This is a genomic window from Clostridium gallinarum, assembly GCF_014836325.1.
GTDB lineage: Bacteria > Bacillota > Clostridia > Clostridiales > Clostridiaceae > Clostridium > Clostridium gallinarum.
This window is the reverse complement of the sequence record NZ_JACSQZ010000004.1, coordinates 1-57,671: the sequence shown is the minus strand read 5'-3', so window position 1 is coordinate 57,671 and position 57,671 is coordinate 1. Positions and strand designations below refer to the sequence as shown.

47 protein-coding genes, 3 pseudogenes and 1 riboswitch (1 of these 51 running past the window's edge) are annotated in these 57,671 nt (G+C 27.5%); of the genes and pseudogenes, 42 read left to right on the top strand and 8 right to left on the bottom strand.

Annotated features, from left to right (window positions below):
* The 20 genes and pseudogenes from uvrC to H9660_RS01705 form a co-directional block, all read left to right on the top strand.
* A protein-coding gene (uvrC, locus tag H9660_RS01800) for an excinuclease ABC subunit UvrC (protein ID WP_191747942.1) crosses the window boundary here: on the top strand, positions 1-1,608 show its 3' portion. The gene continues 261 nt to the left of window position 1, outside the view; only the last 1,608 of its 1,869 coding nucleotides appear in the window; its start codon lies beyond the left edge, outside the window; the stop codon is at positions 1,606-1,608.
* A 177-nt stretch (positions 1,609-1,785) separates the two neighbouring features.
* Positions 1,786-2,706: a UDP-N-acetylmuramate dehydrogenase gene (murB, locus tag H9660_RS01795; RefSeq protein WP_191747940.1), complete on the top strand. Its 921-nt coding sequence runs from the start codon at positions 1,786-1,788 to the stop codon at positions 2,704-2,706.
* Between the two features lie 153 nt (positions 2,707-2,859).
* Entirely contained in the window at positions 2,860-3,342 is a 483-nt protein-coding gene (locus H9660_RS01790) for an LURP-one-related/scramblase family protein (protein WP_191747938.1), read from the top strand.
* Positions 3,343-3,367: 25 nt separating this feature from the next.
* Complete coding sequence (locus H9660_RS01785; RefSeq protein WP_191747936.1) at positions 3,368-4,159, top strand: TIGR00266 family protein; 792 nt, start codon at positions 3,368-3,370, stop codon at positions 4,157-4,159.
* A gap of 196 nt (positions 4,160-4,355) precedes the next feature.
* A complete protein-coding gene (gene rapZ / locus H9660_RS01780; protein ID WP_191747934.1) occupies positions 4,356-5,240 on the top strand; it encodes an RNase adapter RapZ in 885 nt (294 codons plus the stop codon).
* Positions 5,237-6,586 carry a gluconeogenesis factor YvcK family protein gene (locus H9660_RS01775; protein ID WP_191747932.1) on the top strand — a complete coding sequence of 450 codons (1,350 nt, stop codon included), beginning with the start codon at positions 5,237-5,239 and terminating at the stop codon, positions 6,584-6,586. Before rapZ ends, H9660_RS01775 begins: the two co-directional genes overlap by 4 nt.
* A 139-nt stretch (positions 6,587-6,725) precedes the next feature.
* On the top strand, positions 6,726-7,970 hold the full coding sequence (locus H9660_RS01770) for a sensor histidine kinase (protein ID WP_191747930.1): 1,245 nt from the start codon (positions 6,726-6,728) through the stop codon (positions 7,968-7,970).
* 88 nt (positions 7,971-8,058) lie between these two features.
* Positions 8,059-9,009, top strand: a complete 951-nt coding sequence (gene whiA, locus H9660_RS01765; RefSeq protein ID WP_191747928.1) for a DNA-binding protein WhiA — start codon at positions 8,059-8,061, stop codon at positions 9,007-9,009.
* 166 nt (positions 9,010-9,175) lie between these two features.
* Positions 9,176-11,494: pseudogene (locus H9660_RS01760) on the top strand (DNA polymerase III subunit alpha); the annotation flags it as partial.
* An 80-nt stretch (positions 11,495-11,574) separates the two neighbouring features.
* A complete protein-coding gene (locus H9660_RS01755) occupies positions 11,575-12,444 on the top strand; it encodes an LAGLIDADG family homing endonuclease (protein ID WP_191747925.1) in 870 nt (289 codons plus the stop codon).
* A gap of 294 nt (positions 12,445-12,738) precedes the next feature.
* Positions 12,739-13,974: pseudogene (locus H9660_RS01750) on the top strand (helix-hairpin-helix domain-containing protein); the annotation flags it as partial.
* A gap of 439 nt (positions 13,975-14,413) precedes the next feature.
* Entirely contained in the window at positions 14,414-15,373 is a 960-nt protein-coding gene (pfkA, locus tag H9660_RS01745) for a 6-phosphofructokinase (protein WP_191747923.1), read from the top strand.
* A gap of 87 nt (positions 15,374-15,460) precedes the next feature.
* Positions 15,461-16,879 carry a pyruvate kinase gene (pyk, locus tag H9660_RS01740; RefSeq protein ID WP_191747921.1) on the top strand — a complete coding sequence of 473 codons (1,419 nt, stop codon included), beginning with the start codon at positions 15,461-15,463 and terminating at the stop codon, positions 16,877-16,879.
* A 531-nt stretch (positions 16,880-17,410) separates the two neighbouring features.
* A complete protein-coding gene (gene rlmD, locus H9660_RS01735) occupies positions 17,411-18,775 on the top strand; it encodes a 23S rRNA (uracil(1939)-C(5))-methyltransferase RlmD (RefSeq protein ID WP_191747919.1) in 1,365 nt (454 codons plus the stop codon).
* A gap of 308 nt (positions 18,776-19,083) precedes the next feature.
* A complete protein-coding gene (locus tag H9660_RS01730) occupies positions 19,084-19,425 on the top strand; it encodes a thioredoxin family protein (protein ID WP_191747917.1) in 342 nt (113 codons plus the stop codon).
* Between the two features lie 72 nt (positions 19,426-19,497).
* Positions 19,498-21,255 carry an ABC transporter ATP-binding protein gene (locus tag H9660_RS01725; protein WP_191747915.1) on the top strand — a complete coding sequence of 586 codons (1,758 nt, stop codon included), beginning with the start codon at positions 19,498-19,500 and terminating at the stop codon, positions 21,253-21,255.
* A 43-nt stretch (positions 21,256-21,298) separates the two neighbouring features.
* Positions 21,299-23,050 carry an ABC transporter ATP-binding protein gene (locus H9660_RS01720; protein ID WP_191747913.1) on the top strand — a complete coding sequence of 584 codons (1,752 nt, stop codon included), beginning with the start codon at positions 21,299-21,301 and terminating at the stop codon, positions 23,048-23,050.
* 145 nt (positions 23,051-23,195) lie between these two features.
* Entirely contained in the window at positions 23,196-24,521 is a 1,326-nt protein-coding gene (locus H9660_RS16580; RefSeq protein ID WP_191747911.1) for a GHKL domain-containing protein, read from the top strand.
* Between the two features lie 27 nt (positions 24,522-24,548).
* Positions 24,549-25,292 (top strand): LytR/AlgR family response regulator transcription factor, encoded by a 744-nt coding sequence (locus tag H9660_RS01710; RefSeq protein WP_191747909.1) that lies wholly within the window; start codon positions 24,549-24,551, stop codon positions 25,290-25,292.
* A 267-nt stretch (positions 25,293-25,559) separates the two neighbouring features.
* A complete protein-coding gene (locus H9660_RS01705) occupies positions 25,560-26,108 on the top strand; it encodes a pyridoxamine 5'-phosphate oxidase family protein (protein ID WP_191747907.1) in 549 nt (182 codons plus the stop codon).
* A gap of 123 nt (positions 26,109-26,231) precedes the next feature.
* Here H9660_RS01705 and H9660_RS01700 read toward each other — a convergent pair whose 3' ends face one another.
* Positions 26,232-26,705: a MarR family winged helix-turn-helix transcriptional regulator gene (locus tag H9660_RS01700; RefSeq protein ID WP_191747905.1), complete on the bottom strand. Its 474-nt coding sequence runs from the start codon at positions 26,703-26,705 to the stop codon at positions 26,232-26,234.
* A gap of 166 nt (positions 26,706-26,871) precedes the next feature.
* On the opposite strand from H9660_RS01700, the gene bilR reads away from it, so the two are divergent.
* The gene (gene bilR / locus H9660_RS01695) at positions 26,872-28,791 is read left to right on the top strand and encodes a bilirubin reductase, long form (RefSeq protein WP_191747903.1); all 1,920 of its coding nucleotides are present in this window, start codon (positions 26,872-26,874) and stop codon (positions 28,789-28,791) included.
* Between the two features lie 222 nt (positions 28,792-29,013).
* Here the strand turns inward: bilR and H9660_RS01690 are convergent, their stop codons facing one another.
* On the bottom strand, positions 29,014-29,865 hold the full coding sequence (locus H9660_RS01690) for a Cof-type HAD-IIB family hydrolase (protein WP_191747901.1): 852 nt from the start codon (positions 29,863-29,865) through the stop codon (positions 29,014-29,016).
* Between the two features lie 222 nt (positions 29,866-30,087).
* Between H9660_RS01690 and H9660_RS16575 the strand changes: the two genes are divergently transcribed.
* The 8 genes from H9660_RS16575 to H9660_RS01650 all read left to right on the top strand — a co-directional run bounded on the left by H9660_RS16575 (position 30,088) and on the right by H9660_RS01650 (position 39,793).
* Positions 30,088-31,737: an N-acyl-D-amino-acid deacylase family protein gene (locus H9660_RS16575; RefSeq protein WP_341479560.1), complete on the top strand. Its 1,650-nt coding sequence runs from the start codon at positions 30,088-30,090 to the stop codon at positions 31,735-31,737.
* Between the two features lie 102 nt (positions 31,738-31,839).
* Positions 31,840-32,023: riboswitch (Lysine riboswitch) on the top strand.
* 164 nt (positions 32,024-32,187) lie between these two features.
* Positions 32,188-33,018: a transporter substrate-binding domain-containing protein gene (locus H9660_RS01680; RefSeq protein WP_191747897.1), complete on the top strand. Its 831-nt coding sequence runs from the start codon at positions 32,188-32,190 to the stop codon at positions 33,016-33,018.
* A 20-nt stretch (positions 33,019-33,038) separates the two neighbouring features.
* Positions 33,039-33,800: an amino acid ABC transporter permease gene (locus H9660_RS01675; protein WP_191747896.1), complete on the top strand. Its 762-nt coding sequence runs from the start codon at positions 33,039-33,041 to the stop codon at positions 33,798-33,800.
* A gap of 20 nt (positions 33,801-33,820) precedes the next feature.
* Positions 33,821-34,558, top strand: coding sequence for an amino acid ABC transporter ATP-binding protein (locus H9660_RS01670; protein ID WP_191747895.1), 738 nt, complete (start codon positions 33,821-33,823; stop codon positions 34,556-34,558).
* 256 nt (positions 34,559-34,814) lie between these two features.
* Entirely contained in the window at positions 34,815-35,270 is a 456-nt protein-coding gene (locus tag H9660_RS01665) for a metal-dependent transcriptional regulator (protein ID WP_191747894.1), read from the top strand.
* A 28-nt stretch (positions 35,271-35,298) separates the two neighbouring features.
* Positions 35,299-36,741 (top strand): FAD-dependent oxidoreductase, encoded by a 1,443-nt coding sequence (locus H9660_RS01660; RefSeq protein WP_191747893.1) that lies wholly within the window; start codon positions 35,299-35,301, stop codon positions 36,739-36,741.
* The gene (locus H9660_RS01655) at positions 36,731-37,618 is read left to right on the top strand and encodes a tocopherol cyclase family protein (RefSeq protein WP_191747892.1); all 888 of its coding nucleotides are present in this window, start codon (positions 36,731-36,733) and stop codon (positions 37,616-37,618) included. The genes H9660_RS01660 and H9660_RS01655 overlap by 11 nt, the downstream gene beginning before the upstream one ends.
* A 165-nt stretch (positions 37,619-37,783) precedes the next feature.
* Positions 37,784-39,793: a HAMP domain-containing methyl-accepting chemotaxis protein gene (locus tag H9660_RS01650; protein WP_191747891.1), complete on the top strand. Its 2,010-nt coding sequence runs from the start codon at positions 37,784-37,786 to the stop codon at positions 39,791-39,793.
* 42 nt (positions 39,794-39,835) lie between these two features.
* On the opposite strand, the gene pflB is transcribed toward H9660_RS01650, so the two are convergent.
* Positions 39,836-42,067, bottom strand: a complete 2,232-nt coding sequence (gene pflB, locus H9660_RS01645) for a formate C-acetyltransferase (protein WP_191747890.1) — start codon at positions 42,065-42,067, stop codon at positions 39,836-39,838.
* A 219-nt stretch (positions 42,068-42,286) separates the two neighbouring features.
* Between pflB and H9660_RS01640 the strand changes: the two genes are divergently transcribed.
* The 7 genes from H9660_RS01640 (at position 42,287) to H9660_RS01610 (ending at position 46,454) form a co-directional block, all read left to right on the top strand.
* Complete coding sequence (locus tag H9660_RS01640) at positions 42,287-42,460, top strand: (2Fe-2S)-binding protein (RefSeq protein WP_191747889.1); 174 nt, start codon at positions 42,287-42,289, stop codon at positions 42,458-42,460.
* A 216-nt stretch (positions 42,461-42,676) separates the two neighbouring features.
* Complete coding sequence (gene rbr, locus H9660_RS01635; RefSeq protein ID WP_191747888.1) at positions 42,677-43,264, top strand: rubrerythrin; 588 nt, start codon at positions 42,677-42,679, stop codon at positions 43,262-43,264.
* Between the two features lie 104 nt (positions 43,265-43,368).
* The gene (locus H9660_RS01630) at positions 43,369-43,806 is read left to right on the top strand and encodes a tellurite resistance TerB family protein (RefSeq protein ID WP_191747887.1); all 438 of its coding nucleotides are present in this window, start codon (positions 43,369-43,371) and stop codon (positions 43,804-43,806) included.
* Positions 43,807-43,915: 109 nt separating this feature from the next.
* Positions 43,916-44,194 (top strand): DUF3892 domain-containing protein, encoded by a 279-nt coding sequence (locus H9660_RS01625; RefSeq protein WP_423738999.1) that lies wholly within the window; start codon positions 43,916-43,918, stop codon positions 44,192-44,194.
* Between the two features lie 183 nt (positions 44,195-44,377).
* Positions 44,378-44,548: a hypothetical protein gene (locus tag H9660_RS01620; protein ID WP_191747883.1), complete on the top strand. Its 171-nt coding sequence runs from the start codon at positions 44,378-44,380 to the stop codon at positions 44,546-44,548.
* 692 nt (positions 44,549-45,240) lie between these two features.
* Positions 45,241-45,936 (top strand): DNA/RNA nuclease SfsA, encoded by a 696-nt coding sequence (gene sfsA, locus H9660_RS01615; protein ID WP_191747881.1) that lies wholly within the window; start codon positions 45,241-45,243, stop codon positions 45,934-45,936.
* Positions 45,937-45,962: 26 nt separating this feature from the next.
* Positions 45,963-46,454: an NAD(+) diphosphatase gene (locus tag H9660_RS01610; protein ID WP_191747879.1), complete on the top strand. Its 492-nt coding sequence runs from the start codon at positions 45,963-45,965 to the stop codon at positions 46,452-46,454.
* 121 nt (positions 46,455-46,575) lie between these two features.
* Here the strand turns inward: H9660_RS01610 and H9660_RS01605 are convergent, their stop codons facing one another.
* The gene (locus H9660_RS01605; protein WP_191747877.1) at positions 46,576-46,920 is read right to left on the bottom strand and encodes a hypothetical protein; all 345 of its coding nucleotides are present in this window, start codon (positions 46,918-46,920) and stop codon (positions 46,576-46,578) included.
* Positions 46,921-48,171, bottom strand: a complete 1,251-nt coding sequence (locus tag H9660_RS01600) for a DUF1576 domain-containing protein (RefSeq protein WP_191747875.1) — start codon at positions 48,169-48,171, stop codon at positions 46,921-46,923. It abuts the gene before it with no gap.
* 251 nt (positions 48,172-48,422) lie between these two features.
* Between H9660_RS01600 and H9660_RS01595 the strand changes: the two genes are divergently transcribed.
* Positions 48,423-49,100 (top strand): beta/alpha barrel domain-containing protein, encoded by a 678-nt coding sequence (locus H9660_RS01595; RefSeq protein WP_191747873.1) that lies wholly within the window; start codon positions 48,423-48,425, stop codon positions 49,098-49,100.
* A 135-nt stretch (positions 49,101-49,235) separates the two neighbouring features.
* Positions 49,236-50,528, top strand: coding sequence for a diaminopimelate decarboxylase (lysA, locus tag H9660_RS01590; protein WP_191747871.1), 1,293 nt, complete (start codon positions 49,236-49,238; stop codon positions 50,526-50,528).
* Between the two features lie 56 nt (positions 50,529-50,584).
* Here lysA and H9660_RS16645 read toward each other — a convergent pair.
* From H9660_RS16645 to H9660_RS01575, 3 genes and pseudogenes are all read right to left on the bottom strand, one after another.
* Positions 50,585-50,743 (bottom strand): annotated as a pseudogene (locus tag H9660_RS16645) (family 1 glycosylhydrolase); the annotation flags it as partial.
* A 31-nt stretch (positions 50,744-50,774) separates the two neighbouring features.
* Positions 50,775-51,458 (bottom strand): DUF6198 family protein, encoded by a 684-nt coding sequence (locus H9660_RS01580; RefSeq protein WP_191747869.1) that lies wholly within the window; start codon positions 51,456-51,458, stop codon positions 50,775-50,777.
* A gap of 72 nt (positions 51,459-51,530) precedes the next feature.
* Positions 51,531-52,271, bottom strand: coding sequence for a MurR/RpiR family transcriptional regulator (locus H9660_RS01575; RefSeq protein ID WP_191747867.1), 741 nt, complete (start codon positions 52,269-52,271; stop codon positions 51,531-51,533).
* Between the two features lie 252 nt (positions 52,272-52,523).
* Between H9660_RS01575 and H9660_RS01570 the strand changes: the two genes are divergently transcribed.
* The 4 genes from H9660_RS01570 to H9660_RS01555 all read left to right on the top strand — a co-directional run bounded on the left by H9660_RS01570 (position 52,524) and on the right by H9660_RS01555 (position 57,504).
* Positions 52,524-52,748 (top strand): DUF3006 domain-containing protein, encoded by a 225-nt coding sequence (locus tag H9660_RS01570; protein ID WP_191747865.1) that lies wholly within the window; start codon positions 52,524-52,526, stop codon positions 52,746-52,748.
* Positions 52,748-53,293, top strand: a complete 546-nt coding sequence (gene lepB, locus H9660_RS01565; protein ID WP_191748020.1) for a signal peptidase I — start codon at positions 52,748-52,750, stop codon at positions 53,291-53,293. Before H9660_RS01570 ends, lepB begins: the two co-directional genes overlap by 1 nt.
* 21 nt (positions 53,294-53,314) lie before the next feature.
* The gene (gene ftsH, locus H9660_RS01560) at positions 53,315-55,219 is read left to right on the top strand and encodes an ATP-dependent zinc metalloprotease FtsH (RefSeq protein ID WP_191747863.1); all 1,905 of its coding nucleotides are present in this window, start codon (positions 53,315-53,317) and stop codon (positions 55,217-55,219) included.
* A 146-nt stretch (positions 55,220-55,365) separates the two neighbouring features.
* Positions 55,366-57,504, top strand: a complete 2,139-nt coding sequence (locus H9660_RS01555; RefSeq protein ID WP_191747861.1) for a HelD family protein — start codon at positions 55,366-55,368, stop codon at positions 57,502-57,504.
* The last annotated feature ends 167 nt before the right edge of the window (positions 57,505-57,671 follow it).

Sequence of the window (57,671 nt, the reverse complement as noted above, 5' to 3'; positions counted from 1 at the left end):
CCAAGATATAATATTGCACTAAAGGATGATAAATTTTATCCTTTTATAAAGATAACAACTAATGATGATTTTCCAAGAGTATTTGTTACTAGAAAGTATGCAAAAGATGGAGCTAAATATTTTGGACCATATACTAATGCAACGGCAGTTTATGAAACTATACAATTAATTAATAAAATATTTCCAATAAGAACTTGTAAGTTAATTATAAAAGAGAATGGAGAGAAGGTTAGACCTTGTCTTAATTACCATATTAAAAAATGTGTTGCTCCTTGTGCAGGATATGTAAAAAAAGAGGAATACAATGATATGATTAATGATATTATGGATATACTTAATGGTAAGGATAAAACCATAGTAAATGAACTAAAAAGAGAAATGGAAGAAGCCTCTAGTAAATTGGAATTTGAAAAGGCAGCAAAAATAAGAGATAAAATTCTTGCTATAGATGCCATTGTTGAAAAACAAAAGATATTCAAAACTATGGAAGGCGATGAAGATTTCATTAATATATATCAAGATGAAAAAGATAGTTGTATTCAAGTGTTTTTTTCAAGGGATGGAAAAATCACAGGACGTGAGCATTTTATTTTTAATAATACAGCTGATGAAAAGATTGGAGAAGTTTTAGAAGATTTTATAACATCATTTTATGGAGGAACAGCTAAAGTTCCTAGAACTATATATGTTCCAGATATTGATGATTCAGAACTTATAGAAGATTTCTTAACTATAAAAAGAGGTGCTAAAGCATGGATTAAGGTTCCTCAAAAAGGACAAAAGAAAGATATGCTTGAGATGGTAAAGAATAATGCAAAAATTACATTAGAACAATTTAAGGATAAATTCTTTAAGGAAAAAGAAATAAATAGGATTTCTTTAGAAGAGTTACAAGAAATATTAGAATTAGATGAACCTCCATTTAGAATAGAATCTTATGATATATCCAATATACAGGGAGTAGATTCTGTAGGTACTATGGTAGTTTTTGAAGAAGGAAGAGCTAAGAATAGTGATTATAGAAGATTTAAAATAAAGTCAGTAAAAGGGGCTAATGACTATGATAGTATGAGAGAAATATTAGAAAGAAGATTTAGTCATGGCTTAGAGGAAATAAAGAAAATTCAAGAAAGACAATTAACCTTTTCAAGTGGAAAATTTTCAAGCTTTCCAGACTTAATTATGATGGATGGTGGTAAGGGGCAAGTAAATGTAGCCTTACAAGTTTTAGAAAAATTAAATATTAGTATACCTGTTTGTGGATTAGTTAAAGACGATAGGCACCAAACTAGGGGAATTATTTATAATAATAAAGAGTTAATAATTAATAGAAGCTCAAATTTAATGCAAATGATTAGAAGAGTACAGGATGAAGTTCATAGATTCGCTATAACATATCATAGAACTTTAAGAGATAAAAGAACATTACATTCTATATTAGAGGATATTCCGAATGTAGGAGAAAAGAGAAGAAGAAACTTGTTAATGAAATTTGGAAGTGTAGAAAATATAAAATCTGCAACATATGATGAGTTATTAGAAACACCAAGTATAGATAAAAAAGCAGCTAATAGTATAATAGATTACTTTAATAATAAAAACAAATAGTAACAAAATGGTTACAAATTCATTATTATATACAAATATACTACTAATGGGTTGTTTATTAAATAGTTTTAATTTATACTATTTAAGATATTAATGGAAAATAATAAGTAGATTAAGGCTATTAAATATTATTTAAATTACGAGAAGAGATTAAGGGTTAGTTATAAGGAGTTAGGTATGAATCAATATAGAATATTTGAAGGCTTATTTAAAGAATTTTACAAAAGTGAAAATGTAATTATTAATGCTGAGATGAAAAAATATGTTCACTTTAGAGTGGGAGGACCAGCAGATATACTTTTAATTCCTGAAAGTAAAGAACAGGTTATAAAAAGTATAAAAATATGCAAAGAAAATAACATACCTTATTTTGTAGTTGGCAATGGATCTAACTTATTAGTAAAAGATGGTGGAGTAAAAGGTGTAGTAATAAAGTTAAATGAAGTTAAGAATATAAATGTATATGATGAAACTATTGAAGCTGAATGTGGAGCAATGCTTAAGGACGTATCAAATGCTGCATTAGAAAAATCTTTAACAGGATTTGAATTTGCATGTGGAATACCTGGAACTGTAGGTGGAGCTGTATTTATGAATGCAGGAGCATATGATGGGGAAATTTCTCATGTAATAGATAGTGCAGAAGTTATAGATAATGATGGAAACATAAGAACATTGTCAAAAGAAGAGTTAGATTTAGGATATAGATCTTCTATAATAATGAAGAAAAATTATATAGTGTTATCAGCTAAGTTTAATTTAAAGAATGGTGAAGTTAGAAAAATTAAAGAAATAGTAGAAGATTTGACTAATAAAAGAGAATCAAAGCAACCATTAGAATATCCTTCTGCGGGGAGTACATTTAAAAGGCCTACTGGATATTATGCAGGTAAGCTTATACAAGATGCAGGATTAAAAGGATATACTATGGGAGGCGCAGCAGTTTCAGAAAAGCATTCTGGATTTGTAATAAATAAAAATAATGCAACTGCAAAGGACATATTAGATTTAATTGCACATATACAAAATGAAGTTAAAAAGCAATTTGGTGTTGATTTACACCCTGAAGTTAGAATAATAGGTGAAGATAAAAAATAAATAGATTAAATAATAAGAGGAATTTAGTATAAGCTAAGTTCCTTTTTTTAACAAAAAATTAGAAATAAATATAAATGAGAAATATTGACAATAAATAAGAGGTATAATATACTATATTTAAAGTTAAAAATAAATGTTTAAGGGGCTGGATTTATGAAGAGGTTTTATGTTAAAGAAAGATTATTTGCAATAGGAGCTAAGTTTGATATTTATGATGAGAATGATAATAAGATTTTTATTGCAGAGGGAGATAGGTTTGATATAGGAAAAAATATAAGTTTATATGATTTGAATAATAGAAAATTATTATATATGAGACAACAAATTAGGTTAGGAACTCATAAATATATTGCATATGATGAAAATATGAAAGAAATAGCCACAATAAAGAAAGAATTTATGATTCCTGAATATAATATAACGGGAACAGTTGGAATTATGAATATGGATAGCTCAAGCATATTAGGTAGAAATTATGAAATAAAAAGAAATGGAATTATAATAGGGAAAATAAATAAAGAATTAACTTTAGGAAGAGATAGATATTTTCTTGAAGTTATAGATGAATCTTATACTACATTTTTTATAGGACTATTAGTAATGATAGATATGGTTAAATTTCATAAGAATAATTAACAAATTTTAAAGGAGAAGAGATAAAATGATTCATGATATTGATTATGAGATTAAAGGAAATGAAATGCAATTTGTTGAAATTGAATTAGATCCAAGAGAAACTGTTATTGCTGAATCTGGAGCAATGATGATGATGGATAATAGTATTACAATGGATGCTATATTTGGAGATGGTAGTGAAAGGTCTAAATCAGGTGGATTTTTTGGAATGTTAGGAAGTGCAGCCAAAAGAGTTATAACAGGAGAAAGCTTATTTATGACTGCATTTACAAATGAAGGAATGTTAAAGCAAAAAGTAGCTTTTGCAGCACCTTATCCAGGAAAGATACTTCCTATGGATTTAAGAAATCTTGGGGGAAGGTTAATATGTCAAAAGGATTCTTTTTTATGTTGTGCTAAAGGAGTAAGTATAGGAATTGAATTTACTAAAAAGTTAGGGACAGGATTCTTTGGAGGAGAAGGATTTATATTACAAAAGCTTGAGGGGAATGGCTTAGCATTTATACATGCTGGAGGAACAATAGTTAAAAAAAGCTTAATGCCTGGAGAAACTATAAAGATAGATACAGGTTGTTTAGTTGCTATGACTCAAAATGTTCGTTATGACATACAATTTGTAGGTGGAATAAAAAATGCAGTTTTTGGAGGAGAGGGATTATTCTTTGCTACTTTAACTGGACCTGGTGATGTATGGATTCAAAGTCTTCCATTTAGTAAACTTGCATCTAGAGTATATGCAGCAGCTCCACAAAATATGGGCAAATCTGTGGATGAAGGAAGTCTTCTTGGAACTTTAGGAAATATATTTGAAAAGTAAATAAGAAAGTATAACAGTATAAAGTAATAATTATAGAAAAATGTTATTAATAGAATTAAAGTGTTCTAATAGGGCAAGATGACTTGAAGTAAATTTAAGATCATAAAAAGCCTTAAACAGAACACTTTTATTTATATTGCTAGGGTAAATATGGTATAATTAAGTTAATAGACTATATATTTAGGGAGGTAGCATCATGAGATTTATAATAGTTACAGGATTATCAGGAGCAGGTAAAACAGAGGCAACAAGAAGTCTTGAAGATATGGGATACTTTTGCGTAGATAACCTTCCACCAAAGTTAATACCAAAGTTTGCAGAGGCGTGTGTACAAAGCCAAGGGAAAATAAATAAGGTAGCTTTAGTTATAGACATCAGAGGTGGAATATTCTTTGATGACTTATTTGAAAGCTTAATTTATTTAAAGAAACAGGACTTTAAATATGAGATATTATTTTTAGATGCTTCTGATGAAGTACTGGTTAAGAGATTTAAAGAAAGTAGAAGAAGTCATCCATTAGCACCTGGAAGTAGAATAATTACAGGAATTAATGAAGAGAGAAAAAGGTTAAGAGAAGTAAAGGATAGAGCGGATATAATAATAGATACATCTAAATATGCTATAAAAGATTTAAGAGAAGAGATGACAAAAAATTATGGTGATGTAAAAGAACCAGAAAAAGATCTTTCTGTAACTATTTTAAGCTTTGGATTTAAATATGGAATACCTGTAGACTCAGATCTAGTATTTGATGTTAGGTTTATACCAAATCCATTTTATATTCCAGAACTTAAACCTTATTCAGGAAATGATGAACCAGTTAAAAGATATGTATTAGAACAAGAAGAAACAAAAGGATTTATAAAGAGAGCTGATGAACTTTTAGAATTTTTAATTCCTAACTATAAAAAAGAAGGAAAAAGACAACTTATTATATCTATAGGATGTACAGGGGGAAGACATAGGTCAGTTGCTATAGCAAATAAAATATATGAAAATTTAGCAAGTAGAAATTATAATATATCAGTAGAACATAGAGATATTAGGGAAGATGTACATCAAGGAGCTAAGAAGCTATGAGTATTAAAGAATGGTTAAAACCTGGAGTTAGGATTAAAAGATGGTTTTTCTTTGGAATATTTGGAATTCTTTTAATTGCTTTTGGGTTTACCGAATTGGCAGTGAGAAGGGTATATGATATTTATTACAAAATATTTTATATATTTTTAAATATTACTGGAGTACTTGTAATATATATTTCAGTTGTTGAAAGTATGAAATCAATTATTGCTTTAACTAATAAAGGATATATCCATTTATCATTAGATAGTAGGAAAATGGAAAATTTAATATACGAAAAAAGATTATTAGTAAAGGGGCCTAAAATAGTAGTTGTAGGTGGAGGTACTGGATTATCTACAATGCTTAGAGGATTGAAGTATTATACTTCTAATATTACAGCTATTGTAACTGTAGCAGATGATGGTGGCGGATCTGGAGCTTTAAGAGAAGATTTAGGAATGTTACCTCCAGGAGATATAAGAAACTGTATTTTAGCTTTAGCAGATACAGAGCCTTTAATGGAGGAACTTCTTCAATATAGATTTCCAGATGGAAGATTAAAAAATCAAAGTTTTGGTAATTTATTTTTAGCTGCTATGGATGGAGTAAGTGAAAATTTTGAAGATGCTGTTCAAAAGATGAGCTCAGTTCTTGCGGTTACAGGAAAGGTATTACCTGTAACTTTAGAAGATATGAAGCTAGTAGCTGAGCTTGAAAATGGTAGTAAAATAGAAGGGGAGTCACAAATTCCTGAAGAAGCTATAAAACAAAAAACAAGAATAAAAAAATTAATGATAGAACCTTATGATGCTAAACCACTTCAAGATGCTATTAAAGCAATAGAAGAGGCAGATGCAATAGTATTAGGACCGGGAAGTCTTTATACTAGTATAATACCTAATCTTTTAGTTAAAGATATAGCCGAAAATATTAGAAAAAGTGATGCAATTAAGATTTATATCTCTAATATAATGACACAGCCAGGAGAAACGCAAGGGTTTAAGGCATCAGACCATATAAAAATATTGAAAAAATATGGTGGAAGAGGTATTGTAGATTATGTAATTGCTAATAGAGGAGATATACCTTCTGATATAAAAGAAAAATATCTAAAGGATAATTCACAATTAGTAGATTTAGATAGAAAAGAGCTTAAGAGTTTGGGTGTAGAAATTATAGAAGCATCTTTAGCAAAAATAGAAAAAGGCTATGTTAAGCACGATTCTGAATATTTGGCAGAAGTACTTGTAGATACAATAATGGAAAAGAAGCTACTGTATGATAGAAAGAGAATAATAGAATATATGTATGTTTCTCAAAAGATAAAAGAAAAAGAAAGAAAAAGCAAAGAAAATAAAAATTAATATAATATGGAAGAGAGTAGGGCATATCTACTCTTTTTTAATTGAGTTAGCAATATATAGAAATATATAGAAAACTATAGGGATATTTGCTAAAATATGTTTAAAAGTATATTTTAAATAATCGAAAAGGGGATTATTGATGGAAGTTATAGGGATATTTATTGAGATGATGATTGTTACATTGTTATATGATAAATTATTTAATAACAATGGTAATAAGAAGAAATATTTAGAGTATTCTATAATAGTTATAATATGCAGCATACTATTTTATAAATTTAATACTATTAACAGTATAATAGTTTATATAGTTTTATTAATAGCTGAAATTGTTGCTATAGCATATGTAGATAAGAAGGATAACATATTAGCTTTAACAGAAGTAATTATATCTGTTATAATTGGATTTATATTACAAACTAGTATAGTAACAATATGCTATCTTTTTACTGGAAAAACAAAGGAATATAAAGTGTTACAATTAATACTTTATGTTATAAGTGTATTAGGAATAATGATATTCTTAGATAAAAAGAAAAAGAATATAAATTTTGAGAAATATGTTGAGGATAATATTTTACTTTCAATTATTGCTTTAAACGTATTTACATTATTTATGATATTTAAAATAGTATACGATAATAGAATTTTATATAATAATATAGCACTTCAAATTAATGCTTTTATTTTAATTAATGTATTTTTTAATATAAATTTCTACAGAAATATACATAAAACAATATTGAAAAATAAAAATATTGAAGTAAAAAGTACATATAATCCTCTTATAGATGAAATAATTCAAAATATAAAGGCAAGCGAGCATGAATATAAGAATCATATTAATATGATTTATTCTATGATACAAGTATCTAAGTCAATACCAGAGATTAAAGAAAAGGCTAGTAATTATGTTGGACATATACAAAATAAGAATACATATAGTAAGGTTTTAGATATAGAAAATACTATAATAAAGGCAATTGTATATAGTAAGTTGGTTGAATGTGAGCAGCTAGGGATAAATTTAAATTATGAAATTAAGACAAATATGAAAAATTCATATATTGATGATACAGAAATAACTATACTTTTAAGTAACTTATTAAATAATGCTATTGAGGCAACTAAAAAGGCTACTAACAAAAAGATAATGTTAGATATAAGATATATAGAAAGATATAAAATACAGGTGAAGAATGGTATTTCAGGATTAGACATAGATTCTGAAGAAATAGAAAATTTCTTTAAAAAAGGTTTTTCTAGTAAGGGAAAAGGTAGAGGGTATGGGTTGTTTAACGTAAAGAAAATAGTAAAGAAATATAAAGGAAATATTTACGCTAGGGTAGAGGAAGATTTTTTAGTAATAGATATATATATTTAGATTTAAACTATAATTTACATATAAATTTTTATTATTATTTATGTTATAATTACATGATAACAATACTAAATAAGGAGAAATAGGCAATATGTCATTTTCATCAAAAGTTAAAGGAGAAATTTGCAGACATTCAGAATTGTCAAAAGATGAGGCTTTAGCTGAAATTTCGGCAATAATGAAAGTAAGTGGAACAATATCTTTTAATGGGTTAGGGTTATCCTTTAGAATTACCACTGAAAATCCAGCATCTGCAAGACACATATTTAGTTTGCTTAAAGAGCATTTTAATATACATTCAAAATTAATGGTAAAAAAGAGTAATTCTTTAAAAAAGAATAATATATATATGGTTCTTATTGAAGAAAATATGGGAGTTAGAGATCTTTTAAGGGATACAGGCATACTTTCAGAAATTGAAGGAGTCTTAACCTTAAATTATAGAATAAATCAAGAAATGGTCCAATCAGATGAGCTGAAAAGAGCATATATTAGAGGTGCTTTTATAGGTGGAGGAAGTATAAGCAATCCTGAAAAGACTTATCACTTAGAGTTTGTAACACATAGCGAAGAATATGCTAGAGACTTATGTGCTTTAATTAATACCTTTGGACTAAATTCAAAGGTTATACAAAGAAAAAATAGCTTTATAATTTATTTAAAAGAAGGAGAACAAATTTCAAATCTTTTAAGTATTATAGGAGCTCACACTTCATTATTAGAATTAGAGAATATAAGAATAATGAAGGAAATGAGAAATAATGTGAATAGACTTGTAAATTGCGAAACAGCTAATTTAAGCAAAACTGTTAATGCTGCTGTTAGACAAGTTGAAAGTATAAAGCTTATACAAAAAGAAATTGGACTACAAAGATTACCAAAGAACTTAAGGGAAGTAGCTGAGCTTAGATTAAGCTATCCAGATGAATCCTTAAAAGAATTGGGTGAAATGCTAAATCCACCTGTAGGTAAATCTGGTATTAATCATAGATTAAGAAAAATAGAAAAAATAGCGGAAGAAATAAGATCAGGAACTTATTAAAATGAAGAATGAAGAGTTAAGAATGTAGAATTTATGAAGAAACTCAGCGAGCTGAGTTTCTAAATTTTAATTATGGTAATTTGGAACAAATTACTTCCTTAATTTTTAATTTTTCATTCTTAATTATTAATTACAAGCACGTAGTGCTTGTCAAGGAGGTGTTTAAATGGATAAAAAATTTACTCACTTACATCTGCATACAGAGTATAGTTTGCTTGATGGTTCTGGGAAGGTTAAAAAGATAATTAGCAAAGCCAAAGAATTAGGCATGGATAGTATTGCAATTACTGACCATGGAGTTATGTATGGATGTGTTAATTTTTATAAAGAGGCTGTTGAACAAGGAATTAAGCCTATTTTAGGGTGTGAAGTTTATGTAGCAGCAAAGTCTATGGATATAAAACTAAATGATAAAGAGAATAGTACACATCATTTAGTTTTATTAGTTAAAAATGAAGTTGGATATAAAAATTTAATGGAGATAGTATCTGAGGCTTCTATTAGAGGGTTTTATTATAAGCCAAGAGTTGACCATGAGTTTTTAAGAGAACATAGTGAAGGACTTATAGCATTAAGTGCATGTCTAGGTGGGGAAGTTCAACGTTGGCATCTTAAAGATAATTATGAAAAGGCAAAAGAAGTTGCACTTTTATATAGTGATATTTTTAAAGAAGGTTTTTATTTAGAAATACAAAATCATGGAATGGATGAGCAAAGGAAGGTTACAGAAGCTAATATTAAGTTATCTAAGGAAACTGGAATTCCTTTAGTTGCAACTAATGATGTACATTACATAAATCAAAAGGATTCAGCAGCACATGATATATTGATGTGTATACAAACAGGTAAAACTATTGAAGATACTAATAGAAGAAGATATCCTTCGGATCAGTTTTACTTAAAATCACCAGAAGAAATGTGGGATATGTTTTCATATGTTCCAGAAGCTTTGGAGAATACAACTAAGATTGCAAATGAATGTAACTTTGATTATGAATTTCATGTATCTAAATTACCGAAGTTTCCTGTACCAGAAGGTCTAGAGCCTTTTATTTACTTAAGAAATCTTTGTTATTCTGGGCTAATAGAGAGATATGAAGTATTTAAAGAAGTACAGAATAAACCACTAAATGTTGAAAATGTTGTGGATTATTATAAAAATAATGAAGAAGCTTGTGGATATATTGAAAGATTAGAATACGAGTTATCAGTAATTAAGCAAATGGGATATGTAGATTATTTCTTAATTACATGGGATTTTATAAGATTTGCAAATGAAAATGGAATCCCAACTGGCCCAGGACGTGGATCTGCAGCAGGTTCAATAGTCGCATATACCTTAGGAATAACGAAAATAGATCCAATAAAGTATAGCTTATTATTTGAAAGATTTTTAAATCCTGAAAGAGTAAGTATGCCAGATATAGATTCTGATTTTTGTTATGAAAGAAGACAGGAAGTTATAGATTACGTTGTAGATAAATACGGAGTAAACAATGTATCACAAATTATAACCTTTGGAACAATGGCACCAAGAATTTGTATTAGAGATGTAGGTAGAGCAATGAATTATTCTTATGCAGAAGTAGATAGAATTGCTAAAATGATACCTACAATGCTAGGAATAACTATAGATAAAGCTTTAGAAATAAATCCTGAACTTAAAGCTGCTTATAATAATGAAGAAAGAGTAAGGCAGTTAATAGATCTTAGTAAGGATTTAGAAGGTATTCCAAGACATTCATCAACTCATGCAGCAGGAGTTGTAATAGCTTCTAAGCCATTAGTTGAATATGTGCCACTTCAAAAGAATGAAGATTCCATAGTAGCACAATTTGATATGACAACCTTAGAAGAATTAGGGCTTCTTAAAATGGATTTCCTTGGACTAAGAACATTAACTGTTATGAATGATGCAGTTAAAATAATTAAAGAAAATCAAGGAATAGATATAAATTTAGATAAAATAAACTTTGAAGATAAAGAAGTTTACAAGATGCTTGGTGAAGGAAAAACGTCAGGAGTATTCCAATTAGAATCAGCAGGTATGACTTCATTCATGAAAGAATTAAAGCCAGACTGTTTAGAAGATATAATAGCCGGAATATCCCTTTATAGACCAGGTCCTATGGCAGAAATTCCAAGATATGTAGAGTGTAAACAAAATCCAGATAAGGTTGAATACGTAGTACCAGAATTAGAAGATATATTAAATGTTACTTATGGTGTTATGGTTTATCAAGAGCAGGTTATGGAAATAGTAAGAAAACTTGCTGGATATTCAATGGGAAGAAGTGACCTTGTAAGAAGAGCTATGTCTAAGAAAAAGCATAAGGTCATGGAAGAAGAACGTAAAAACTTTATTTATGGTGTAGTAGATGAAAATGGTAATGTAGAAGTTCCAGGCTGTAAAAGAAATGGAATTTCAGAAGAAGCTGCAAACAAGATCTTTGATCAAATGATGGACTTTGCAAGTTATGCATTTGAATTAAATTTCATATAAAATATTTAAGAGTATAAAGTATTCCAACTGAAGAATAATAAACTAAGAGGTGCTTTGTTGGAATGAAAAAAAGTTATAATAATTTAAATTTGAATGATAAAAAGAAAATTATAGATTTTTATTATAGTAATAAAAGCATATGTTTTGAGGAGATTTCAGATGTATTAGGTGTTTCTTGTAGGAGCGTAAGTAGAGTTTTACAAGAAGCAAAAATAAATACAAGACTAAAGAATAGATATACTTTAAATGATAATTATTTTAATATAATTGATTGCCAAGAGAAAGCATATATACTTGGATTTATATATGCAGATGGGTTTGTAGGAGATGAAAAACATAATAATATAGTTATTTCTATAAATGATAGAGATTTATTAGAGGAGATTGCTAGCCTTTTGAACTTCACAGGAAGCATAAGAGGAACTTCTAAAGGAGGATTCGAAAACTCGAAGGAAGGATTTAGTTTGAATTTCTCATCCTCAATAATGGCAACTAGATTAAGAGAAATAGGATTATATCCTAATAAATCACTAACATTAATTAAATTTCCTAAAATAAGAAAAGATTTAGAACGTCATTTTATTAGAGGATATTTTGATGGTGATGGTAGTATATATTTATCTCATAATACAACATACCATATGATAACTGGAGAAAAGAAAAAGTATATATATCCTACGTATTGTTTTAGTATTTTAGGTACATTTGAATTTTTAAAAGAAATTGAATATAGAGCTAATTTTAAGTTTTCTAAGATTAGAGATACTAGAACTAGAGAAATAAAGTCATTAGAAATATGTGCTAAAAAAGAATTTGATTATATTTTTAAATATTTATATAATGATTCAACTATAAAATTAGACAGAAAATATCAAAAGTGGAATTTAATAAAGAGTGCCTTTATAGAGAAATCTGTAAAGAAAATAAGGTGAATTGCGGGGAAGGCCTTAGAGCCTTAAATACTAACTTAATCTAGCAATAGAATTAAGGGCCTAGAGTAACTATCTAGGGTAAAGTAAAAAGTTTAAGGATTGGTTAATCCGCAGCCAAGTCTCCTAGAAATAGGTTAAAGGTTCAGAGACTAGATAAAGTATCCTAAGTATTAATAGTTTAATATATGGAGAAATATCCGAGAGTGCCTTATACCCAATAAATTTGGGTAATGATATAGTCCGATCTCTATAGAAATATAGAGTCTGAGATAATCTCAGAATAACACAAATGTCAACAAGTCCCATGCAGCAGCTTATGCAGTTATAGGATATCAAACTGCATATTTAATGAAATATTATCCTGTAGAAACTATAGCAGCCATGCTTAATTCAGTTATGGGAACAAGTGAAAAAGTAGCCCATTATATAGCTTTTGCTGAAAGTTTAGGGATACAAGTGTTACCACCTGATATTAATGAAAGTTATTCTAAGTTTACTGTTAAAGGTGATAAAATAAGATTCGGATTAGCAGCTATAAAAAATGTTGGTTATAACGTTGTTGAAACTATAGTAGAATCTAGAAATAGTAAGGGAAGTTTTGAATCTCTTATAGATTTTATAAATAAAATAGATTTATCTTCTGTAAATAAGAGGGCTATAGAAAGTTTAATTAAAGCAGGAGCCTTAGATGAATTTAAGATTTATAGATCAAAATTACTAGCAGTTTATGAAAAGCTAATGGATGGAGTAGCAAGCGAAAAGAAAAGAAATATAGATGGGCAAATAAGTTTGTTTGGATTAGAAGAAGAGTTAGAGCTTCCAGAAGTAAATTATCCTAATATTAAAGAGTTCGCTAAGAAAAATTTATTAGCTATGGAAAAAGAAATGACAGGATTATATTTATCTGGTCATCCGTTAGATGAATATGCGGATAGTTTAAAAGTTCAAACATCAACTAATATAGAAAAAGTATATAAGTCCTATGAGATTATAAAAGAAACATTTAATATAAGTGATTTGCCTGAAGATATAATTCATGATGAAGAAAGGGTTATACTTGGAGGAATAATAGCTGAATATAATCAAAAAATAACTAGAAATAATACTATGATGGCCTTCTTAAAGCTTGAGGATTTAACGGGAATAATTGAAGTTATAGTATTCCCAAAGACTTTAGATAAAGTAAGAGAAAAATTAAGAGAAGATGCTTTAGTAGTAATTAAAGGAAGAGTAAATATAAAAGAAGATGAACTTCCAAAGTTAATTTGCGAAAGTATTGAACCTTTAGAAAAAATTAATACATCTAAGGTTTATTTAAGAGCTAAGAACTTGGAAGAAGGAAAGGCTTTAATGAAAGAATTAAAGAATATGCCAGAATATTATAAGGGTGATACTACTGTATATATGTTTACAGAAAATGATAGAAAAAATTACAGAATGCCAAAGGATATTTGGGTTAATCTTGAATCAGATGCTATTTCCTACTTAAAAGAATTAATTGGTGAAGAAAATGTTAAAGTTATAGAATAAATATGATAAATCTACAAGGCTATAAATAAAATTTAATTTAGCTTTGTAGATTTAATTTTTAGATAAATTTATTATATAATCAAAAATTTATAAAAATTATTAATTGTAAAAATGCTTATATTTATAAAAAATGATTTTATAAATAATTAAATAAAAAATTTGAAAAAACAAATAATAAAAATTTATTATTTAATAGATAAATGGTATTGATTTAGGTTATAATATAAATTATAAGATATAAAAAAGTCGATAAATATCATATTATTGTTCTTATTTTAGTTGCATAAAATTAGCTAAGCAAGTACAATAAATAAGGTAATTAAAATTATTAAAAACTAAATAAGTGGTAAATTTTTAAATTATTATAGTTAATAAAAAATGCATAATTTCACAAAGAGTGGGACAACCTTTGTCCCGGTGGTATTAAGGAGGAAACAACATGAAAAAAATAGCTATTTTAACTAGTGGTGGAGATGCTCCAGGAATGAACGCAGCAATAAGAGCTGTTGTAAGAACTGCTTTACATCATGGAATTGAAGTAATGGGAGTTCAAAGAGGATATAGTGGTTTAATTAATGGTGAATTATTCCCAATGAATAGATCATCAGTATCAGATATTATTCACAGAGGTGGAACAATACTAAGAACTGCTAGATGCGCTGAGTTTAAAAAAGAAGAAGTAAGAATCAGAGCTACTAAAATATTAAAAGCTTATGGTGTAGATGCCTTAGTAGTTATTGGTGGAGATGGATCATTTACAGGAGCTAAACTTTTATCAAAGTTAGGTGTTAAAACTGTAGGATTACCAGGAACTATCGATAATGATTTAACTTATACTGACTTTACAATTGGATTTGATACGGCTTTAAATACAGTAATAGATGCAATAGATAAAATTAGAGATACATCAACTTCTCATGAAAGAGTTTCAATAGTTGAAGTTATGGGAAGAGATTGTGGTGATTTAGCTTTATATGCAGGTATAGCAGGAGGAGCTGAATATATAATTACACCTGAAAAAGGATTTGACAAAGATGAACTTTGTAAAGTAATTCTAGAAGGAAAGAGAAATGGAAAAATCCATAATCTTGTTTTATTAGCAGAAGGTGTTGGTGGAGCTCAAGCTTTAGCAGAATACGTTGAAAGTGTTACAGGAATTGAAACAAGAGCAACAGTTTTAGGACATATTCAAAGAGGTGGTAGCCCAACGGTTACAGATAGAGTATTAGCTTCTAGAATGGGATCTAAAGCAGTTGAAGTACTTTTAGAAGGTAAGACTTCAAGAGTTATAGGAATTAGAAATAACGAGATAATTGATCAAGATATAGATGAAGCTTTAGCATTAGAAAGAAAATTTGATGAAAAATTATTTGAATTAGCAGATGAAATTTCATCTTAAACTATAATACCTTGATTTATTACTCAAAATATATATGACTATATTTAGTCAAAAATAAAAAATTATACTTAAAGGAGTGTTTATTACATGAGAAAAACTAAGATGATCTGTACTGTAGGACCAGCTAGTGAAAGCCCAGAAATATTATCACAAATTATTGAAGCGGGAATGAATGCATCAAGACATAACTTCTCACATGGAGATCATGCAGAGCATGCTACTAGAATAAACTTAGTAAAAGAATTAGCTAAGAAACATAATAAAGAAATAGCTATAATGTTAGATACTAAGGGACCAGAAATAAGAACTGGTAAATTTGAACCTAAAAAAGTTGAATTAAAATCAGGAGATGATTTTGCTATATATGCTGGTGGAGATGTTGTAGGTGATACAACTCAATGTACAGTAACTTACGAAGGATTAGCAAATGATGTTAAGCCAGGAGATACTATATTAATCGATGATGGTTTAGTAGGATTAAGAGTTGAATCAATCGAAGGAAACAAAATTAACTGTAAAGTTATGAATACTGGATTTGTTGGAACTCACAAAGGAGTTAACGTTCCAGGAGTATCAATCAAATTACCAGCTTTAACTGAAAAAGATATAGCTGACTTAAAATTTGGTTGTGAAATAGGTGTAAACTTAGTTGCAGCATCATTCATAAGAAAAGCAGCAGATGTTGAAGCAATAAGAAAAGTTTTAGTTGAAAATGGTGGAGAAAACATTCAAATATTCTCAAAGATAGAAAACCAAGAAGGTGTTGATAATATAGATTCTATATTAGAAGCTTCTGATGGAATAATGGTTGCTAGAGGAGACCTAGGTGTTGAAATACCAATGGAAAAACTTCCAGCAGTTCAAAAAATGATAATAGAAAAATGTAATAACGCAGGAAAGCCAGTTATAACAGCTACACAAATGTTAGATTCTATGATAAGAAACCCAAGACCAACAAGAGCTGAAGTATCAGACGTTGCTAATGCAATATATGATGGAACTGATGCTATAATGTTATCAGGTGAATCAGCAAATGGAGACTGGCCAGTAGAAGCAGTTCAAACTATGGCTAAGATAGCTGTAGAAGCTGAAAAACAATTAAACTATGAAGTAGCTACTTCAAAGGCTACTAAGCACATACCAGCTATAGCAGGAGTTATCTCAAGAGCTGCTGCAAATGCTGCAAATGAATTAAAAGCAGCTGCTATAATTTCATCAACACAAAGTGGTGCTACTGCAAGAAGATTATCTCAATGCAGACCAGATTGTCCAATAGTTGCTGTTACTCCAAATGAAAAAGTTGCTAAGAACTTAGCATTATGCTTCGGAGTTTATCCAGTTGTTTCAGGACAAGTGGAATCAACTGATCATATGATGGAAGAATCAGTTAAAGTAGCAAAAGCTAATGGATTTGTTACAGAAGGAGATACTGTAGTAATAGCTGCAGGAGTTCCAGTACATGAAGTTGGAGCAACTAACTTATTAAAGATTAGTGTAATAGAATAATTCTTCAAAAAAAGAAGCTTTCATTGAAGGCTTCTTTTTTAATATAAAATAAAATAGTTCTATAATGATAAAAATATTATATAAATAAATGAGAATGGTTATCATAAAAAACAATAAAAAGAAGAAATATAGTAATATAATGTATAACTATAGTTATAAATAAGTATAAAAATAGATAGTTAACAAAAAGTTAACATTTATATTGATAAAGTTTAAGTTATAATGTATATTATGAAATGAATAAAGTAATAATATTAGTATGGAATTAAATGGCAACTAATTCTGGATTTGGGCATCGTATGATGCCTATTTTTTTTGAATCTTTTTAACATTTATATAAAGAAATGAATATAATTTATTTTTAAAGCTTGTGATGAATTCCCCATTTGAGAATAATTAAGTTAAAAGTAGGTGTATATTAGCAAAGAGAATTTTGTTATATACACCTTTTGTAATTTAGATATTTTTATGCTATTATTAGATGAAACTTTAGGAATAATTAAATTTACAAGGTTTTAAGAGGTGAATAATTTGGTTGAAAAGAACAATGAATATATATTAGATATAATAGGTATAGGCTATGAAGGAGAAGGTATAGCTAAAGTAGAAGGATATCCTATCTTTATAGAAGGGGCTATTTTAGGAGAAAAAGTTAGAGTTTTAATAGTAAAAGCTAAAAAAAGCTATGCTTATGGAAAATTATTAGAGGTAATAGAAGCTTCAGAAGATAGAATAGAACCAAAGTGTAAGGTATATAAAAGATGTGGTGGATGTACAGTTCAGCATATGAACTATAAAAAGCAATTAGATTATAAATTTGAAAGAGTTAAAGATTGTATTTCTAAAATTGGGGGATTAAATAGTGAATTAGTTAAGTATCCTATAGGGATGGAACTTCCAGAAAGATATAGAAATAAAGTTCAACTGCCAGTTGGATTAGTAAAAGGTGAGTTAAATATAGGTTTTTATGCGCCAAGAAGTCATAATATAATTGATTTAGAAACTTGTCTAATTCAAGATGAAATAGCTGATAAGGTTACAAGTATAGCAAAAAAGTGGATGAAAAATTATAATATAGAACCAGCTAGTATAGATGGTATATTTAATAAGAATGGATTAATAAGACATATAATGATACGTAAGGGATTTACTACTAATGAAGTTATGGTGGTTCTAGTATCAACAAAAAAGAATGTTCCATATATTGGTGAATTTATAAATGAAATAAAAAATAATATAGAAGGAATAAAAAGTATAATTTTAAATATAAATAGTGAAAATACAAATGTTATTTTAGGGCAAGAATGTATAACCTTATGGGGAGAAGATACTATAACTGACTATATAGAAAACTTTAAATTCAATATTTCACCGCTTTCATTTTTCCAAGTGAATCCTGTACAAACAGAAAAATTATATTCAAAGGCTTTAGAATATGCTGGATTAACAGGAGAAGAAACTGTTTTTGATGCTTATTGTGGAACAGGAACAATTACACTTTTCCTTTCACAAAAAGCGAAGAAAGTATATGGAGTTGAAATAATTGAGCCAGCTATAATCAATGCTAGAGAAAATGCTAGAATTAATAATGTTGAAAATGCTGAATTCTTCGTGGGGAAATCTGAAGAAGTAATACCAGATTTAATAGCAAAAGGTATAATACCAGATGTTATAGTGGTAGACCCACCAAGAAAGGGTTGCGATATAAAACTATTAGAGGCTATTGGTGAAGCAAAGCCAGAAAGAGTTGTATATGTTTCCTGTGATCCAAGTACCTTGGCAAGGGATTTAAAGATATTAGAGGAAAAAGGGTATAGAACTGAAAAAGTTCAACCTGTTGATATGTTTCCACATACAAGTCATGTTGAAAATGTTGCACTATTAACTAGAAATTAGAATTATGAATAAATGTTAGAAGGTTATTTAAGGGATTAAAGATTAAACCCAAAAGTGTGAAATATTTAAAGATATTGGAATGTGATATATAAGTAAACTCTTCATTACTGAAATTATTTTAGTAATGAAGAGTTTTTTATTATTGAAAATAAAGATTATGTACAGAATAATCATGAAAAATACCATATTAAGCATAAGTTATTGAATAGGAATTTAAGAAAAGATAAAATAGTAATACAAAATAATAACATATCGATAAAAAAATTATAGTATTAGTATTAAAAAAATAAAAAAATGGGGGTAAAAATATGACAGGGTTTATTTCATTATCAAAAGAAAATTTTCAAAGAGAGGTTATGGAAGCAGAGGGTCTAGTTTTTATAGACTTTCATACTAAGGGGTGTGGACCGTGTGGACTAATACCACCTATTATGAAAAAGTTAAAAGAAAAGTATGCTGATAGATTAAAAGTTTGTGAATATGATGTAAAACTTGAGGATCTTATTGCTAAGTCTGATGATGTAGTAGAAAAATATAAGGTTTATGGATTTCCTAATATAATTATTTTTAAAAATGGAGAAGTTAAAGAGAATATTTTAGGTATATATAATATAGATGCTTTTATAGATGCAATAGAAAAAAATCTATAATTAGACTTAAGATATATAAAGAGAGGGTTAATTTTTATAAAGTTAAGAGAATTTATGAAAGGATGATATTTTTTGAATAATAAAGATAAAGAAAATAAAATTGAAAAGCGACCAATCTGGAAATCTTATCTTAAGTTAATGTTTAAAGCTAAATTACCTTATTTCTTAATCTTGTTATGTATTATATTTCAGTTGTTATATTCAAAGTTACAATTTTTATTTCCTGGATATTCTCAACAAATATTAGCAGGAGATATTTCAAAACCAGTTATTTATGGGGCTATAGCTGTTATTATAGGAAGAACTATTTTAGATGGAATTATTAGAGTGACTTCTAAAATAACAAATTTTAAAATAGATAAAGGGTTTAGAAAATTAGTTTGGAATAAATTATTACATTCACCTATTTCATTATTTGATAAAGAAAAGCCAAATGAATTAGTAAGTCGTACGGCAGCAGATACAGCTAATATAAGTATGATATTTTCTTATATAATACCATCAACAATTGGAATGCTGTATTTTACTTATACAACCATTCAGGAATTATTTTCATATAATTGGAGCTTAGGAGCAATACAACTAGCATATATACCAATTTATTTAGGATTAACTATTTGGTATGGAAGTTGGCAATATAAAACTAATAAGAAGGTTCAAGAAAAATTATCAAAACTAACGCAATTTTTATCAGAACTACTTGGTAATATGCCTTTAATAAAAGCCTTTGCTAATGAGAAGAAAGAAGAAAAAAGAGGTAGAGATATAGTTGATGGATTCTATAAAGCTTCATTAGTAAGAAGTCTTATTGATTGGGCGGAAGTACCTGTTTCAGGAGTTTTATCTCTTATTCAATCTGTTATAGTTATTATTTCAGGAATTTATTTAGTATCAAGGGATATTATTACAATAGATATTTGGATAGCATATTTCTTATATGTTGATATGCTTTATGGAGTATTAAATACCTTTGTATATATGTATTTAGATGTTAAAAGAAGTCAAGGAGCTACTTCTAGAATTTCCGAGTTATTAGATGGAGAAGAAGAAGAATATAATGGAATCAAAGTTATAGAAAAAATTGATGAGAATTTAGCTTTTGAAAATGTATCATTTGGATATGGAGAAAAGCAAGTTTTATCTAATATTAGCTTCAATGTACCATATGGCAAAACAACAGCAATTGTTGGTGAGTCTGGAGGGGGAAAGACTACTATATTATCGTTGATTCAAAGATTTTATAAGCCAAATTCAGGAGAAATTAAATTTGGTAATACTTCAATAAATGAATTAAATTTAAAAGAGTGGAGAAATGTATTTAGTTATGTTTCTCAAGATAGCCCTTTGTTATCTGGTACTATAAAGGAAAATATTATATATGGAGTTAACCGTGAAGTAAGTGAAGAAGAATTAATTGAAGTATCTAAAGTTGCTAACTTATTAGAAGTTGTAGATGCATTTCCTAATAAATTTGAAACACAGGTAGGGGAAAGTGGATCTAGGCTTTCAGGAGGACAAAGACAAAGAATAGCAATAGCCAGAGCACTTTTAAGAGATTCACAAGTGTTATTACTTGATGAACCTACTACAAATTTAGATAACCAATCTGAAAAGACAATTCAGGAAGCTATGGATAATTTGCTGAAGGATAGAACAACAATAGTAATAGCTCATGATTTATCTACAATTAAAGATGCAAATCAAATAGTTGTAATTGATTCAGGAGAGGTTAAGGGAATTGGAACTCATGATGAGTTATTAAAAAACAATGAAGTATATAAATTGCTTGTTAATGGTTGTACTCAAGGATTAATAGGGAGAAATATATAATTTAAATAATCTTTTGAATCTAATATAAAAGGGGGCGCAAATAATGGAGAGTACTAAAAAACAAAGTTGGAAATCCTTTTTTAAACTTATATTTAAGTCAAAATTACCATGGCATTTATATATTTTAGCATTTTTAGCAAGTATATTTGGAACTAAGTTAGGTCTTGAGTTACCAATGATAATGGGAGAAATTTATGCTGGAAATATATTTGATAAATCTATAGTTATTAAATTAATATATATGACAATATTATCTATTATAGGATATAGTTCAGCATCATTTTTCTATTCATTAGCTGGAGCTAAAACTCCTAGAAATATAAGAAATAATTTATGGTCAAAGCTAATAAGAATACCGATGTCTTATTATAATAAGCAAGAAGGATTATCTCTTGTTAGTAGAGTAACATCAGACCCAACATTCATTAATGTAATAGTTCAAGATACATTTTCAATTGTAAATACTACTTATTCATTTATAGGATCAATAATTATAATGTATGGTATGAATGTTAAACTTACATGGGCTTTACTTCCCATAATACCATATATATTGATAGTTACTTTTGGTGTAGGACATTTTGCACAAAAAGCTCAACAGAAGATACAAAGTAAATATTCAGGACTTACTGCATATTTTGCTGAAAGACTTCCTAAAATTCGTTTGATAAAGATGTTTAATAAGGAAGAAGCTGAAATGGAGCATGCAAATGAAATAATCACAGAACAGTATAAGGCAGAAAGATATAAATCAATAGTTGAATTATTTAGTGAACCTCTTATGCAATCTGTACAAGCAATAACTACAGGAATAGTTTTAATTTATGGTGCAGTTATGGTAAATGCAGGAGAAATTGATACAGGACAACTTATTGCATTTTATATGTACATTGTAAATATTCATAATGCAGTTGTAAGATATGGACAATATATACAATCAGTTAAAGTTGGTAAAGGTGCTTCTGAGAAGATAACTGAAATTATTAATACTAATGATGAAATTGTTAGAAGAGAAGTTTCTCTTGAAGATATTCTTAAGAACTCTAATGGGAATATTAGATTAGAAAATATATCTTTCTCTTATGATAATAAAAAGGTATTAAATAATATAGATATAATTATTCCAGAGAGAAAAGTTACAGCTATTGTTGGTCCATCTGGAGGAGGTAAGACAACTATATTAAATTTACTTGAGAGATTTTATGAACCAAATGAAGGTAGAATATTAATAGGTAATACTCCAGCAGAAAAGGTACATTTAGATGATTGGAGAGAATCATTCGCGTATGTTTCACAAAATAGTCCATTATTATCAGGAAGTATTCGTGATAATATTATTTACGGTGTAAAACGAGATGTAAGTGATGAAGAAATTAGAGAAGCAGCTAGATTAGCTGATGCTCTTGATTTTATAGAAGAATTTCCAGATGGATTTGAATCTGAAGTTGGAGAATTGGCAGCTAAACTTTCAGGCGGGCAACGTCAAAGAATTACACTTGCAAGAGCATTTATAACTAATCCGGAGTATCTTTTATTAGATGAGGCTACATCAAGTTTAGATGCAAACTCTGAAATTGAAGTTAATAAAGGTATAGAGCTATTAATGGAAGGTAGAACAACAATAGTTATAGCCCATAACCTATCTACAGTAAGAAATGCAGAACAAATAGTTGTAATTGATTCTGGAGAAGTAAGCGGAATTGGAAACCATGATGAATTATTTAAAAACAATAAGCTTTACAGAAAGTTAGTAGATATTCAATTTGAAAAAGAGCAAAAATTAGGTGTGATTTAATAATTATATAAAAAATGTATTTGATTTAGAGAAGTCAAATACATTTTTTTGTTATCTAAAAATTTATGTGAAATGCTTTTTGTTGACTTAGGTTTATTCTATGCTAAAATGTATATATAATTTGGAAAAAAGTGGAGGTGTGATGGTGAATTATACTTTATTAAATCCTCTATTAGTTATAGTTAATCTAATAATTGAAATAAATACTAGCATTATATTTGGGTTTTCGTTAACTGAAGTTAATTTAAGAAAAGTTCTTAAAAAAAGTATTTTTATAAGTGTTGTAGCTGGTGTTTTATTTTATTATTCTAGTATTTTTACAAACAAAAATATTTCTGTATTATTCATTTGCTTAATTACGATACCTTGTATATATTTTTTTATAAAAATACCTTTTTCACAAGTGATTATAATAGTACTTCTTGCATTAACATTTGATCTTTGCATAATAAAGCTTTTAGAATATAATATTTTAAATATATTATTAATTAAAAATAATATTGCAGAAGATGTTGTTATACAATCGTCTGTAGCTATATTTCAATTTCTTAGCAATATAGTTATTACAATGATAATATACAATAATAGTGTAGTATTTTTTCCTGAATTTATATTTGAAGATAAGATATTATTTAATGATTCATCTGATTACTATAACATAAATATTTATTCAATAGAATTTATATTATTAAGCCTTAATTTTGTATTATATATTATGTTCTTAGAACTACATTATTTTAGATTTAATTTTAGAATTATTTTAGTATTTTTAAGTATAATAATTTCTTCATTATTATTATTTTATTTAAAATCTAATATCCAATATAAGAGTAAACTTAGGGAACTTTTATCTGACAGTCAACATCAAAAAGAAATACTCGCCTATTATAACGTAATAAGATCTCAAAGACATGATTTTAATTTTCATCTTAATGCTATATACGCACTTATAAATGATAAAAACTATTTAGATTGTAAAAAATATATAGAAGATATAGTAAAAGACGCAGGATACATAAATGAATTGCTTCCATTACATCATCCTATAATTGGAGCTATGTTAAATACTTTTAAAGAAATTGCAAATCAGAAAGGTATAGAAATTAATTATTACATTTATGATAATTTAATAGATATGCCATGTTCGGTATATGAAATGAATAAAATATTAGGGAATTTAATTCAAAATGCTATTGATGAACTTCAAAATGAAAGTCAAAATAATCTTAAAATAGATGTGGATATTTCAAAGGAGAGAGAATCAATTGTGCTAAAAGTTAAGAATAGCACAAATTCTGAGAAAGAGTGTATAAAGAGTATTTTTGATATTGGTTATACAACTAAGAAAAATCATGAGGGGCTAGGATTACCGATGATACAAAAAATTTTACTTAAATATAATGGAGTTATTTATTCTGAAATATTAGATAATGAAATAAGTTTTATAGTTAGAATTCCGGTATTACACTAATATTTTTTATGGAGGGGCGATTAAATAATGTTAATAAAAAGCTTAATAGTAGATAATGATAAAAATTGCATAAATATTTTAAAAAAAGAACTTCAAGCCTTTTCTTTTATAAAAATAGAAGGAGAATTTAATAGGGCACAAGATTTAGTTCTATTTTTACAGAATAATGATATAGATTTAATATTTTTAGATATTGAAATGGGATCAATTGATGGTATAGAGATTGCTAGGCAGATAAAAAAACTTAATTTAAATACTTTAATTATTTTTGTAACAGGACATCCTGGATTTGCTTTAGAAGGATATGAAGTTTATCCAGTGGATTTTCTAATTAAACCTATTAATAAACTTAGATTAGAAAAAGCCTTAAATAAGGTTAAAGAAATTAAATCTTTAAAATTTAATAATAATGATTATAAAATAGGTATAAATGTAGATAATGGTATAAGAATGATAAATGTAAATGAGATTTTATATATAGAAAAGCAAGGAAGAAGAATTTTGGTTGTATGTAAAAATAACGAAATAATATATTCTAAAGAATCAATGAAAAATTTAGAAAATATATTTTCAGATTTTGATTTTTATAGACCACATCAATCCTTTTTAGTACCAATAAACCAAATAAAAGCTATATATCCAGATAAATATACAAGGTCATATGTAATTGAATTATTTGATAGCAAAAATACTATACCTGTAAGTAGAAATAAATATTCAAATTTAAGAGAACTTTTAGAGAAGAAAACAAAAGGATTAATAGTTTATTGAATCCTAAAAAAGTGTTAGAAGTACTATAATAGAATGAGAAATGCTTGTTAAATTTTTATTCAATTTTAATATTAATAATTACTATTTAAATTTTGTATTATAAATCAATTTATTTAAAGTTTCGAAATAACTTATATTAATAAGAATTAAATGTAAAAATAAATAAAATAAAATTGTTTAAAAGTTAACAATAATTATTGAAAAATATTTCAAATTTTGATATAATTATATTACAACAAAGAAAACGAAGTTTTAGGGGGATTTATAATGAATAAAAGATTGATTGCATTACTATGTGGAACAGTTATGGTATTTTCTTTAACAGGATGTGGAAATAAAGCTGATAATAATGTAACTGAAAATAATACAGGAGTAATTATTGAAAATGCAAGCGTTGATAGTATATCAAAAGCATCAACTAAAGCTTTCTATGAAGAGAGTTCTTTAAAAGGTCAAGAATTAGTAGATGCGGTTAATGCTAGAACTGGAACATTTACATATGCAACTACAAATGAAGATGGATCACCAAACTTAGCAATATTTGGCTTTGGAATGATTGATGAAAATTATGCAATGGCTGGAATATCAGAAAATCAAACTTTAGAAAATTTAAAGAGAAATAAAATAGCAGTAGTTTCTTTCTATCAATATGATGCAAATGCAACAGATAAACTTGAAAGAAACAAAGGTGCAAGATTAGTTGTAAAAGTTATTGAAGACCAAGCAAAAATAGACGAATTAAAGGGTAAGACAGAAGGTAAATCAAACGAAAATACAACTTTCTTTGAAATAGTAGAAATTAAACCATTAGGATAATATAGATAGCTATCACTGAAATTTTATTAAAAATACAGTGATAGTTTTTATTTTTAAATTTTTTATGAGATGATATTGATTTAAATGAATAAATAAAAAAATTGACTTTATAATATTATATTCTTATTTAAGACTTTCAATTGATGAGTTAATTTTACTCAATAATTTATTCAAAGTATTTTTTTCTTCTGTATCAAGTTCATCTGTTAAATTACTACATAATATTGGTAATATATCGGATACAACTTTTAGTGAAATTTTTTCTAAATGCTCCATTAATAAGATAAGCAAATCATGCCCTTTTGAAGTTAAATTTATTAGTCTAACTCTATTATCATTTTTAGATGGATTTATAGATACTAAATCTTTAGCTTCTAAACTTTTAATAATATAGTTCGTTGTACTATGAGCAAACTCGAAAGAAGAAGTAATATCTCCCATAGTACTTTCTCCGTATTTATATAAATAATATAAAACTATTTTTTCTTCTTTTTTCAAGGAGATAGTTTGATCATTAACATTAAATGGCTTTCCAAACCAGTCTTTATATTTTTTGTTTTCATCAAAGTTCATGTCTATTAATTTATTTACTAGCATAATTACACCTCTATTAGTAGATTGAATATTTTATAAAAATTATAGCATAAAAGATAAATAAAAGATTAAAAAAAAATATTTCAATAATTGAAATAAATTAATATTGGTAGTATAATAAAATAAATATTTCAATTTTTGAAATAAATGTTGAGTAGGAGAGTGCTTTATGAATATTTTTACACCTATTAAGATTGGAAATGTTGAAATAAAAAATAGAATTATGTTTCCACCATTAACTACGTCTTTTGAAGAAAGAGGGGGAATCATAACTCCTAAAGCAATAGAGTTTTATAGAGAAATAGCAAAGGGTGGAACAGGATTAATTGTAGTTGGGGATGTTTCAGCAGTTGCAGCTTTTTCAAAAACTCCAACACTTCATCATGATGGATTAATAGAAGGTCATAAAAATTTAACAGATGCAGTTCATAAAGAAGGAAGTAAGATAGCTGCACAAATATTTTATCCAGAAGTAGATCCAGACATAATAATGAATGAAGCGAGAGTAAATGGAATGCCTTCAGCAATGAAGCTTCATCATAGATTATTTAATGAATTTGTAAATGAAGTTGATAAAGCTGGAATAGAAAAAATACAAAATTTAATTGTTGATGTAGCAGTAAGAGCTCAAAAAGCTGGATATGATATGTTACAACTACATGGAGATAGATTAATAGGTATGTTCTGTTCACCTATTTTAAATAAGAGAACAGATGAATATGGTGGTTCTTTTGAAAATAGAGCAAGATTTGTATTAGAAGTAATGGACAAGATAAGAGCTGTATTACCTGATATGGCAATAGATTATAAAATGTCTATTATTAGAATGAATCCAAGAAAAGGTTTTGGTGGTCCAACATTAGAAGAAGCTAAAATATTAGTTAAGTGGTTAGAAGAAAAGGGGGTTAATTCATTTCATGTAGCGCTTGCAAATCATGGAGAATTAATAAATACAATACCTTCAATGGGTTTAGAGCCTTATGGATGTTTCTTAGATTTAGCAGAAGAAATAAAATCAGTTGCCACTGTTCCAGTAAGTTGTGTTGGTAGAATATTAAAACCAGAAATGGTTAGAGATATATTAGATACTAATAAGGCTGATATAGTTGCTTTAGGAAGACAACTAGTTGCAGATCCTAATTGGCCAATAAAGGTTTTAGAAGGAAAAGAAGATGAAATAAGATACTGTATTATGTGTAATAGAGGATGTGCAGATAAATTACTTGCACATGGAAGTATAGCATGTTCAATTAACCCTATTAATGGTTTAGAGAAAGAAATTCTAATAACAGAAGCAGAAAATAAAAAGAATATATTAGTAGTTGGTGCAGGGGTAGCTGGACTTGAAGCAGCATGTGTAGCAGCTGAAAGAGGACACAAGGTTACAGTATTAGAAAAAGAAGATAAGCTATTTGGACAATTAAACATAGCTATGGCTCCTCCAAATAAATCTGAAATGGAAAGATTAATGGAATATTATTCAAAGCAAATAAAACGTCTTAATATAGAAGTTAGAACTGGTGTAGAAGCAACAGTAGAACTTATAAAAGAGTTTAATTGTGATGAAGTAATAATTGCTACAGGAGCAACTAGTATAGTTCCTAAATTTGATGGAATCGAAAATATGAGAGTTGTATCAGCTTGGGATGTTCTAAATGGAACACAAGAATTAGAAGGTAGAATTGCGATTATAGGAGCTGGGTTTGTAGGTATTGAAACTGCAGAATATGTAGCAGAAAAAAATAAGGAAGCTTTTGTAGTTGAGCTAAGTGATAAAGTTTTAGGTGGCGAAAAAGCAACTAACATGGAGATTATGTTTAAGAATCTTGAAGATCATAATGTAGAAATTTTTAAATCACACAAGCTTGTATCAATAGAAAAAGATCATATAAAGGTTGAGCATGCTGATGCAATTAAAGAAATGTCATGTGATATGGTAGTAGTTGCAATTGGAGCAAAATCAGAAAATGCATTATCAAATAAATTAAATGAAGCAGGAATAGCACATCATTTAATAGGGGATTGTAAAAATGTAAGATTAATAGGTGATGCAGTAAGAGATGGATTTAATTTAGCTGTAACTTTATAATTAAATATATAAATATATTACGGAGTTATTAGATTTTTTAGTAGATAGAATGTATAAGAAATTACTTTAAATATTTATTTATAATAGCGAGAAATATATCTTTTTAATAAGAAAATAATAAAAAGTCTGTACTTAAATATTTTTTATTTAAGTACAGACTTTTATTAAAATTTTTAGTTTATAGTTATTTCACTCTTATATTATTGAATAAAAATAGAAATTTTAAATCAACCCATGTTTTTTCATTGAATTATAAATACCATCTTCGGCTATATCCTCAGTAACTTCATCAGCTATTTCTTTTAAAGCTTCTTTAGCATTACCAACAGCAATTCCATACTGACAATACTCTAGCATATCAATATCGTTTAATCCATCACCATAAGCATATGTATTTTCTTTTGGAATATTTAGGTGCTTAATCAGTTTATCAATAGCATATTGTTTATTAACACCTGGTACTGATAATTCTCCACTGTTATCTCCAAACATAGGAACTGTACAATGGATAACATTAAACTCTTTTTCAAACTCCTTATAAACAGTTTCAAAAGGGAAGGCATCATGTTCTAAAAAACAAATTTTATTAACATCAGTTCTATGTAAATCATATCCTTCCTTTAGGGCTTCAATAAAGTGGCTAGGTGATTCTTCTTTTAATTTAACTGCATTAGGATCATTTTCTAAATCACCATAAATGATTCTTTCTAATCTTGGTATAAGGTTTTTACTAGCGTAAAGTCCACCATTACTTTCAACATAATAATCAAAGCCATTTGTATCAAAAAAGTCAACTACATGAGTAACTTCATTTAAAGACACTTGCTTATGATATAAAATCTTATCTCCAATTTCTACAAAACCTCCACCAGCGCCAATAATACCATCGAAGCCAACGTCTAAAATATAAGGATAAATTTCAGCTTTGCTTCTGCCTGTACACAAAAAGCATAGATTTCCTTTTTTTCTTGTTTCCTTAATTGCTCTTATAGTAGATTCAGGAATATATTCTCTAGATGGTCTAACATCTACAAGTGTACCATCAACATCGAAAAATATAATTTTCTTACTCATATTAGTATCCTCCATTTATGTAACTATTAAATTTATGTCTTTATACACCTTATTATAAATAATTTTTTATATAAATTTATTTCAAAAATTAAAAATCATAAATAGTTATAATAAATTTATATATTAAGCTAGAATTAAAGAATTGTAGCTATATTATTGTAATCCCTGAACTACTCAAAATAATAAAGAATAATAAATGTGAATTACTATAATTAAAGGTATATAATAAAAGAAGGTATAAAAGTAAAAATATGCAAGGGAGAGGACAGTATGTTAGATATACTAATAACTAATGGATTAATAGTAGATGGTACAGGTAGCCAAGCATATAATATGGATTTAGGAATTAAAGAAGGAAAGATAGTTAAAATTGAAAAATCTATAGAAGAAGATGCTAAAAGAATATTAAATGCAGAAGGGCTTATTGTATCACCTGGATTTATAGATGTACATAGTCATAATGATTTAGTACCTTTTATGGATGAAGAGATTCAAAATCTTAAGATAAGACAAGGTGTTACTACAGAATTAGTTGGACAATGTGGATTAGGGGTTATACCTTGTTTAGAAGATGAAAGTAAGCTTTGGAAAAACTATATAAAAGGAGTTGTTGGTTCTCCTAATATAAAATTTGATTTTAAAGATGTTAAGGATTATTTCAATAAAATAAGTAATAAGGGAATTAAAAATAATTATGCTGTACTTATTTCTCATGGAGCAATTAGAGCAAAAGTAAAAGGATTTGATTCCTCAGAAGCTAATGAAAATGAAATTAAAGATATGTGTATTTTAATTGAAAATGCAATGAGGCAAGGGGCTATAGGTATGTCTTTAGGACTTCAATATATGCCTGGAATTTATAGTGGAGAGAAAGAGTTAATAGAATTATGTAAGATTGTTAAAAATTATAATGGTGTAGTTATGGTACATGTAAGAAATCATGATAGGAACATAATAAAAGCCATAAATGAAGTCATTAATATAGCACGTATTTCAGGAGTAAGAATCCATATATCTCATATGAGATCTTATGATTCAAAAGAACTTGGATGTAAGGCAGAAAAGTTAATTAATTTAGTTGATGAAGCTATTAAGAATGGGGTAGATATCACATTCGATGAACATTTATATCTTTCTGGAAGCACTTTAATGACTCAACTTTTACCACCTTGGATAACACAAGATGGAAATGAGGTTATGTTAAAAATGCTTAAAGATAATAATACTATAGAAAGAATAAAAAAAGAGCTTGAGGATTTAAATACTAATTATGTTGGGTGGGATAATTATAGCTCTATTGCTAGTTGGGATGGCATATTAATAACATCATTAAACAAAGAAGAAAATTTAAAGTATATAGGGAGAACAGTTGGTGAAATTTCTAGAGAAGAAAATATTCATCCAGTAAATTTTGTAGCAAACTTGCTTGTCTCTGAAGAAAGTGGAGTTGGGATAGTAACATTAAATATATTTTCAGAAGAGGATACAATAAATCTTATAAAGCACCCACTTCAAATGGTTGGATCAGATAGTATTCCTGCAGGAGATCCACATCCAAGGTTATATGGAAACTATCCCCTATTTATAGGGAAATATATTAGAGATAAAAAAGCTTTGAGTTTAGAAGAAGGTATTTATAAATGTACATTATTACCAGCTACAACTTTAGGATTAGAGGATAGAGGAGTTTTAACGATAGGGAAGATAGCCGATATAACTATATTTGATTTTGATAACATAGTTGGGTATGAAGACTATATAAATAAATCTAGGAGTCCTAAAGGTATAAAATATGTAATAGTTAACGGGAAATTAATTATGGATAATGAATTAATATTAGAAGATAAAAATGGAATAGTGGTAAATAAATAGTTAAAATGTTTAATAGACTATGAATAAAATTTTAAGTATATATTGACAAATTCAGAAAAATAATGTAATATATACATAAAATTAAATAAATGCCTCACTAACTTGTGAGGTAGAGGCGCAAAATTTAACAGTCTTTAGTGGAGTTTGAGAAAGCTATGAAGCTAGGGAGAAGGAAATTTTGCCGAAGCTTGTAATACTTCTCAATATTACTTGCTGGGTCTGTAGTTAAGAGCTACAGGACTGTCTTAATAAACTTCCCGGTTTATTAAGTTGTGCTATCTCGAATGGGAAAAGATGAGGGTAAAATAGCTATGAAGTTAAGCTGAGCCCAAAAGGTTCAGTTATTTTTTTATAGTATCTTATCTGAATTATTTAGGATAGCACCAACCAATTAGGTTGGTATTTTTATTTTCTAAAAAAAATTATTATAAGAAAGAGAGGATATATACTATGAAGAAAAAATTATCATTATTAATTGCAGGTGTATTAACAGCAGCAATAACATTAACAGGTTGTGGATCAGGAAAGGGTAACGATACTTCATCAGAAGATGTGTTTAGAGTTGGGATGGAGGCAGGATATGCTCCTTTTAACTGGACTCAAACAGATGACTCAAATGGAGCTGTAAAGATAAATGGAGGCTCAGAATACGCTGGGGGATATGATGTAGAAATTGCTAAAAAAATAGCTGATTCATTAGGGAAAAAATTAGAAATTGTTAAAACTGAATGGGACGGGCTAGTTCCAGCATTAACTTCAGGAAAGATAGATGCAATTATAGCAGGTATGTCTCCAACAGAAGAACGTAAGGAAACAATAGATTTTACAGATGTTTATTATAAATCAGATTTAGTTATGCTTGTTAAAAAAGGTGGAGCTTATGAAAATGCAGAAACATTAAAGGATTTTTCAGGAGCTAAAATAACAGCACAATTAAATACATTCCACTATTCAGTTATAGATCAAATTCCAAATGTAAATAAGCAAACAGCTATGGATAATTTCCCAGCTATGAGAGTTGCATTAGAATCAGGAGTTATAGATGGATACGTGACAGAAAGACCAGAAGCACTTAGTGCACAAATGGCTAATGAAAACTTCAAAATGGTAGAATTTAAAGAAGGATTTGAAACTTCAGAAGAAGACACAGCTATAGCTGTTGGACTTAAGAAGGATAGTGAATTAAAAGATAAAATAAATGAAATTTTAAAAGGAATTTCTGACGAAGAAAGATTAGAAATAATGGATACTGCTATTAAAAATCAACCAGCAGCACAGTAGTCCTATAAGGAGAGTAGAAGATGAGTTTTAGCGATATAATAAAAATAATTTCTAACAACTGGCAAGGGTTTTTGCGTGGGGCAGGAATTACTTTATTAATTTCAATAGTAGGTACATTAATAGGTACAGTTATTGGACTTATAATAGGAGTAGTTAGAACAATACCAGTACCGGAAAAGGGTATAAAAAGAATAATTTTAAAAGTGGTTAATGTAATTTTATCTGCTTATATAGAATTTTTCAGAGGAACTCCTATGATTGTTCAAGCAATGGTAATATATTATGGATCAGCAGCTGCTTTAGGAATAAATGTTAATGCAATAGTTGCAGGTTTATTTATAGTTTCTATAAATACTGGAGCTTATATGTCAGAAATAGTAAGAGGGGGCATAGTTTCTATAGATAAAGGACAATTTGAAGCTGCACAAGCTATTGGAATGAATCACTTTCAAACTATGATAAATGTAGTATTACCACAAGTTATTAGAAATATATTACCGGCTACAGGGAATGAGTTTGTTATTAATATTAAAGATACATCAGTATTAAATGTAATTTCAGTATCTGAATTATATTTCCAAACTAAATCAGTAGCAGGAAATAACTTTAAATATTTTGAGTCATTTACAGTAGCGTGTATTCTTTATTTTATAATGACATTTACAGTTACTAGAATATTAAGATATTTAGAGAAGAAAATAGATGGTCCAGAAAACTATATAATAGCTGGAAATCAAATGCAAGTTTCTAAACCAGAAGATATGGTTAATAAAGCTGTGTAATGGCCTAAGGAGGAAATAGTATGGAAAAAGTAATAGAAGTTAAACATTTAAGTAAATCCTTTGGAAGTCATGAAGTTTTAAAGGACATAGATTTTTCAGTGAAAAAGGGAGAAGTTGTATGTTTAATAGGATCATCAGGTTCTGGTAAATCTACATTATTAAGATGTATAAATCTTTTAGAAAAACCATCAGGTGGAGAAATAATATATAATGGGGAAAATATATTAGATGATAAGCATGATATATATAAATATAGAACTAAGCTAGGAATGGTTTTTCAACAATTTAATTTATTTAACAATCATGATGTCTTAAGCAATTGTGTTGTAGGACAAGTAAAAGTATTAGGAAGATCAAAGGAAGAAGCCGAAAAAGTTGCTATGAAGTACTTAGATATAGTAGGAATGAGCAATTATATAAATGCTAAACCTAAACAGTTATCAGGTGGACAAAAACAAAGAGTAGCTATAGCTAGAGCTTTATCTATGGAACCTGATGTAATATTATTTGATGAACCAACATCAGCATTAGATCCTGAAATGGTTGGAGAAGTATTAAAAGTAATGAAGGAACTAGCAGAAACAGGGCTTACTATGCTAGTTGTCACACATGAAATGGGATTTGCTAAGGAAGTTTCAGATAGAGTAGTATTTATGAATAACGGTGTAATAGAAGAAGAAGGTACTCCAGATGAAATATTTAATAATCCAAAGAAAGAGCGTACTCGTGAATTCTTAAAACGTACATTAAATAATTAATAAAGAAAAAAGATACTATCTTGTAATTAGGTAGTATCTTTTTTATTTAAGTTAGAAAGTATAAAAAGTTATGCCTTGTTATTAACTATTTATACTTTCCTTCCTTCAGTTTGTAAAGAGATAAACATTGTATGAGGGCGACTTGGAGCTTGCGACGGAACATGGATATGATACTTTAACACTTTTTTATGAATTTAATTAAGATATAGCAAATATAAATATAGGAATGAAACTTTTTAATGTGGGGAGAAGATTTATGCCAAAAGGATTTTACACTTTTAATAATTATTTAAAAATAAATTCAGGTCTTATTACAGCATCTATGGAAGATTATATAGAAATGATTTATAGATTATCTAATGAAATAGGATTTACTAGGGTTGGAGATTTATCAAAGGCTTTAAATGTAAAACCGGCATCAATAACCAATATGATAAAAAAATTGGATGAATTAAGTTTAGTTTCTTATGAAAAATACGGATATATAAAATTGACTGATGATGGAAAAATTTATGGAGAGTATTTATTATATAGGCATAATACTATTGAAAAATTTTTAAGGACTATAGGTGTTTCTAAAAATATATTAGAAGAAACTGAAAAGATAGAGCATGTATTAAATAAAGATACCTTTCAAAGAATAGAAAATTTTATTGAAATAATTGATAATTATCCAATAATAAAGGAAAAGTTGGGGAATAATAAAAAATAAATCATTTGAAGAAAGGTGTCGTTAGTATATGAAGTCGATTTGGAGTGAAAGTTATAATATAAAAAGTAAGGGAGAATTAAAAGATGTAAATGAAGCTGAAGTTATCATAATAGGGGGAGGGATAACAGGACTTCTTACAGCTTATATGCTTAAAGAAAAAGGAGTAGAGGCAGTAATAATAGATAGAGGAAAGGTTTTGCAAGGAAATACAATAAATACTACTGCAAAGATAACAATACAACATAATATTATATATGATAAACTAATTAAGGAATTTGGTAAAGAAAATGCATCTAGATATGCATTGGCTAATAAACTAGCATTAGAAAATTATGAAGAAATAATAAAAAAAAATAATATAGATTGTGAATTTGAAATAGAAGATGCATATGTATATACTTTAGATAATTCAAAAAAAATAGAAGATGAATATGAAGCAGCTATAAGTATAGGAATAGATGCAGAATTAGTTGATAATATAGAACTTCCATTTAGTATAAAAAAAGCATTAAAATTTAAGAATCAAGCTAATTTCAATCCGATTAAATTTTTAAATTTTATAGCTAAAGATTTGACTATATATGAAAATACAACAGCTTTAGATATAAAAAATGATGTTGTAATTACTGATAAGGGAAGAATAAAAGCTAAGAGTATAGTAGTAGCAACTCATTTTCCTATTATAAATGTTCCGGGATATTATTTCTTAAGAATGCATCAAGAAAGAGAATATGTTATTGCATTAAAAAATGCTCAAATACTAAATGGGATGTATATAGATGAAAAAGATGGGGGATATTCTTTTAGAAGATATAAGGACTATCTAATTTTAGGAGGGGTATCTGCTAGAACAGGAGATAATCAAGAAGGTGGGGCATGGGATAAATTAAGAGAATTAGCTAAAAAACTTTATCCTGAATCAATAGAGGAGTATCATTGGTCGGCACAAGATTGTATAACATCAGATGGGATTCCTTTTATAGGAGTTTACTCTAAAGATATGCCAAATGTATATGTTGCTACTGGATTTAACAAGTGGGGAATGACATCTTCTATGGTTTCATCTATTATAATTAGTGGAATGATCACAGGTAAGGAATATGATTTTAATGAAATTTTCTCTCCAAGTAGATTTGATATGACTGCATCTATAAAGAATTTAGCAAAGGATGGATTTGAAACAACATATAATTTCATAGCACAAAAAATAAGAATTCCAATGGAAACTATAGATAATATAAAAAATGGAGAAGCCGGTATAATTACTTATGAGGGGAATAAAGTCGGGGTATATAAAACAAAAGAAGGAAGGGCATATACTGTATCTACGAAATGTCCACATTTAGGGTGTGAAGTAAAATGGAATGCTGACGATTTATCTTGGGATTGTCCTTGTCATGGTTCTAGATTTGATTATCGTGGTAATTTCTTAGATTCTCCAGCTATTAAAGAGTTAAAATATGAAAAATAAGGATTTTTACGGGAAGAAAAAAGGATATTTTGAAGGCTGGTATTTTAAGAATCAATTTGAGGATAATGTAATATCATTTATACCAGGAATAAATATAAAAGAAAACGGAGAAAAGTATTCCTTTATACAAGTTATAACAAAAACCAAATCATATAATATTAATTATGATTTCAAGGATTTTAGTATAAGTGCTGATAAGTTAACTATAAAGATAAAAGACAATATATTTTCTACTAAAGGAATAATAATAAATATAAAAAATAAAGATATACATATTAAAGGTAGACTTACTTATAATAATATAACTCCTATAAAAAGTGATATAATGGGACTTTTTAAATACTTTTCATTTATGGAATGCTATCATGGAGTTTTAAGCTTAAACCATACGGTTAATGGAAGTTTATATATAAATAATGAAGAAATGAAATTTATATATGGAAAAGGATATATAGAAAAAGACTTAGGAAAATCATTTCCAGAAACTTATTTATGGATTCAAAGTAATGATTTTTCAATAGAAGATACTAGTATTATGGTTTCAATAGCAGATATACCTTTCTTAGGATGCAAGTTTAAAGGGTGTATTGCAGTAGTTTATTATAAGGGAAAAGAATATAGATTTGCTACATATAATGGAGTTAAAATAGTTTTATATAATGAGAAGAAAATAGTTATAAAAAGAGGAAAATATAAATTAGAAGTAGATATAGATGGATTATCAGGTCAAAGATTATTAGCTCCTAATGCTGGAGAAATGACAAGAACTATATATGAAAATATAAATTGCACTGCTAGATTTAAATTTTATAAAAATAATAAATTAAATTTTAACTTAGTTAGTAAAACAACTAGTTTTGAATATGTTAATGATTAAAGGGAAGCTAAGAAATTTTAGCTTCCTTTTAATGTGTTATTTAGTTTATAATTTATATTATTAGAGTATTTTAAATATTTTAGCGTAAAATATCGAATTTAGTATTAATTTAAAAATATTACTAACGATAAAATAAATATAAAGAATATTGTTAAGGAGTATGAAATGAAAAAAGCACATAATAAAAAGAGAACTTTGAAAAAAGACATAAAAAGTTTACTGTTAAAGGCTTCAATAATTCCTATACTAGTAATTGCTACTCTAAATACTATATCTTCAAATACTAAAAATACTAAGATTAATAATGAAAGAAATAGTGGGAGTATTAACTTAGTAAAAGAAAAAATAGAAAGTAATAGCAGTTATATAGAAAAAGATATAAATTTTTTATTACTAAATAACTATTTTAATTCAGTTAATAAGAATAGAGATAGTCAAGCTGTTCAAGATATATTAGATGATTATATAAAAGTAAATAAGGATGTAATATCTATATATGTTGGAACAGAGGATGGAAGATTTATTTTATCACCATATGAAGTAATGGATAGCACCTATGATGCAAGAAGTAGAGAATGGTATCAAAAAGCAATAAATAGCCCAGGAGAAATGATAGTATCAGAACCTTATAGGGATATAACTAATAATAAAATGCTTATTACATATTCTAAAGCAATATTTAATAATGATGGAGAGCTTCAAGGAGTAATAGGAATAGATAAAAATTTTGAAGGAGTGTTACAGGGATTAACTTCAGAAAATGAAACTAATGATATATTGATTTCATTAATTAGTGAAAACGGAGTAATAATTTTCGATTCTAATGATACTCTTATTGGTAAAAAGGCAGATAGTATTGATTGGATAAAGAAAGCCATTGAGAATAAAGAAAATAAAATTAGTTATGCAAAAGTTGATAACAAGTATTATTCTATAATGAGATCTTTTGATGAAAATAGTAAATTAAATATTATTTTACTTAGAAATGCACAAGAAATATTACTTGAGTATGCTTTACAAGTAATATTCCCAATAATTATATTTATAATAATATTAATAGTTATTATTAGAATGTCAAATAAATTTACAAAAAAATTAACAGAACCAATAAATGATATTGTTAGAGTTTTAAAGAAATTAGAGATAGGGGATTTTACAGAAAGTATAGAATCTAAGGATATATATAATGAAGAAGTAAACAGTATGATTAATGGAGTAAAATCTCTTGTATCTGATATGAGTATTTTATTATCAGGTGTTAAAGAGGCTTCAGAAAAAGTTAAGGATGGTGCAATAACTTTATTTGATATAATATCAGAATCCAGTAATGTTGGAGAAGAAATAGCTAAATCTGTACAAGAAATAGCTGGAGGAGCAACAAATCAAGCAGCTCAATTAGATGAAAGTGTAAATATAGTATCAGGTTTAGAAGATGAAGTAAATAAATCTATAGTTAGTTCTAATAATATGTTAAACTCTTCAAAAGAAGTTAAAAAATCTTCAGAAGAAGGATATCTAGCAATAGAAAATTTAAATGTAAAGTATAATGAAAATATACAAGCTAGTGATAATATAGTACGAAAAGTTGATGTATTAACAGTAAAATCTAATGAAGTTGGAACTATAATTGATGCAATAAAATCAATTACTGAACAAACAAATCTATTAGCATTAAATGCTAGTATAGAAGCGGCAAGAGCAGGGGAAGTTGGTAGAGGATTTGCTGTAGTAGCAGATGAAGTAAGAAAATTAGCAGAGGAATCATCTAAATCAGCAGTTCAAATAAATGAAGTGTTAAGTGAAATCAAGAGCAGTATAAATGAATTATATAAAGAAACAATGTTAACTAATAAAATAAATAAGGAAACTTCAGAAAGTTTAAAAATAACTAAAGAGAAATTTGAAGTTATAGATAATACTATAAATTATCTTGAAGGAAGCATTACTGATGTAACTGTATCATTAGATAGAATTATAAAAAGTAAAGATAAAGTTGTTAATAATATTTCTGAAGTAGCAGCCGTATCACAAGAAACAGCGGCAATTACTGAGGAAGTAAGTGCTGCATCTGAAGAACAATCATCAGGATTACAAGAAATGTCAAGTCAAGCAGAATCTCTTAAAGAGTATTCTGAAATACTAAATAGATTAATACAAAAATTTAAAATTTCCTAAGAATAATAAAAGGTGCATACGATATTGTATGCACCTTAAATATTACATTGATTTATGGAATGTTCTATTTATAACATCTAATTGTTGCTCTCTAGTTAACTTAATGAAGTTTACAGCATATCCTGAAACTCTTATAGTTAATTGAGGATAATTTTCTGGATGATCCATAGCATCTAATAAAGTTTCTCTATCAAATACATTTACATTTAAGTGTTGAGCACCTTGAGAGAAGTATCCATCCATCATAGCGCCTAGGTTATGGATTCTGTTTTCAGCATCTTTTCCTAATGCATCAGGAATTATTGAGAATGTGTTAGAAACACCATCTTGTGAGTGTTCATATGGTATTTTAGCAACTGAGTTTAATGAAGCTAAAGCACCGTTGTTATCTCTTCCGTGCATTGGGTTAGCCCCTGGTGCAAATGGTTCTCCAGCCTTTCTTCCGCATGGAGTAGTACCAGTTTTCTTACCGTAAACAACGTTAGAAGTAATTGTTAATACTGATTGAGTGTGGTAAGCATTTCTATAAGTTTTATTTTGTCTTATTTTATTCATCATGCTTTCAACTAACCATACAGCTATTTCATCAGCTCTATCGTCATCATTTCCGTATTTAGGGAAGTCTCCTTCAACTTCGAAGTCGATAGCTATTCCTTCTTCGTTTCTTATTGGCTTAACTTTAGCGTATTTAATAGCAGAAAGTGAGTCAGCACAAACTGAAAGTCCAGCTATACCACAAGCCATTGTTCTAAATACATCTCTATCATGCAGCGCCATTTGTAATTTTTCATAAGAATATTTATCATGCATATAGTGAATAACATTTAAAGTATTAACATAAAGGTTTGCTAACCAATCTGTCATAACTTCAAATCTATCCATTACTTCATTGTAATCTAAATAATCACCATTTAATGGAGCAGTCTTAGGTCCAACTTGAACTCCTGACTTTTCATCTCTACCACCATTTATAGCGTATAGTAAAGTTTTAGCTAAGTTAACTCTAGCACCGAAGAATTGCATTTGCTTACCAACTCTCATTGCAGATACACAACAAGCAATAGCATAGTCATCTCCCCAGTATGGAGCCATTAAGTCATCATTTTCATATTGAACTGAGCTTGTATCAATAGAAACCTTAGAACAGAAGTCTTTAAATCCTTGAGGTAATCTAGTTGACCAAAGAACAGTTAGGTTTGGTTCTGGTGATGGTCCTAAAGTATATAGTGTATTTAATACTCTGAATGAGTTCTTAGTAACTAAAGTTCTTCCATCTAAGCCCATACCACCAATTGATTCAGTAACCCAAGTAGGATCTCCTGAGAATAAATCATTGTATTCTGGAGTTCTTAAGAATTTAACTAATCTTAACTTCATAACAAAGTGATCCATTAATTCTTGAGCTTCTTCTTCAGTGATTAAACCAGCCTTTAAATCTCTTTCGATATATATATCTAAGAAAGTTGAAGTTCTTCCAAGAGACATAGCAGCACCGTTTTGGTCTTTTATAGCTCCTAAGAATCCAAAGTATAACCATTGAATAGCTTCTTTAGCGTTTGTAGCAGGTTTAGAAATATCAAAACCGTAAGTTTGAGCTAGTCCTTTTAATTCGTTTAATGCATTGATTTGATCAGAAATTTCTTCTCTTAATCTAATTACATCTTCATCTATTGTTTTAACTTCTAAGCTAAGCTTTTGAGCAATTTTATCTTCTATTAATCTATCTACACCATATAGAGCAACTCTTCTATAGTCACCTATAATTCTTCCTCTACCATAAGCATCAGGAAGTCCTGTTATAACACCAGATTTTCTAGCTAGTCTCATTTCAGTAGTGTAAGCATCAAAAACACCTTGGTTGTGAGTTTTTCTATATTTTGAGAAAATTTCAGAGATTTTTGGGCTTACTTCATATCCATAAGCTTTAGCAGCACTTTCAGCCATTCTAATACCACCATAAGGCATTACAGCTCTTTTTAATGGAGCATCTGTTTGAACACCAACTATTTTTTCAAAAGCTTCATCTATATATCCAGCTTTATATTCATTGATACCGGAAATAGTTTCAGTGTCAACATCTAAAACTCCACCATTTTCTCTTTCTTTTTTAAATAATTCACTTACTTCTTCCCATAGTTTTTTAGTTGCATCTGTAGCGCCAGATAAAAAACTATCATCGCCAGTGTATGGAGTATAATTTAATTGAATAAAGTTTCTAACATCAACAGATTTAACCCATTGACCTTCTTTGAAATTGATCCATTCTTGCTTCATACATTGCACTCCTTTTCTATAAATTAACAAACATTATTATTAATGGAAATTATTATCAATAAAGAATATTTATCATTTACATTTTATCATTAAATAGAAAGAAAAGCAAGAAAAGTGTTTAAATTTTAACAAAGGTATAAGTAAATAAAATTTATTGAATATAGAAATTAAGCAATTATAATTATAATAGAAAATTAATAAAAATAAGGAGGATTTGTAGTGGAAAATAATAAAAAAATTTGTAGATGTAGAAATGTTAGTTATTTGGATATTATAAATGCAATTAAATCTGGTGCTAGTGATATAGAAGATATAATGGAACTTACAGGAGCTGCAACATGTTGTGGAGGATGTACGAGTGAAATTTTATCAATGCTAGAAATAAAAAAATAAGTATTAATAAAAAATATCCTTTATATTAATTTATGAAGGATATTTTTTGTAAATAATAGAATAGTATAGTAATGCAGAGATATATATAGTATTTCAGGAAAAATAAACAGTATTTGTTATTATTTATAAATTAGGGCTTTGAATAAAAAACTTAATTGTAATATAATATATTTATAACCAAATTAATTTAGTAAATTTAGATAGGAGTGTAGTAAAGTGAAAAGTTTAAAAGGTACAAAAACAGCTGAAAATTTAATGAAATCCTTTGCGGGAGAATGTCAAGCAAGAACAAGATATACTTATTATGCAAGTGTAGCTAAAAAAGAAGGTTATGTACAAATTTCAAACATATTTACAGAAACTGCTGAGCAAGAAAAAGAACATGCAAAGAGATTTTATAAGTTCTTAAAAGATGAATTTGCAGGTGAAGCAATTGAAATTAATGCTGCATATCCAGTAGGTCTATATGAAGATACTGCTAGTAACCTAAGAGCAGCAGCAGCAGGAGAACATGAAGAATGGTCAAAAGACTATCCTGAATTTGCAAGAGTAGCAAGAGAAGAAGGTTTCCCAGCAATAGCTGTAGCATATGAAAGAATTACAGAAGTTGAAAATATGCATGAAAGAAGATACAATAAGCTTCTTAAGAATTTAGAAGAAGGTACAGTATTTAAGAAGGATGAAGTAGTTTTATGGAAATGTGGAAACTGCGGATTTATATTTGAAGGAGAAGAAGCTCCAGAAGCATGTCCAGCATGCTTACATCCAAAAGCTTACTTTGAATTATTCTGTGAAAATTATTAAGATAATTTTATAAGGGGTGTCATAGGACATCCCTTTTTTTAAAAATAATAATTTATTAATTAAATTATTGAAATAAAAAATTATTAAGGAAAGGTGGGAAAGAAATGTTTTTAAAAGAGTTAAGTAAAGATGAATCAATGTGTTTTTTAAATTTAGTTTCTACTTTTGCTAGAGTAGATAATAAATTTGCAGAAGAAGAAAAAAGATTAATATCGAATTATAAAGAGGAACTAGGTATTAAAGATGAAGATGTTAAATTTATAGAATATAGAGACATAATGGATTTGTTAAAGAATTGTGATTATAGAGCTAAATCTATTATATATTTTGAATTAGTAGGAGTAGCTTTAGTAGATGGAGAACTTGAAGTTTCAGAAATAGACTTTTTAGATAAAATAGCAGAAGAGTTTGAAATAACAAGGGCAAAAAGAATAGCTATAGCAAATTATTTTTATGATTTTGATGACATATATAACTTTACAACTATAACTACAGATAGTAATATACAGCTTTTAAAAGAAAAAGCAGAGATAATATTATAAGTTTATAAATAGAATTTTTAGTAATTATAAAATGTATTAAATGATTTTTTTAGGACAAAATAATACCAAAATAGTAGGAGGTGTTATTTTGAATAATAAAGATGATAATATGGTAGGAGGACTACCTAAAAATATAAATAAAGAAGTACCAACAGCAAAAGATGATGCTAAAACAATAACCGGATTAATAAAGAAATCTGGTGAGATAGTAGGTTATGAACTTTCTAATAGTGAAAGAGTAACCAAAGAACAAGGGGTACAAATGGCTAAGGAAGGAAACATTGCTGGGGTAGCAGTAGGAGTTTCTAAAAAAGGTGAAGAATATTTAAGAAGTTTACCAGATCAAGACGAAAATAATAATTTAAGTTCATTGCCAACGGTGGAATAAAGCAATTATAGATAAGAAAAAGATATTTAATAAAATTTTTAACCTTCTAAGAATATTTAATTCTTTGTAAATTTGTAACGTAAAGTTTACTATTTTACTATTATGGTTTTATTGAAAAATAAAAATATATTATGTAGAATTGAATTACATCAAGATATATTCAACAATAAGGGGGTTAAGTATATGATGGTAATATTAGTACTAGCAATATCAGCATTTGCATCATATAAGTTAGCAGAAGAGAAAAGACAAAATAAAATTCTGTGGACAATAGGGACAGCACTTGTAGGACCATTACTTTTAGTAGTTCAATATCTATTGGCTTGGTATAGTTGTAAGAATGAAGTTAAATAGTTTTTATATATAAGTATACTGGATAAAATATTTGTTTTAATAAATATTTTATCCAGTTTTTTATTATTTAAGAAATTATATCTATATACAAATTGTATATGATTTTATAAGAGGAGTAAAATTCGTAGTGTAAGAATTAGCGACTTAATAATTTCATTCATTCAGTTTGCAAAGAGATAAACATTGTATGACGGTGACTTGGAGCTCATGCGACGGAATAAGGAATATAATGTTTATCTCTTTTTGTTTTTTAAGGAAACTAATCTATTTGTAATTTGGGATAACTATAGATTAAATACATAATAATGTGTTAAAATTGTGGAAAGTTATCCACAAAATGTGGACAACTCTTAAAAACTGTTGAAAACTTTTTAAAAGGTATTGACACAATATATATGGATTGAATGTATGTTTGTAACAATATGATGATATTTGAAGAAGTATAGTAGTATATGTTTAATGGGGTAAAATAATAAAAATGATAAATATATACATGTTAACAAAGTTATTAACAGTTTGGACAGAATGTGGATAAAAATTGTGGATAATGTTATAATTATTACGGAAATATAGTAAAAAAGGTCATAGAGTATAATTTGGCTGTGGATAACTTTTGATTTTCAAGTGGATAAGTATAAGAAAAAATGTGAAAAATGTAGAAATATACATAAATAACTTTAAGGAGTAATAAAATGGAGTTTGAAAAAAATATTGTTGAGGGAATATTTATAAATAGACCTAATAGATTTAATGCAAAAGTACTACTAAATGATGAAGAAATAGTAGTTCATGTGCCTAATACAGGAAGATGTAGAGAGATTTTAGTAGAAGGTACAAAAATATTTTTAAGAGAGGAATTAAATCCAAATAGAAAAACTAAATATGATTTAATTGCTGCTATGAAAGGTGATATTATCATTAATATAGATTCACAAATACCAAATAAAGTAGTTAATGAAGCTTTAATTAATAAAAAAATTAAAAGCTTAAATAAATATAGTAAAATAAATAGAGAAAAAACTTTTGGAAAAAGTAGATTTGATTTTAAATTATCCACAGAAGATGATAAAGAAATTTATTATTTAGAAGTAAAGGGTGTAACATTAGAGGAAAATGGACATTGTATGTTTCCTGATGCTCCAACTGAGAGGGGAGCAAAGCATATACTTGAATTAATAGAAGCAAAAAATCAAGGATATGGAGCAGGTGTACTATTTTTAATTCAATTAGACAAGGTTAAGACTTTTTCACCTAACTATAGTAGAGATCCTGAATTTAGTAATGCATTAAAGTTAGCTAAGGAAAAAGGTGTTGATATATTTGCTTATAATTGTTATGTTGATAAAAATTCAATTGAATTAAATGAAGATGTTAATATAATATTATAATTAGTTTAACTAGTAAGAGGTGAATTATGAAATATAAATTTTGTCCAGTGTGTGGAAGAAGGCTAGAGGAGAAATTTAGTTGGGATGAAGGAGGAGTTCCTTATTGCCAATATGATGACATGATGTTTTTTGATATTCCAAAGCCTTGTATTATGGTTGCAATAATTAAGAATGATGAAATATTATTATTAAAGCAAAGTTATATATATGAGAACTCAAAAGTTTTATTAACGGGATATGTAGGTAATAATGAAACTGCTGAAGAAGCTGTAGTCAGAGAAGTTAAAGAAGAAGCTGGTATAGAAATTGAAAATATAAGATATATTAGTTCTGACTACGTAAAGGATAAAGAAATTTTAATGATAAATTTTGTAGCTGATTTTGTAAGTGGAGAAATCATTAAATCAACAGAAGTAGAGGGTATGGGATGGACTAAACTATCTAATGCATTAAATGAAATGAAAGATGATGTTATAGGTACGAAGGTTGTAAAAAAAGTATTAGAAATGAGAGAGTAATATTAAATAGGATATAATAAATTGCCTCATTATAGAAGCCAATTTATTATATCCTATAAAATTTTTTACACAAAACTAATTACTGTCTCAAATACTTGCATAATATTAGATATTAATTAAATTAAGAATCATTTCTTAAAATTTCTAATTTAATAATGTTATTATCATAAGATATAATTGCAGAGTCTATCATCATCCCAACTAAAGAAAGCTCGTCTTCAGTTTCGCTTTCTACGCCTAAATGCCAGTAGGATTCTTCTACTTCATGTTGCCTTTTTGTATTCAATATAGAATCTAATTTAATTAATTCCTGAGTATCAATATTATCTATTTGAGCAGATATAACAAAAGAAGTTTTGTTTTCATCTCTATGTAAATTAACAGTAATGTCTTTTGAACCTAGTTTATATAAATAGGTCATTAATTCATTAATTATTTTTAAGTTTCTTTTAAAGTAATACTTCATCTATAAGCTCTCCTTTTCAAATATATTTATTATAGGAATTAAAATCATTGCTACGAAACCAGCTGCTAGACCGTTATTATATAAATTTAAACCACCATGAAGATATCCTACATTAGTAACCATATTAACATGTAAAAAACCTGCTAATATACCTATTATATAACCATACTTACCTGCAATTGGAGCAAGTGCTGTTGAAAATAAAATAGATAATATTAGAGAGGGGGAATTTATTGGATTAACATTAAATAATGCTCCTAAAATAGCACCAATTATAATTGGTATAATATTCTTAATGTGTTTACCGAAAGCACCAAAACCAACAATAGTAAATATTCCAGCAATGGTTGGTCCATTAAGATGAGAGTTTAATGCTAAGACTAATATAGTTGAAAACAAACATAATATCCCCATATTTATATAACATGTATTCCCAAAGAGTATATAATAATCACTAACTAATCTACCGGGTTGTTTTAATAAAGATAAAAAGTTTTCCTTTTTTAATGGATTATTAAATAATCCAATGATAATTAAATAGAAGGATATTATTAACAATATTATTGTAAATATATAATTAGAATTTGTATTCCATAAAGATCTAGTTTCAAACTCTATTCCAAGTGCTCTTAATATGGACATTAATAAAGTTGCAAATAATCCACCTGCAAAACCTATATTATATAAATTATACCCATTATGAGCTTTAATGCAATGTGATGCAACTGGAGCAAGTACGAATCCTGTAAATATACCAATTGAATAGCCTAAAATAATACCGACTGTAGTAGAAAAATAATTTGTAAAGCTTAGCTGACTAACTGTTGGAGCTAATGTGGTTGAAAGTAATGCAACCAAGCTATAATTAAGGAAGGATTCTTTTTGATATCTAGAGTAAATAAATACACCTATAATAATTGGCCATATATTTAAAATATTTTTGCCGAAAAACGAAAAGCCTGTCATTAGCCATAAAGACATAATAGTAGCTCCATTTGGTTTTACTCCAATAAAAAATAAAAGGAGAATAGACATTATGCTAGTTAAAGCAGAGTTTAGGAGAGAAGCGCTAATACCACCAATTTCAACGTAATCAGAAATTAGAATATCAGGACTTAAAATTATTTGTTTTAAACCTTGAAAAATATCCTTTGGTGAATCCAAAAGAAAAGCTAAAAAGATAAAAAAGCAATAAAGAATTAGTAATACGGTGTATGGAGGGTAAAATTTTCTCTTTCTTATATAAATCACCTCTTATAAAATTTATAAACATCCAGTATAATAAAAGATATTGTTGATTAATTAGATATTATTTTATAAAATATTCTAGCTATATATCCTAAAATATGTACAAGATAGTATAATATAATTATATATAAAAAATAGAAAAAGTTCCATATTTAGTTAGAAAATGATTTAATAATAAATAATTGCATTTCGTATTTTATAAACTTATAGAATTAAAATTAATATATAGAAAGAATAAATAGGAGGAGTTTTATATGGATATAAAAAAAGTAAAACAGGTACCAGAGATAAAAGGAACATTGAGAAGCCATGTAATTGAGGTTCCTTCTTGTATTAGAGAATGTAGTGGAATAAAAATATTTGGAAAAAGGATAAAATCTTTATTATTTACAACAGATGTAGCTATTATTAAAAATACCAATGCAGATGCAATAATAGCAGTTTATCCATTTACTCCTCAACCAATAATAACTCAAGCTCTAGTTATGGCTGCTGATGTGCCAGTTTTTTGTGGAGTTGGGGGAGGAATAACTCAAGGCAAGAGAGTTGTGAACTTAGCATTAGATGCTGAATTTAAAGGTGCTATGGGAGTTGTTGTAAATGCACCTACTGCTAATGAAATAATAAAAAAGGTAAGAGAATCAATTGATATACCTGTAATAGTAACAATAGTTTCTGAATGTGAAAATGTAGCAGAAAGAATAGAAGCAGGAGCAACGATACTAAATGTATCTGGTGGAAAAAATACTCCTAGAATAGTAAAAAGAATAAGAGAAGAATTTCCTAATTTCCCTATAATAGCAACAGGTGGGCCTTCAGAAGAAACTATCATGAGAACAATAGAAGCTGGAGCTAATGCAATAACATATACACCACCTCCATCAGGAGATGTAATGGGAAATTTAATGGACAAATATAGAGGTGAAAATTAAAAAATTACCTTAAATAAAATGTATAAATATAGAATATTTATGAAAAAAGTGTATAATAATATATATAATGATATAGCCACTATGGAATACCATGGTGGCTTTATTATAATATAATAAAAATTTTGGAGGAAATGTATGAGATTATTTGGGGCAAGCAAAATTGAAGAAAATAATTTAATTATTGGTGGAATAAAAGCAAGTAAATTAGCTGAAAAATATGGAACACCATTATATGTTATGGATGAACAATTATTAATAGATAAATGCAGGGAATATGTAAAATCTTTTAGAGTTAATGAAGATAATAATAGAGTTGCATTTGCAGGAAAAGCATTTTTAACTATTGAAATGTGTAAATTAATCAATAATGAAGGATTATATTTAGATGTTGTTTCAGGTGGAGAATTATATACAGCCTATAAAGCAGAATATCCAATGGATAAGATATATTTCCATGGTAACAATAAAACTTTAGCTGAAATAGAGCTTGGAATAAAGCTAGGTGTAGGAAGATTTGTAGTAGATAATCTTTGGGAAATGTCTAAAATAAATGAAATAGCAGAAAAGTATAATAAAAAACAAAAAATTTATTTAAGATTAACTCCAGGGATAGAAGCACATACTCATGATTATATAAAAACAGGTCAAATAGATTCTAAGTTTGGATTTGCTCCAGTTGAAAACATAATAATGGATGCAGTTAAAACAGCTCTTTCTCTAGATAATGTTATATTAGTAGGGCTTCATTGTCATATAGGATCTCAAATATTTGAAACAGACCCTTTTAAAGATGCAGCAGAGGTTATGTTAAATTTCATAAATGAAATAAAGCAAGAAACAGGACATATAATTGAAGAATTAGATTTAGGTGGTGGATTTGGAATCTATTATTCAAATGGAGATATGCCAAGAGAAACAGAAGAATACTGTAAAGTTATTTTAGATAGCGTAGATGAAGTATGTGATAAGTTAAGACTTAAAAAACCTGTTTTAACTATTGAACCAGGAAGATCTATAGTTGCAAATGCAGGAACTACACTATACACTATAGGATCTATAAAAGAAATACCTAATGTCAAAAAATATGTAGCTGTAGATGGTGGTATGGCAGATAATATTAGACCTGCATTATATGGAGCAAAGTATGAAGCATTGGTTACAAATAAAGCAGAAGAAATACAAAATGATAGAGTTACTATTGCTGGAAAGTGCTGTGAGTCAGGAGATATTTTAATAAATGATATTGATATCCAAAATGCAGAAAGTGGAGATATTTTAGCAGTATTATCTACAGGTGCTTATGGATTTTCAATGGCAAGTTCATATAATAAACTGCTTAGACCAGCAGTCATTTTTGTTAGAAATGGAGAATCAAAGATAGTAGTTAAAAGACAAAGCTATGAGGATTTAATTAGAGAAGAAATATAATAAAATATATGCTATAGAGTAGAAATGGTAAAAAGTTTACTCTATAGCTTTTTTATTTATAGTAGAAATATGAAGTTGGCAGTGACAAGAATGGGTTTAATACCATATTTAGGACATTCTTTAAAAATATTTTTATAAAACTGTAATCCTACTTTATTGGGTTTAGATTCATAATCTAATGGGAAAATAAGTGTCCATACAATAGATAGTCTAAAATTTTTAAATCCATTTTATTTTCCTTCTTCGTTAATCTTTTTGAAGATAAAAATATAATTTTTTTAATAGTGGAATACATATAAAATATTTTTCAATCATTGATTGGAATGTACTAATTATAATACCATTACAAAATGCCATAATAATTGTACCTAAGCCAATTCCAACAAATTTATGAAATGAAACTAAAGATAAAAGAATAGAAATAAATAAAAAAACACAATCAAAGAATGTTTTAAAAATTTTAATAGGAACTTTATATTTTTTAGACATAACTTTCACAAAAAAATCGTATATTTGTGGATAAAAATAGGTATTATAAAACATTGCTATTGCTAGTCCGGAAAGTATCATACCTACAAGAAAACAAATAATTCTGATACTTGTTGATAAAGGAATTTGATTATGGAACATTGGTATGTATACTTTAAATATATCAGCAACGGTAGCATAGAGAATTCCAGTTATAAAAGAACTCAAATATGAAAATTTAAATTGTTTCATAATAATACAAAATAGAACAAAAACAATACCTGCAACAATATATTCAGCTTGCCCATAAGTTAAGAAGTCAAATCTTAAACTTAATATATATGCTGGACATACAATCATAGACATTCCATAGTCTGCAATTGACATAAGGTTAACTGAAAAACCTAAAATAATAATTGCTAAAATATAAATTAGTTCACTTGATATCTTAATTTTTTTCAATACTATTTCCTCCTTTTGCATATAGAATAATCAAAAAAAGAGGGAAAAACAAAAAAGTTTCCAAAAAGGAAACTAGTTTTGAAAGTTTAGAAGAATAATATCAATAATATGCCTTATAATATATTCATTATAATTATTATCTAAAGTTGGGATAAAAAGTTGTTTATCACAAAATTTAATAGAATCTTTACAGGTAATAAGCCATTTTCTAACTTTAGTATTTTGTATACGGTTGATGATTCTTTTATCAAAATGAAATGAATTACCGTTTGTACTTAGAATAATTAATAAATTATTTTCTGAAAATGTATACTTTTTTTGAAAATCAACATCACATATAACAGTTGAAATATGATAAATATTCAATTCTCTTTGTATATTATAACAAAGTGATCTCGCATCTCCTTGTGCATATAAATAAAGTATTTTAGTGTCTCTAATACTTTTTATTATTTCCTGAATATCGTTTATATTGATATGTTCTAATGAGTATTGAATGTTTTTTGATAATTCTTTTGTAAATTGTATTATATTATCTTGAAAAGATAATTCATGATTTTTTATCATTTTACGTCTTTGTAAAGAATCTAAATAACTATAGCAAGCGTATCTAAAATCCTCATAATTTTGATAATCTAAATTTCTAATGCATTTTGATACTTGTCCTTTTGACATATAGGATGATTTTGCAATATCATCTATACTCATAGATGGGATTTGTTCAATATTTTTTTTAATAAAACTACATAGAACATATAATGTACTTTTATTTGTATTACTATTCAATATATCATTAACTTTATCAATTATCATACTTACCTTCCTAACATGAAAATTTTAATTAGTAACCTTTTTTATATTGTAATTATAGTATTATGACATGGTATATTCATTTTTTTCTGCAATAACTAAATACTTTTATTATATCAAAGTTAATGCCTAATTGATAAATTAGTTTATTTTTATATAGTTTCTATTTTGATAGATTGAATGCTATTTAAATTTATTATAAATATGTTATACTAAAATATAAGCTAAAAAGGAAGGTTGTGATTAAAAACGGAGATGGAGCAAGATAGATATATAGTTGATAGAATTGAAGAAAACTATGTAGTATTAGAAAATGGTAAAGATAATGTATTTAACGTAAAAAAAAGTGATATAATTGGAAATGTAAAAGAAGGAGATATACTTTATATAAAAAATAATCTTTATTTTATAGATGAAAAAGCTACTAAAATGAGAAAAGAAGAAATTGATAATTTAATGAAAGGATTATGGGAAGAATAATGGAAAATAATATTGAAGAAGATGGAAAAGAAAAGAACACAATAAAGAATTTTATTTATGAGTGGGGAGTTCCAGTAATTTCAGCTGTTATAATAGCCATTTTAATAAATAAATTTCTATTATTTAAGGTATTAATTCCATCAGAATCTATGGTACCTACATTAAATGTTAATGATAGGTTATTTGTAACAAGAGTTTACAACTTAGAAAAATTAAAAAGAGGAGATATATTAGTTTTTTACTCAGAAGAATTACAAGAGGATTTAATTAAGAGATTAATAGGCTTGCCAGGAGATAAAATACAAATAATAAATGGTGTTGTTTCTGTTAATGGCGAAGTGTTAGAAGAAGACTATATTGGAGCTCCAGATAAATTTAGTGGGGAATATGAAGTTCCAGAAGGAAAGTACTTCTTTTTAGGGGATAATAGGCTTTATTCTAAAGACTCAAGATATTGGATTAATCCTTATATAGATGGGGAAGATATAGCTGGAAAGGCACAAATTAAGGTATATCCTTTTGATGAGATTGGAAAAATAAAATAAACTTATTAGAAAGGAAACATTATGGATAATAAGAACACTGAAGACAATAATAACAATAATAAAAAACAAAATACCATATTATATGCGATTTTAGCATTTCTATTTTTATACGCATTTACTTCAACTAAGAATTTTATGATGACAAATGAAATAAGTTATAATAAATTCTTAAATATGATAGAAAATAATCAAGTAGAAAGCGTTGTTATTTCAGCAAGCGAAATAAAAATTGTTCCAAAGGAAAAAGAAGAGGGATTTTCTAGTAAAAAAGTGTTATATACAGGAAACGTAGATGATCCAAATTTAATAAATATATTAAATGAGTCAGGGGTAGAATATAGAGCAGAATCTATTCAAGAAAACTATTTTGCTGACTTTATATTTAGTTGGGTTATAATGCCTATAATTTTATTTAGTATCTTTAGATTTTTAGCGGGAAGAATAGGAAAAAGAATGGGTGCTGGTCCTATGATGGGATTAGGAAAAAGTAACGCTAAAGTATATAAGGAAAATGATATAAAAATTACCTTTGATGATGTTGCAGGGCAAGATGAAGCAAAGGAATCATTAAAAGAAATAATAGATTACTTAAATAATGCTACAAAATATACAGATATTGGAGCTAAGCTTCCTAAAGGAGCACTTTTAGTTGGACCTCCTGGAACAGGTAAAACCTTACTTGCAAAGGCAGTAGCTGGTGAAGCAAATGTACCATTCTTATCAATTTCAGGTTCAAACTTTGTTGAAATGTTTGCTGGAATGGGAGCTGCAAAGGTAAGAGATTTATTCCAAGAAGCAGAAAAAAATGCACCATGTATAATATTTATAGATGAAGTGGACTCAATTGGTAAGAGTAGAGATTCACAACTTCAAACTAATGATGAAAGAGAACAAACATTAAATCAATTATTAACTCAAATGGATGGTTTTGATTCTACTAAGGCAATAGTTGTTTTAGCAGCGACAAATAGACCAGAAATATTAGATAAGGCTTTATTAAGACCAGGTAGATTCGATAGAAGAGTTATAGTTGATAGACCAGACCTTAAAGGAAGAGTAGATATACTAAAGGTTCACTCTAAAGGTGTAAAACTTGGTGATGATGTTGATTTAGAAGAAATAGCAAAAAGTACTCCTGGTGCAGTAGGAGCAGATTTAGCTAACATAGTAAATGAAGGTGCTTTAGCTGCAGTTAAAAATGGAAGAGAATTTGTTATGCAAGAAGATTTGAGAGAAGCTGTAGAAGTAATTATAGCAGGTAAAGAAAAGAAGGATAGAATACTTTCTCCTATGGAAAAGAGAATAGTTGCATTCCACGAAGTAGGTCACGCTTTAGTAGCAGCACTTCTAGAAAATACAGATCCTGTACATAAGATAACTATAGTTCCAAGAACTATGGGAGCATTAGGTTATACTATGCAATTACCAGAAGAAGAAAAGTATTTAGTTTCTAAAGAAGAATTGACAAATCAAATTATGGTTATGTTAGGTGGAAGATCTGCTGAAGAAGAGGTATTTAACTTAATTACAACAGGAGCATCTAACGATATAGAAAGAGCTACTAAGACTGCAAGAAGTATGGTAACTGTTTATGGTATGACTGATAAATTTGATATGGTTGCTTTAGAATCAGTTCAAAATAGATATTTAGATGGTAGAGCTGCAAGAGAATGTAGTGAAGAAACATCAACTTTAATAGATCAAGAAGTTTTAAATATAATAAGAACATGTCATGAAAATACTAGAAAACTTCTAAATGAAAATAGAGATTTACTAGATAAAATTTCTGAATACTTATTAGAAAAAGAAACTATTTTCGGAGATGAATTCATGGAATTTGTTTACGAAAAATACCCAGAACTAAAAGAGAAAAAAGCTAAAAAATTAGCAGACAAAAAACAAAAAGAAGAAAATACTGAATACTAATTGATAATTGAGAATGGATAATGCATAATTAAGGAAAAAAATCTTGGATTTTTTTATAAAAGATGTTTTGCACTAATGAAATTAAGTTTTGCTGTGCAAAACATCCTTAATTCTACATTTGACATTCTTAATTTTTCATTTAATACATGTACTCTTTCTTAGTAAAATCAAAGGGGGAATTTCTCTTGGATAAATTAGAATTATTAAAAGAAGAAGAAAATTTACAAAATACATTAAATATACTTAATGAAGAAACTTTAAATTACATTGAAAAAAGAAAAGCAATTTCTGATTATATTCTTGATTATAGAAAAAAGTATATTGAAGAATATAGAGATGATGAGGATAAGTTAGTTGAATATTTTGACCATGAAAGATATATAAAAGAAGAAAGTTATAAAGCAATAGATAGAAAACTATCAGAGTTTGTTAAATTAAAAGAATCACCTTACTTTGGAAAGATAAATTTTATTGATGATGGGTTTAGTGAAGAACTATATATTGGAAGATATGGATTAACTCCAGAGGGGACATATGAGCCAGTTATAGTTGATTGGAGAGCTCCAGTTGCATCGTTATTTTATAAGGGGATGCTAGGAAAAACTAGTTATACTAGTCCTCAAGGAGAAATTCCTATAGATATTTTAGGAAGAAGGCAGTTAATAGTAAAAAAGGCTAAATTAGAAGGATATTTTGATTCTGACATTAATATACAAGATGAAATACTACAAATGGTTTTATCATCTAAATCGGGTGAAAAATTAAAGGATATAGTAAACACTATACAAAAAGAACAAGATGAAATTATAAGAGCAGATAGAAGTAAAGTTGTTGTAGTTAATGGAGTTGCAGGTTCAGGGAAAACAACTATTGCTCTTCATAGAGTTGCATATTTACTTTATAATTATAGACAACAATTAAGTGATAAAGTATTAATTTTAGGTCCAAATGATATATTTATGGATTATATATCTGAAGTTTTACCTAACTTAGGAGAAACAGCAGTTAGAAATGAAACATTTTTATCATTTGCATATAAGGAAATAGGTCTTGACGAAGAGGTTCTAGATATAACAGCTTATTTAGAAGAAGTTTTAAGAGGAAATAAGAGTGTAATTGATGAAATAAAATACAAATCTTCTAAAGAATTTATAGAGTTATTAGATAAAAAGACAAATGAAATAGAGGAAAATTACTTTGATATTAAGGCAGTTGAATTCTTAGGTAAGGAGATTGTCTCAATAGAAGAAATAAAAGAGCTTTTTGAAGTCCATTATAAATATATGCCTATATTTAGAAGAAGCCAAAAAATAAAGAGAATATTATTCTCTAAAATAAAAGATATAAGAGATGAAAAAGTTAGAGAAATAAATAATAATGCTAAGGAAGAAAAGGCTAAATTAACTTCTGAAGAATTAATAATTGAAGAAAACAACATTGAATTTAGAAGAAGAATTGCAATAAGAGATGTTGTTAGAGAGGTAATGAAAAGTAAAGCTTATATAGAATCTTGGATAAATAATGATGAAATAGTTAATATCTATAAAGATTTTATGAAGGTTGAAAAGTTATCTTATTTAGATTTAACAGCTATTTTATATTTAATGATAAAATTAAATGGTAAAAAATCAAGCTATGAAATTAAACATGTAGTTATTGATGAAGCTCAAGATTATAATATGCTTCAATTTATAGTTTTAAAAGAATTAACAGGTTGTAGAAGTTATACTATAGTTGGAGATTCAAATCAAAGATTAGTTAAGGCAGAAGAAATTCCTGCAATGCTAAGATTAAAAGAGATTTTTGGTGGATTCTTTAATTTATATGAATTAAAGAAAAGCTATAGATCTACTTATCAAATTATGGAGTATGCAAGTAAATTGCTTGATGAAAATGCAGTAGTACCTTTTGTAAGAAAAGGAGAATTTGATGTTCTTGAAACTACTGTACCAAAGGATGATATGGAAGATTTAATAGATGTAATTTTAAATTTACTAGAAGATTATCAAGAAGAAAGATATGAAAATATTGCAGTTATAACTAAAGATAAAGAAGAATTAAATACTATAGCTCCAGAGCTTAAAAAGTATACAAATATATTAGCATTTAATAAGTCGGATATTATATATAGAGGTGGAAAAGTATTAGTTCCTTCTTATTATGCTAAAGGATTAGAATTTGATGCTGTAATAATAGTAGATTTTGATGAAAATACAGATAATTTAATTAAGTATATTATGAGTACAAGAGCACTACACAGATTATCTGTAATTAAAGTAAGATAGAAAAAGAATTTTGTAAATAGATAAACATTATATGATGGCGACTTGGAGCGAATGCGACGGAGCAAGGAATATAATGTTTATCTATTTTTTTGTATAGACCAGTTATAAAAAGTCAATACTTTTTTAAAAAATTCTTTTATTAAATAAGGGTATACTTAAGAAACCAT

What these genes read in the sequence shown, in the direction of transcription:
- H9660_RS01655 (WP_191747892.1), top strand. Translation starts at nt 36,731, where the DNA reads ATGAAAAATAAGGATTTTTACGGGAAGAAAAAAGGATATTTTGAAGGC.
- H9660_RS01680 (WP_191747897.1), top strand. Translation starts at nt 32,188, where the DNA reads ATGAAGAAAAAATTATCATTATTAATTGCAGGTGTATTAACAGCAGCA.
- H9660_RS01610 (WP_191747879.1), top strand. Translation starts at nt 45,963, where the DNA reads ATGAAATATAAATTTTGTCCAGTGTGTGGAAGAAGGCTAGAGGAGAAA.
- H9660_RS01650 (WP_191747891.1), top strand. Translation starts at nt 37,784, where the DNA reads ATGAAAAAAGCACATAATAAAAAGAGAACTTTGAAAAAAGACATAAAA.
- H9660_RS01660 (WP_191747893.1), top strand. Translation starts at nt 35,299, where the DNA reads ATGAAGTCGATTTGGAGTGAAAGTTATAATATAAAAAGTAAGGGAGAA.
- H9660_RS01705 (WP_191747907.1), top strand. Translation starts at nt 25,560, where the DNA reads ATGAATAAAAGATTGATTGCATTACTATGTGGAACAGTTATGGTATTT.
- H9660_RS01620 (WP_191747883.1), top strand. Translation starts at nt 44,378, where the DNA reads ATGATGGTAATATTAGTACTAGCAATATCAGCATTTGCATCATATAAG.
- H9660_RS01630 (WP_191747887.1), top strand. Translation starts at nt 43,369, where the DNA reads ATGTTTTTAAAAGAGTTAAGTAAAGATGAATCAATGTGTTTTTTAAAT.
- H9660_RS01575 (WP_191747867.1), bottom strand. Translation starts at nt 52,271, where the DNA reads ATGATAATTGATAAAGTTAATGATATATTGAATAGTAATACAAATAAA.
- lepB (WP_191748020.1), top strand. Translation starts at nt 52,748, where the DNA reads ATGGAAAATAATATTGAAGAAGATGGAAAAGAAAAGAACACAATAAAG.
- H9660_RS01690 (WP_191747901.1), bottom strand. Translation starts at nt 29,865, where the DNA reads ATGAGTAAGAAAATTATATTTTTCGATGTTGATGGTACACTTGTAGAT.
- pfkA (WP_191747923.1), top strand. Translation starts at nt 14,414, where the DNA reads ATGAAAAAAATAGCTATTTTAACTAGTGGTGGAGATGCTCCAGGAATG.
- H9660_RS01770 (WP_191747930.1), top strand. Translation starts at nt 6,726, where the DNA reads ATGGAAGTTATAGGGATATTTATTGAGATGATGATTGTTACATTGTTA.
- lysA (WP_191747871.1), top strand. Translation starts at nt 49,236, where the DNA reads ATGAGATTATTTGGGGCAAGCAAAATTGAAGAAAATAATTTAATTATT.
- H9660_RS01625 (WP_423738999.1), top strand. Translation starts at nt 43,916, where the DNA reads ATGGTAGGAGGACTACCTAAAAATATAAATAAAGAAGTACCAACAGCA.
- H9660_RS01595 (WP_191747873.1), top strand. Translation starts at nt 48,423, where the DNA reads ATGGATATAAAAAAAGTAAAACAGGTACCAGAGATAAAAGGAACATTG.
- bilR (WP_191747903.1), top strand. Translation starts at nt 26,872, where the DNA reads ATGAATATTTTTACACCTATTAAGATTGGAAATGTTGAAATAAAAAAT.
- H9660_RS01775 (WP_191747932.1), top strand. Translation starts at nt 5,237, where the DNA reads ATGAGTATTAAAGAATGGTTAAAACCTGGAGTTAGGATTAAAAGATGG.
- sfsA (WP_191747881.1), top strand. Translation starts at nt 45,241, where the DNA reads ATGGAGTTTGAAAAAAATATTGTTGAGGGAATATTTATAAATAGACCT.
- H9660_RS01670 (WP_191747895.1), top strand. Translation starts at nt 33,821, where the DNA reads ATGGAAAAAGTAATAGAAGTTAAACATTTAAGTAAATCCTTTGGAAGT.
- pyk (WP_191747921.1), top strand. Translation starts at nt 15,461, where the DNA reads ATGAGAAAAACTAAGATGATCTGTACTGTAGGACCAGCTAGTGAAAGC.
- H9660_RS01785 (WP_191747936.1), top strand. Translation starts at nt 3,368, where the DNA reads ATGATTCATGATATTGATTATGAGATTAAAGGAAATGAAATGCAATTT.
- H9660_RS01730 (WP_191747917.1), top strand. Translation starts at nt 19,084, where the DNA reads ATGACAGGGTTTATTTCATTATCAAAAGAAAATTTTCAAAGAGAGGTT.
- H9660_RS01790 (WP_191747938.1), top strand. Translation starts at nt 2,860, where the DNA reads ATGAAGAGGTTTTATGTTAAAGAAAGATTATTTGCAATAGGAGCTAAG.
- murB (WP_191747940.1), top strand. Translation starts at nt 1,786, where the DNA reads ATGAATCAATATAGAATATTTGAAGGCTTATTTAAAGAATTTTACAAA.
- H9660_RS01570 (WP_191747865.1), top strand. Translation starts at nt 52,524, where the DNA reads ATGGAGCAAGATAGATATATAGTTGATAGAATTGAAGAAAACTATGTA.
- H9660_RS01665 (WP_191747894.1), top strand. Translation starts at nt 34,815, where the DNA reads ATGCCAAAAGGATTTTACACTTTTAATAATTATTTAAAAATAAATTCA.
- H9660_RS01755 (WP_191747925.1), top strand. Translation starts at nt 11,575, where the DNA reads ATGAAAAAAAGTTATAATAATTTAAATTTGAATGATAAAAAGAAAATT.
- H9660_RS01675 (WP_191747896.1), top strand. Translation starts at nt 33,039, where the DNA reads ATGAGTTTTAGCGATATAATAAAAATAATTTCTAACAACTGGCAAGGG.
- rapZ (WP_191747934.1), top strand. Translation starts at nt 4,356, where the DNA reads ATGAGATTTATAATAGTTACAGGATTATCAGGAGCAGGTAAAACAGAG.
- whiA (WP_191747928.1), top strand. Translation starts at nt 8,059, where the DNA reads ATGTCATTTTCATCAAAAGTTAAAGGAGAAATTTGCAGACATTCAGAA.
- H9660_RS01555 (WP_191747861.1), top strand. Translation starts at nt 55,366, where the DNA reads ATGTACTCTTTCTTAGTAAAATCAAAGGGGGAATTTCTCTTGGATAAA.
- ftsH (WP_191747863.1), top strand. Translation starts at nt 53,315, where the DNA reads ATGGATAATAAGAACACTGAAGACAATAATAACAATAATAAAAAACAA.
- H9660_RS01605 (WP_191747877.1), bottom strand. Translation starts at nt 46,920, where the DNA reads ATGAAGTATTACTTTAAAAGAAACTTAAAAATAATTAATGAATTAATG.
- H9660_RS01720 (WP_191747913.1), top strand. Translation starts at nt 21,299, where the DNA reads ATGGAGAGTACTAAAAAACAAAGTTGGAAATCCTTTTTTAAACTTATA.
- pflB (WP_191747890.1), bottom strand. Translation starts at nt 42,067, where the DNA reads ATGAAGCAAGAATGGATCAATTTCAAAGAAGGTCAATGGGTTAAATCT.
- H9660_RS01710 (WP_191747909.1), top strand. Translation starts at nt 24,549, where the DNA reads ATGTTAATAAAAAGCTTAATAGTAGATAATGATAAAAATTGCATAAAT.
- H9660_RS01700 (WP_191747905.1), bottom strand. Translation starts at nt 26,705, where the DNA reads ATGCTAGTAAATAAATTAATAGACATGAACTTTGATGAAAACAAAAAA.